The sequence below is a fragment of the Arthrobacter sulfonylureivorans genome, assembly GCF_022637435.1.
Lineage (GTDB): Bacteria > Actinomycetota > Actinomycetes > Actinomycetales > Micrococcaceae > Crystallibacter > Crystallibacter sulfonylureivorans.
The window spans coordinates 3,417,256-3,474,926 of the sequence record NZ_CP093326.1 but is presented as its reverse complement, the minus strand read 5'-3'; the positions used below and the strand labels follow the sequence as shown (position 1 = coordinate 3,474,926).

Here is a 57,671-nt window from a genome sequence, read left to right as displayed (position 1 = left end):
GAACGCCAACCCCGCTCCCTGGGAGCTGGCCAGCTGCTCAATCGGCTGCCGGATGACATCGACCGCTTGGCCCGGCGCCACCTTCTCCACCATGCTCAGCATGGCGTCCGTGGTTTTTTCGGCCTGTCCCACCAGTCCCAGAACGGAAACCAAGGCCAGCAGACCCGGGAACAGCGACAGGACGCCGTAGTACGTCAGCCCAGCCGCCAGATCCGTACAGTCGTCGTCGGTGAATTCACGGAAAGTCTTGCGGAGTATGTACTTCCAGGAGGCCTTCTTCACCTGTGGGGGAGTCTGAGGCTTGTCCTCATGGTCCGGCGGTGGTGCGGTGCCTTGCTCGGTACCGGTGCCCATATTCGCCTCCTCTGTGGTTCATTAGGACGGAACACCCTCATGTTATTAGTCAGCATGCTGATAATAAAGGGGTGTGCCACACAGAAGGACGTACGATGGGGCAGATTTCCCGGCCATTGCGGGCCAATTTCGGTGCGCTGCCGCGGTAGGGTAGCGGCGGGAATCGGCGGAATTTTGGCTACGGCAGCGGGCGGAGCCCGACACCGACGCCCGACAGGGACGCCCGCTTCCGATGCCGGCCGGCCATCATCAGGGACCGGCCGGCCGGCCGGGAATCAGTTGCTGGCGTTGGCTACCAGGCCGAGTTCGGCCTGGTTAGCCAGGGACGCATGCTTGGGCAGCACGCGCACGCTGTAGCCGAACGACCCGGAACGGTCGATGGTCACCGGGCCCGTGAACAGGTAGCGGCCGTCGCCCAGCTGCTCGGCGACGGTCAGGTCGTCGGTGGAAGTTTGCGCGAGATCGTCGTTTTCGGTGACTTGCCCGTGGACCACTTGGACGATGACGCTGTCCGGTGCCAGCGGACCGAGCCGGACGTAGGCATTGACCGTCAGCGACTCGCCGATTTGCGGTTCGTCGGTAATGCCCATCGAGTCCACATGCTCCACCGACACGTCGCCCCAAGCATTGCGGACCCTGCTGGTCCACGCGGCCAGTTCCTTCGCCGCGGCGAAATCGTCAGCTCGGGCGGCCTGCCCGGACGTCGATGCGGGACGGTAGAGCTGCTCCACATAGTCCTGCAGCATCCGTTCCGCGGAGACGGCCGGCCCCAAGTTGGCCAGCGTGTGCTTGATCATGGCGATCCACTGGTGCGGTACCTTGTCCGTCCCCACCGGGTCGGACGGGCCGGCGGCTCCGGCGCCTTCGGATATCTCCGCGGCGTAAAAACGCGGCGCCACATGGTTTTCCACCAAATCGTAGAGCGCCGCCGCTTCGATGTCGTCCCGCTCATCCGGGTCGAACACGTCGTCGGTCCCGGCGTCGGTGGAGGGGTTCGCCGTCGGAATCGCCCAGCCGTTGCCGCCGTCGAACATTTCGTCCCACCAGCCGTCCAACACGGACAGATTCAAGCCGCCGTTGATGGCCGCCTTCATACCGGAGGTGCCGCAGGCTTCCAGCGGCCGCAGCGGGTTGTTCAGCCACACGTCGCAACCCGGGAAGAGGGTGCGGGCCATGGCGATGTCGTAATTGGGCAGGAAGACAATCCGATGCCGGACCTCCGGGTCGTCGGTGAAACGCACCAGATCCTGGATCATCCGCTTGCCCTGCTCGTCCGCCGGATGGGATTTGCCGGCGATGACCAACTGAACCGGCCGTTCGGGATGCAGCAGCAGTGCCTTGAGCCGGGCAGGATCGCGCAGCATCAAGGTCAGCCGCTTGTAGGTGGGCACACGCCGGGCAAAGCCGATGGTCAGCACGTCCGGGTCCAGCACCGAATCGGTCCAGGCCAGCTCGGCATCCGCAGCGCCGCGCTTCTTCCAGGAGGCGCGCAGCCGGCGGCGGACATCGTCAATCAAGTTGGTCCGCAGGGTCCGGCGCAGCGCCCAGATATCCTCGTCGGCGGCGTCGTACACGCGCTCCCACTGGCGGTCGATCACGGTTTGGTTGCCGAACGCCGACCGGGCGAACTCCGCAACCCGCGGATCCACCCAGGTGGGCACGTGCACGCCGTTGGTCACCGAGCCGATCGGCACTTCCTGCTGGTCGAAGCCCGGCCAGAGCCCGGAGAACATGCCGCGCGAGACCACGCCGTGCAGCTTGGCCACGCCATTGGCCCGCTGCGCCAGCCGCAGGCCCATCACGGCCATATTGAACTTGGACGGGTCTCCGCCGTCGTAATTCTCATCGCCCAGTTCCAGGATCTTGGCGGTGGGCACATCCGGGGCGAGCCCGGCACTGAAGAAGTGCTGGATCTGCGCCTTGTCGAACCGGTCGATGCCGGCCGGCACCGGAGTGTGCGTGGTGAAGACGGTGTTGGCGCGGCCCGCGGCCAGCGCCTCGTCCCAGCTCAGGCCGGCGGCCGCCAGTTCCTGGATGCGCTCGACGCCCAGGAAACCCGCGTGCCCTTCGTTGGTGTGGAAGACCTCCGGGGCCGGAGCGCCGGTGAGCCGCTGGTGGACGCGCAGCGCCTTTACCCCGCCCATGCCCAGCAGCAGTTCCTGCTGCAGCCGGTGGTCGCCGCCGCCGCCGTAGAGCCGGTCGGTGATGCCGCGCGCCGCCTCATCATTGCCCGGAATGTTGGAATCCAGCAGCAGCAGCGGCACCCGGCCCACATCGGCGCGCCAGATGAAGGCGCCGAGTCGGCGCCCGTTCGGCAGCGGCAAGGTAACCTGGGCCGGCTGCCCGTCCGCCTCGCGCAGCAAGGTCAACGGCAGGCCGTCCGGGTCAAGCACGGGATAGGTCTCCTGCTGCCACGCGTCGCGGCTCAGCGACTGCTTGAAGTAGCCGGCGGCATAGAGCAGGCCCACGCCCACCAGCGGCACGCCTAGATCGGACGCGGCCTTCAGGTGGTCGCCGGCCAGAATGCCCAGGCCGCCGGAGTACTGCGGGAGCACGTGGGTGATGCCGTACTCGGGGGAGAAGTAAGCGATCGACGCCGGGGCATCGGCTCCCAGCGTCTGGTACCAGCGGTCTTCGGTGAGGTACTGCTCCAGGTCCGCGTCCAGTTCGCGCACACGGGTCACCACCTGCTGGTTGGCGGCGAGCTCGCGCAGCCGTTCGCGGGTAAAGGAGCCCAGCAGGGCCACCGGATCCTGACCCACCTCGGCCCAAGCCTTGGGGTCCAATTGTTCGAAGAGCTGCTGGGTTGGCCGGTGCCAGGACCAGCGCAGGTTGCCTGCCAGACGGGCCAGCGGAGCAATGCTCTCGGGGAGGACAGTGCGGACGGTAAATCTGCGGATTGCCTTCACCCGGCCTACGTTAGCGCAGATACCTCCACCGGTGATGACCGGCAGGTTAATGCGCGCCGAACTGGCCGCCAATGAGTCTCCGCGGCGCCTGGATCCTTCGCAATCGGGATGGATTCTCGCTAACGTCTAGTCTTGTGACGACTTCGATGCAGGAGCACAGCCCGTCCCATCCAACGCAGCGCCTGAAATTTGGCCGGATTCCGGTGGTCGATGTTTGGCCCGTGGTCGGCGGCGGCGATTTCCCGGCCAAGGCGATTCCGGGCGAGGACATTGAGGTGGCCGCCACCGTCTTCCGCGAGGGGCACGATAAGATCGGCGCCACCGCGGTGCTGTTCGACCCGGACGGCAACCCGGTCCAGCGCGCCCGGCTCACGCCCGGGGCCACCGGCACCGACCGCTGGCACGGCAAGATTCGGCCCACCGGCACCGGCCTGTGGACCTTCCACATTGAAGGCTGGGGGGACAACTACGCCACCTGGCGGCACAACGCCGAGGTGAAGATCGCCGCCGGCGTCGACGTGGACCTGATGCTCACCGAAGGCAGGCAGTTGCTGGAACAGGCCGGCGGGCAAGGCGGGCGGCCGGAAGAGAATGCGCAGGTGCTGCGCGAAGCTGCCGCAGCGCTCGCCGACGAATCCCTCTCGGTGCACGAGCGGCTGGCCGCGGGCACCTCGGAGGAGGTGCTGGCCGCGGTCCGCAGCCACCCGATCCGCAGCTTGGTCAGCCCCTCGAAGCAGTACCCCATCCTGGTGGAGCGCGAACAGGCCGGCCGCGGCGCCTGGTACGAATTCTTCCCGCGCTCGGAAGGCGCGCATTACGACCCGGCGACCGGCATCTGGACCTCCGGGGACTTCACGACGGCGGCCGAGCGGCTTCCGGCCGTCGCCGCCATGGGCTTTGATGTGATCTACCTGCCGCCCATCCACCCGATCGGCGAGATCAACCGCAAGGGCCCGAACAACACCTTGACCGCCGGTCCGGGGGACCCCGGCTCGCCCTGGGCCATCGGCTCCAAGGACGGCGGACACGATGCCATCCACCCCGATCTGGGCGGCTTCGAGCAGTTCGACGCCTTCGTGGCGGCGGCCGAAGCACTCGGCCTGGAAGTGGCACTGGACCTGGCGCTGCAGGCAGCCCCGGACCATCCGTGGGCCACCGAGCATCCCGAATGGTTCACCACCCGGGTCGACGGGACCATTGCCTACGCGGAGAATCCGCCGAAGAAGTACCAGGACATTTATCCGCTGAACTTCGACAACGACCCGCGCGGCCTCTCCGAAGAGGTCCTGCGGATTGTGCAACTGTGGATTTCGCACGGAGTGAAGATCTTCCGGGTGGACAACCCGCACACCAAGCCCGTGTGGTTCTGGGAGTGGCTGATCGGCACGGTGAACCGCGAGCATCCGGACGTGGTGTTCCTGGCCGAGGCTTTCACCCGGCCGGCCATGATGCACGCGCTGGGCCGGGCCGGTTTCCAGCAGTCCTACAGCTACTTCACCTGGCGCAACACCAAGGACGAGATCGAAGAGTACTTCACCGAGATCAGCCACGAGACCGCGGCGTTCTTCCGGCCCAACTTCTTTGTCAACACTCCGGACATCCTCACCGAGTACCTGCAGTACGGTGGCCCGGCAGCGTTCAAGATCCGCGCGGTGCTCGCGGCGACGGCCAGTCCGCTCTGGGGCGTCTATGCCGGCTACGAACTGTACGAACACGTGGCCAGGCCGGGCGCCGAGGAATATATCGACAACGAAAAGTACGAGTACAAGGCCCGCGACTTCGCCGCCGCGGAGGCCGAAGGGCGCTCGCTGGCACCGTACCTGACCCGGCTGAACTCCATCCGGCGGGCCCATCCTGCACTCGGCGACCTGGGCAACCTCACCGTGCACCGCAGCACGGATCCGGCCACGGTGGTGTACTCCAAACACAAGGCGCACCTGCCCGAATCCCACAGCGGCGGGCGGGACACCGTCGTCGTCGTGGTGAATGTGGATCCGCACAGTGCGCGCGAATCAACGGTTTCGCTGGACCTGGCGGCGCTGGGGCTGCGGGACGAGGACTACAACGACGACGGCACGTTCTGGGTGGACGATCTGCTCACCGGACAGAGCTGGCGCTGGGGCGAGCACAACTACGTGCGGCTGGACGCCCACGTGGAACCGGCCCACGTCCTGCACATCCGTAGGAGCCGCTGATGGCCAGCCCGTTTCAGCTGCATGCTCCGGGCCTGGCCCACGACCCGCACTGGTACCGCAAGGCCGTTTTCTACGAGGTGCTGGTACGCGGCTTCGCGGACGCCAACGGGGACGGGTCGGGCGACTTCTCCGGGCTGATCGAGAAACTCGACTACCTGCAGTGGCTGGGGATCGACTGCCTGTGGGTTCCGCCGTTCTTCAAGTCTCCGCTGCGCGACGGCGGGTACGACGTCGAGGACTACTACGACGTGCTGGACGAGTTCGGCACCATTGGCGACTTCAAACGACTGGTGGCCGAGGCCCACGCCCGCGGCGTGCGTGTGATCATCGACCTGCCGCTGAACCACACCTCGGACAAGCACGACTGGTTCGAGCAGTCCCGGCGCGACCCGGACGGCCCGTACGGTGATTTCTACGTCTGGTCCGACACGGACGAGAAATACCAGGACGCGCGGATCATCTTCGTGGACACCGAAGACTCCAACTGGGCCTTCGACCCGATCCGCCGGCAGTTTTACTGGCACCGCTTCTTCAGCCACCAGCCGGACCTGAACTTCGAGAACCCGAAGGTGATCGAGGCGGTGTTCGACGTGGTGCGGTTCTGGCTGGACCAGGGGATCGACGGTTTCCGCGCGGACGCCATCCCGTACCTGTTCGAAGAGGACGGGACCAACTGCGAAAACCTGCCCGCCACGCACACCTTCCTGCAGGACCTGCGCGCCATGGTTGACGCCGAATACCCGGGCCGCGTGATCATCGCCGAAGCCAACCAGCTGCCGCACGAGGTGGTGGAATATTTCGGCCAGCAGGACGACGACGGCGGAGTGCGTCCGGAGTGCCACATGGCCTTCCACTTCCCGATCATGCCGCGGCTTTACTACGCCCTGCGGGACCAGAACGCCGGGCCGATCGTGGCCACCATGGAGGAGACCCCGGCGATCCCGGCCGGTGCTCAGTGGGCAACGTTCCTGCGCAACCATGACGAACTGACGCTGGAAATGGTCAGCATGGAAGAGCGGGAGGCGATGTTCGGCTGGTACGCCCCGGACTCGCGGATGCGCTCCAACATCGGCATCCGCCGCCGGCTGGCCCCGCTGCTGGACAACTCCCGGGCGGAAATCGAACTGATCCACGCGCTGCTGCTCTCGCTGCCGGGCAGCCCGTTCCTGTATTACGGGGACGAGATTGGCATGGGCGATAACATCTGGCTGGAAGACCGCGATGCTTCCCGCACGCCGATGCAGTGGAACCCTGACCGCAACGCGGGGTTCTCCACCGCGGACCCGGGCAAGCTCTACCTGCCGGTAGTGCAGTCGCTGGTGTACCACTACAACTACGTCAACGTAGAGGCGCAACTGGCGCACAACAGCTCGCTGCTGCACTGGCTGCGCCAGATGCTGTCGGTGCGCAAGGCACACCCCGCCTTCGGCCTGGGCAGCTACCAGAACGTGCCGGTGGAATCGGAATCGGTGTTGGCCTTCCTCCGCGAGGTGCCGGAAAACAATCCGGAGGGCGTGGACAAAGAAGTGCTGTTGTGCATCTTCAACCTCTCGCAGCACCCGGTGGCGGCCCCGCTGCAATTGCCGCAATACGCCGGCCGCGGGTTGCGCGACCTGTTCGGCGGCACCCCGTTCCCGGCCTTTGACGACGCCGGCCAACTCACCCTGACGCTGGGCAGCCACGACTTCTTCTGGCTGCGCCTGCGCTCGATTGCATCCAACCTGGCATCACCGCAGACTGAGACCCTCCCGGTCATCAGACCCGCGACTGAAGAAACCGAGGTGGCAACAACCCATGCCTAAATTCACGCCGAGCATTCCCGAACTGCTGCACCCATGGCTGACCGCGCAGCGCTGGTTCCCGGCCAAGGGCCAGGAATCCGTGTTGCACCGGCTGGGCGGCATCCGGCTACAGGATCCGTCCGGCGAGGTGGGACTGGAGGTGCACATCGTTGCCGTGCACACGGCCAACGCCGTCCATGTGGTCAACGTGCCGCTGAGCTACCGCAAAGAGCCGTTGGCCGGCGGGGACGCGGCGCTGGTGGGGCGCGCGCAGCAGGAACCCGAGGGCAGCACGGGTGACGGCGGCGACGCTGCTGCAGCCTGGGCCGGTAGCGGGGATGACGGTGCGGACAGCGGCACCGGGGAGCGCTGGATCTACGACGGCGCGCACGATCCCGTGTTCGTCGCCGCCTGGTTGGAACTGATGCGGCGGCAGGCGGTGACCGGCGATGGGCACACCCGTGGCCATGCCGGCGCCGGGTTCGAGACGTGGCCGGAGTTCTCCACCGGATTGGAGGCCTCGGTGCTGTTGGGCGAGCAGTCCAATACGTCTGTGGTGGTTCAATCCAGCCATGGACCGCTGATTGTGAAGTTCTTCCGGGTGCTGGAAGCCGGCGCCAACCCGGACGTGGAAGTGGGCGTGCTGCTCACGGATGCCGGCTGCCGGGAAGTCCCGGCCACCTACGGCTGGGTCACCGGCGGCTGGCTCACCCCCGGCCAGAACGACGACGGCAGCGACCGTCTGTGGGACACCGGCCACCTCAGCGTGCTGCGGGAGTTCCTGCCGGACAGCCAGGACGCGTGGCGCACAGCGTCCGGCTCGGCGCTGGACGGAACCGACTTCAGCTCGCAGGCGCGCCAGCTCGGAGCCGTCACCGGACGGATCCACCGCAGCCTGCGGGACGCGGCCGGCAGCCACCGGGCGGATGCCCAGGAAGTCGGCGCGTTCAAGGCAGCGCTGGCGGAACGGATCCGCTGGGGCTGGGCGCAGGCCGGGGCATCGGTAGGCCCGATGGACGCGGCCGTGCAGGAACTGCTGGACCGGCTGGACCAAATCACCGAGCTTCCCGAGCTGCAGCGGATCCACGGCGACTACCACTTGGGCCAGGTGCTGGACTCCGCGGAACGAGGCTGGGTGGTGCTGGACTTCGAGGGCGAGCCGCTTCGGCCGATGGGCGAGCGCGGCACGGATGACGTGCCGCTGCGCGACGTGGTCGGCATGCTGCGCTCCTTCGACTACGCCGCGGGGGTGGCCCGGCTGGCCGGGCCCGACGATGCGGCAGCGGCAGCCGCCGACGAGTGGGCGGCGCAGGCCAGCACCGCCTTCCTGGACGGCTACCGCGAAGAGACCGGCGACCCGGTGGACACCTCGTCCACCCTGTATCTGGCGCTGCTGCTGGACAAGGCCCTCTATGAGGTGGTCTACGAACAGCGCAATCGTCCGCGCTGGGTCAAGGTTCCGGTACGCGGCGTCCGCGAGGCGTTGGCCCCGCTGGCCGGCGCGGGCGGGCAAACCGCGGCCAGCCGGGGCATGGCCGCCGCCGGAGTCGGCCCCGCCGGCGCTGCCGCGGGCATTCGGCCCACGACGGCCGCCACGCCCGTCCGGCCCACCGCCGAGGCATCCGCAGCGTCGGCGGGATCCCCGTCGTCGGGCCGCCGAAACGGCGCCCCGGTTCCGGTCGACGCGGAGGTGCTCACCGCCGTCGCGCACGGCGCCTACCACCAGCCGCACGCAGTGCTTGGCGCGCACGTGGATGACCACGGGCACGTCACCGTCCGCACCCGGCGTCCGCTGGCCGACTCCGTCACCGTGGTCACGCCCTCGCTGCGCGTGCCGATGGAGCACGAATACGAAGGCATCTGGGTGGCGGTTTTCCCTGCCGACGACCCCGGACACGTCCCGGACTACCGCCTCGAGGTGGCGTACGACGGCGGTGCCCCCAGCATCGTCGATGACCCGTACCATTACCTGCCCAGCCTGGGCGAGATCGACTTGCACCTGATCGGCGAGGGCCGGCACGAGACGCTGTGGTCCGCGCTGGGCTCCCATGTGCGGCGCTACAACTCCGCGCTGGGCGACACCGCCGGCGCCAGCTTCGCCGTCTGGGCGCCGAATGCGCGCGCCGTCCGGGTCAAGGGCGACTTCAACCACTGGGACGGATCCCGCCACGCGATGCGTTCAATGGGCGGATCCGGCGTGTGGGAGCTGTTCATTCCCGGCGTGGAGGCCGGCGCCGTGTACAAGTACGAGCTGCTGGGCCAGGACGGCCAGTGGCGCGAAAAGGCCGACCCTATGGCCCGCTGGACCGAGGTCCCGCCGCTGACCGGCTCGCGGGTGGTCGAGTCGCATTACCGCTTTGGCGACCAAGAGTGGTTGGAGCGACGCGCCGTCCGCGACCCGCACAACGGGCCGATGAGCGTCTACGAGGTGCACCTGGGATCGTGGCGGCTGGGGCTGGACTACCGACAGTTGGCCGACCAGCTGGCCGAATACGTCAGCTGGCAGGGCTTCACGCACGTGGAGTTCATGCCGGTGGCCGAGCATCCGTTCGGCGGATCGTGGGGCTACCAAGTCACCTCCTACTACGCGCCGACCTCGCGGTTCGGGCATCCGGACGACTTCAAGTACCTGGTGGACAAGCTACACCAGGCCGGCATAGGCGTGATCCTGGACTGGGTGCCGGCGCACTTCCCCAAGGACGAGTGGGCGCTGGCCCGCTTTGACGGCCAGCCGCTGTACGAGCACGCCGACCCGCGGTTGGGCGAGCACCCGGACTGGGGCACGCTGATTTTCGACTACGGCCGCAGCGAGGTCCGCAACTTCCTGGTGGCCAACGCGTTGTATTGGCTGGAGGAATTCCACATCGACGGGCTCCGCGTGGATGCGGTGGCGTCGATGCTCTACCGCGACTACTCACGCAACGAGGGGGAGTGGTTCCCCAACATCTACGGCGGCCGCGAGAACCTGGAGGCCATCTCCTTCCTGCAGGAAGTCAATGCCACCGCGTACAAGCGGGTGCCGGGCATCGTCACCATTGCGGAAGAGTCCACGGCGTTCGACGGCGTGACCCGCCCGACCAGCGCGGGCGGCCTCGGCTTCGGGCTGAAGTGGAACATGGGCTGGATGCACGACACCCTCGAGTACATGGCCGAGGACCCGGTTAACCGGATGTACCACCACAGCAAGGCCACCTTCTCGATGGTCTATGCCTACACGGAGAACTTCCTGCTGCCCATCAGCCATGACGAGGTAGTGCACGGCAAGGGATCGATGCTGCGCAAGATGCCCGGCGACCGCTGGCAGCAGCTGGCCAACCTGCGCGCCTACCTGGCCTTCCAGTGGGCGCACCCAGGCAAGCAGCTGATTTTCATGGGCACCGAATTCGGCCAGGAATCCGAGTGGTCCGAACAGCACGGACTGGACTGGTGGCTCTCCGAAAACGTTCCGCACAAGGGGCTGCAGCGGCTGGTCCGCAACCTCAACGGGATCTACCGCTCCACGCCGGCGCTCTACGAGCGGGACAATGAGCCGGCCGGCTTCCAATGGATTGATGAGAACGACGGTGTGCACAACACTCTGTCCTTCATCCGCTGGGACCAGCAGGGCAACCCGCTGGTCTGCGTGGCGAACTTCGCCGGCGCTCCACATGAAGGCTTCCGGCTGGGGCTGCCGTGGGCCGGAGACTGGGACGAGACGCTGAATACGGACGCGGCCGAATACGGCGGATCCGGCGTCGGCAACCTGGGTGTGATCGCAGCAGAAGAAGGCGGCTGGAAGGACAGCCCGGCCTCGGCCGTTCTGCGGGTTCCCCCGTTGGGCGTCATGTACCTGAAGCCGTCGGCCGGGCCGTCCGCCCGCGTGACGGAGGGATGAACGGCAGCGGAACGTAGTGCCTCACGTCAATATGCTCGCGAAACGTTCTCTGCGTGCCTCACCTAATCTGCTCACGAAACGCGGTTCCTGAAGGCGAGTGTTTTGGTTTTGGCTGCCTTGATGAGTTCTTGCTGGAGTCTAACGATGTTCCGCGTCAGCCCGGCAGGATTGGTGTTCCTGCGCAGGTCTTCGATCTGTGCGATCTTCTGCGCGGAGAGGACGCCGCTGTCGATGACGCGTTGGAAGGGTGTCTTCGGGGCATCGTAAGTGCGCGTGCTCCGCCCGGATCTGGTGGTGCGCCAGCCGTTGGCCTTCTTGGTCGGCAGGAACAGGTTCTTGCGCAGGTTCACGTAGCCCCAGAGCTCGTTGAGCAGGCTCAGTTCCGCCGGGGTGTCGTAGCGGTAGCGGAAGGCGCTCTTGCGGACGATGTCGCCGTTCTTCTGCTCGACGTGGGCGTTGTCGTTGGACTCATGCGGGCGGGACCGGGTCATGAACAAGGTCCGTTCGGCAGCCCAGCCGACCAGGGCGTGGTTGATGAACTCGCCGCCGTTGTCGCAGTCCAGTCCGGCCATTGGGTACGGCAACCGCTTCGCGACGGTGGTCATGGCCTGAACGACCCATTTATGCGCCCGGTTCTTGATCGCGATGTTCTCGGTCCAGCCGGTGAACACATCGGTCGCGGTCAGGGTGTAGGCGAACTCGCCTTCCAGCGAATGCCCGCAGTGGGCCACCAGATCGATTTCCAGGAAACCGGGGCGCTGTTCCATCTCGTCCAGAGCCTGGCGCACAGGTATCTCCGAACGCAGGAGCGGACCGGGCCTGGTTGATGAAACAGCGTCGGGATACCGGGCGTCCTTGGCCGGCTTCAGCAACCGGTCGATGGTCGCCGCGCTCATGGCCACCAGCTGTCCACGCACATGATCGTTCAGGCGGTCTTCGACCGGTTTCAGCTCGCCGAAACGTTCCAAGGACTCGAGCATGTCAGCCATGATCGGCGCCAGGTATTTGCCGCACGGCTCGCCGGAGAGCGTCCAGACCAGCTGCAGGACTTTCAGGGTGTCGTAGCCGTAGGTCCGCGGTCTGGGCTTCCGCTTCACCGCCGAAGCAGGTCCTTTCCGTTTCCCGGCCGCTTTCAGCTGGCGCCTGGCGTTGGCGCGGGACCAGCCCATCGTCGCGGCGAGCTCGTCAAGGATCCGTCCCTTCTCCTTTTTCGACGCCCGGTCATACTCCCGGGCCTTCTGCTTCGTGATCTCCCGCTTCGTCGCCATCGACAATCCCTGACCCATCCGCCATGGTCCCAGCCGCCCGCCGCTCGGCCCCAGACTTTCGCGAGCATTTCCCAAATGAGGCACGCGCCCCGTTTCGCGAGCACATTAGATGAGTCTCGTCGTGGAATTTACTTCCGGCCCGAGCGGTGCTAGAGTTTATATCCGCGCAGGGCGGTGAAGCCGCCAGTGCGAAGCCGACCGGAGGCCTTGGCCGCCGGAAGGAACCGGCCGGACAGTTTGACAAAGACTGAAGACGCCGGTAAGTTAGAAAAGTTGCTCCGGAGCGATGGAGGGCCTGTGAGGGTCGTCTTGGTGCCGGGTGCTCCTGTTGTTTGAGAACTCAATAGTGTGCCAAGTTTGTTGATACCAATTATTTATTGGTTGAAGTGCCGTGGCGTGCCGCCCCTGTGGTGTGTCGCGGTTTTATCAGCCTGGTTTGAATTTAGTGCAGTGTCTTTGGTCGTTTTCCCGGCCTTTGGTGCTGTGTCTGTTTGAAACATTAACGGAGAGTTTGATCCTGGCTCAGGACGAACGCTGGCGGCGTGCTTAACACATGCAAGTCGAACGATGATCCGGTGCTTGCACCGGGGATTAGTGGCGAACGGGTGAGTAACACGTGAGTAACCTGCCCTTGACTCTGGGATAAGCCTGGGAAACCGGGTCTAATACCGGATATGACCTGTCACCGCATGGTGGTGGGTGGAAAGATTTTTTGGTCTTGGATGGACTCGCGGCCTATCAGCTTGTTGGTGGGGTAATGGCCTACCAAGGCGACGACGGGTAGCCGGCCTGAGAGGGTGACCGGCCACACTGGGACTGAGACACGGCCCAGACTCCTACGGGAGGCAGCAGTGGGGAATATTGCACAATGGGCGCAAGCCTGATGCAGCGACGCCGCGTGAGGGATGAATGCCTTCGGGTTGTAAACCTCTTTCAGCAGGGAAGAAGCGAAAGTGACGGTACCTGCAGAAGAAGCGCCGGCTAACTACGTGCCAGCAGCCGCGGTAATACGTAGGGCGCAAGCGTTGTCCGGAATTATTGGGCGTAAAGAGCTCGTAGGCGGTTTGTCGCGTCTGCTGTGAAAGCCCGGGGCTCAACCCCGGGTCTGCAGTGGGTACGGGCAGACTAGAGTGCAGTAGGGGAGACTGGAATTCCTGGTGTAGCGGTGAAATGCGCAGATATCAGGAGGAACACCGATGGCGAAGGCAGGTCTCTGGGCTGTAACTGACGCTGAGGAGCGAAAGCATGGGGAGCGAACAGGATTAGATACCCTGGTAGTCCATGCCGTAAACGTTGGGCACTAGGTGTGGGGGACATTCCACGTTTTCCGCGCCGTAGCTAACGCATTAAGTGCCCCGCCTGGGGAGTACGGCCGCAAGGCTAAAACTCAAAGGAATTGACGGGGGCCCGCACAAGCGGCGGAGCATGCGGATTAATTCGATGCAACGCGAAGAACCTTACCAAGGCTTGACATGGGCCGGACCGGGCTGGAAACAGTCCTTCCCTTCGGGGCCGGTTCACAGGTGGTGCATGGTTGTCGTCAGCTCGTGTCGTGAGATGTTGGGTTAAGTCCCGCAACGAGCGCAACCCTCGTTCCATGTTGCCAGCGCGTAATGGCGGGGACTCATGGGAGACTGCCGGGGTCAACTCGGAGGAAGGTGGGGACGACGTCAAATCATCATGCCCCTTATGTCTTGGGCTTCACGCATGCTACAATGGCCGGTACAATGGGTTGCGATACTGTGAGGTGGAGCTAATCCCAAAAAGCCGGTCTCAGTTCGGATTGGGGTCTGCAACTCGACCCCATGAAGTCGGAGTCGCTAGTAATCGCAGATCAGCAACGCTGCGGTGAATACGTTCCCGGGCCTTGTACACACCGCCCGTCAAGTCACGAAAGTTGGTAACACCCGAAGCCGGTGGCCTAACCCCTTGTGGGAGGGAGCCGTCGAAGGTGGGACCGGCGATTGGGACTAAGTCGTAACAAGGTAGCCGTACCGGAAGGTGCGGCTGGATCACCTCCTTTCTAAGGAGCTTCCTCGAACCGTTCCCAACACGCCACTGTGCGGGTTGGGTGGTTTGCAGGGCAAGCCCGTTGCGGACACGCAAGTTGTCCGGCGGGTGCTCATGGGTGGAATATCAACGGATTCGGTGTTGTCCGCGGTTCTCCGCATGCCAGTACGGTGCCCCTTTCGGGGGGTGCCTGGAACGTGTGGGGTGGGTCGTGGGGGGCGTCTTTTGGCACACTGTTGGGTCCTGAGGCAACAGGATCTTTGTCTTGCAGCGATGCGAGGTGGGGGCCGGTTGGTTTCCTCTTGTTCCCGCATTTTTCCGGCACCGTGCACGTTATGTGTGTGGTGTTGGTGGGTGACGGGGTTGTTGTTTGAGAACTACATAGTGGACGCGAGCATCTTAAAGCAATTTTTTTGATGAACCTGGTTTGGTCCCACCCCTTGTGGGTGTGGCTGTCCTGGTTCTCTCGAATAGCTGATTTTGATCTTTGTGGTCAAGTTTTTAAGAGCACACGGTGGATGCCTTGGCATCAGGAGCCGAAGAAGGACGTGGGAATCTGCGATAAGCCTGGGGGAGTTGATAACCGAACGGTGATCCCAGGATGTCCGAATGGGGAAACCCCGCCCGGCGCGCGAGTGACCGGGTGACCCGTACCTGAACACATAGGGTGCGTGGAGGGAACGCGGGGAAGTGAAACATCTCAGTACCCGCAGGAAGAGAAAACAACAGTGATTCCGTTAGTAGTGGCGAGCGAACGCGGAAGAGGCCAAACCGGTCCATGTGTGATAGCCGGCGGGCGTTGCATGGCCGGGGTTGCGGGACTTTCCGCTGCTGTTCTGCCGGACAGCGAAAGTGAGTGCGTGCGTATAGGTGAACGGTCTTGAAAGGCCGGCCGGAGAAGGTGTAAGCCCTGTAACCGTAATGCGTGACGCCGCTTGGAGAGTATCCCAAGTAGCACGGGGCCCGAGAAATCCCGTGCGAATCTGCCAGGACCACCTGGTAAGCCTGAATACTACCTGATGACCGATAGCGGACAAGTACCGTGAGGGAAAGGTGAAAAGTACCCCGGGAGGGGAGTGAAACAGTACCTGAAACCGTGTGCTTACAATCCGTCGGAGCAGCCTTGTAGCTGTGACGGCGTGCCTTTTGAAGAATGAGCCTGCGAGTTAGTGTTACGTCGCGAGGTTAACCCGTGTGGGGAAGCCGTAGCGAAAGCGAGTCTGAATAGGGCGATGCAGTGGCGTGATCTAGACCCGAAGCGGAGTGATCTACCCATGGCCAGGTTGAAGCGCGTGTAAGAGCGCGTGGAGGACCGAACCCACTTCAGTTGAAAATGGAGGGGATGAGCTGTGGGTAGGGGTGAAAGGCCAATCAAACTCCGTGATAGCTGGTTCTCCCCGAAATGCATTTAGGTGCAGCGTTGCGTGTTTCTTGCCGGAGGTAGAGCTACTGGATGGCCGATGGGCCCTACAAGGTTACTGACGTCAGCCAAACTCCGAATGCCGGCAAGTGAGAGCGCAGCAGTGAGACTGTGGGGGATAAGCTTCATAGTCGAGAGGGAAACAGCCCAGACCACCAACTAAGGCCCCTAAGCGTGTGCTAAGTGGGAAAGGATGTGGAGTTGCCCAGACAACCAGGAGGTTGGCTTAGAAGCAGCCACCCTTGAAAGAGTGCGTAATAGCTCACTGGTCAAGTGATTCCGCGCCGACAATGTAGCGGGGCTCAAGTACACCGCCGAAGTTGTGGCATCAGCGTATATATCCAAGCCTTCGTGGTTCAGGAGCGCTGGTGGGTAGGGGAGCGTCGTGTGGGCAGTGAAGCTGCGGCGGAAGCCAGTGGTGGAGCCTACACGAGTGAGAATGCAGGCATGAGTAGCGAAAGACGGGTGGGAAACCCGTCCGCCGAATGATCAAGGGTTCCAGGGTCAAGCTAATCTGCCCTGGGTAAGTCGGGACCTAAGGCGAGGCCGACAGGCGTAGTCGATGGACAACGGGTTGATATTCCCGTACCGGCGAAAAACCGCCCATGCCAATCCGGTGATGCTAACCGCCCTAACCGTTCATCCGTGCCCTTCGGGGCCAGTATGGGCGGGGCGCGCGGGACCCGATCCGGGGAGGTAAGCGTATTAACAGGTGTGACGCAGGAAGGTAGCCGAGCCGGGCGATGGTAGTCCCGGTCCAAGGATGTAGGGTGAACGGTTGGCAAATCCGCCGTTCGTGAAGCCTGAGACCTGACGGGACCCCCGTATGGGGGGATTCGGTGATCCTATGCTGCCGAGAAAAGCATCGACGCGAGGTTTTAGCCGCCCGTACCCCAAACCGACACAGGTGATCAGGTAGAGAATACCAAGGCGATCGAGAGAATTATGGTTAAGGAACTCGGCAAAATGCCCCCGTAACTTCGGGAGAAGGGGGGCCCGGACCGTGAAGAAGCCTTGCGCTTCGGGAGCGGGTAAGGGCCGCAGAGACCAGGGGGAAGCGACTGTTTACTAAAAACACAGGTCCGTGCGAAGTCGCAAGACGATGTATACGGACTGACTCCTGCCCGGTGCTGGAAGGTTAAGAGGACCTGTTAGCCCCCTCGGGGGCGAAGCGGAGAATTTAAGCCCCAGTAAACGGCGGTGGTAACTATAACCATCCTAAGGTAGCGAAATTCCTTGTCGGGTAAGTTCCGACCTGCACGAATGGAGTAACGACTTCCCCGCTGTCTCAACCATAAACTCGGCGAAATTGCACTACGAGTAAAGATGCTCGTTACGCGCAGCAGGACGGAAAGACCCCGAGACCTTTACTATAGTTTGGTATTGGTGTTCGGTGTGGCTTGTGTAGGATAGGTGGGAGACTGTGAAGCCCGGACGCCAGTTCGGGTGGAGTCATCGTTGAAATACCACTCTGGTCACTCTGGACATCTAACTTCGGCCCGTAATCCGGGTCAGGGACAGTGCCTGATGGGTAGTTTAACTGGGGCGGTTGCCTCCTAAAGAGTAACGGAGGCGCCCAAAGGTTCCCTCAGCCTGGTTGGCAATCAGGTGGCGAGTGTAAGTGCACAAGGGAGCTTGACTGTGAGAGCGACAGCTCGAGCAGGGACGAAAGTCGGGACTAGTGATCCGGCGGCACATTGTGGAATGGCCGTCGCTCAACGGATAAAAGGTACCTCGGGGATAACAGGCTGATCTTGCCCAAGAGTCCATATCGACGGCATGGTTTGGCACCTCGATGTCGGCTCGTCGCATCCTGGGGCTGGAGTAGGTCCCAAGGGTTGGGCTGTTCGCCCATTAAAGCGGTACGCGAGCTGGGTTTAGAACGTCGTGAGACAGTTCGGTCCCTATCCGCTGCGCGCGCAGGAAATTTGAGAAGGTCTGTCCTTAGTACGAGAGGACCGGGACGGACGAACCTCTGGTGTGTCAGTTGTACTGCCAAGTGCACCGCTGATTAGCTACGTTCGGATTGGATAACCGCTGAAAGCATCTAAGCGGGAAGCCGGCTTCAAGATGAGATTTCCATCCCCTTCGGGGGGAGAGGACCCCAGCCAGACCACTGGGTTGATAGGCCGGATGTGGAAGCGAGGACGAAAGACTCGTGGAGCTGACCGGTACTAATAGTCCGACAACTTACACCACACCACCCCCTGCGGGGTGGGTGATCAAAAAGCATGCTACGCGTCCGCTATGTGGTTCCCAGACAACAACCCGTTGTCCCCAGGGGAACAAAACACAACTGAATACAAGTTCCAAGCACAAGCTTGTAACCACAGATTTGCCGCCACACACCCCCAGGGGTGCCGGGCGTGCACGAAGGGTTACGGCGGTCATAGCGTGGGGGAAACGCCCGGTCCCATTCCGAACCCGGAAGCTAAGGCCCACAGCGCCGATGGTACTGCACTCGGGAGGGTGTGGGAGAGTAGGTCACCGCCGGACATTCTTTCAAAAGGGAAGGCCCCGCCAACGACGGCGGGGCCTTCCCCCGTTAACACACCAATGCTGGCAGCCCCTGTCGCAAGCTTGGCCCGCTGGCGTAGCATGCACGTCATGGGGGATGACGAACTGCTCCGCCGCACGGCCGAATTTGCTGCCGACTATCTGCGGTCGCTGCCGGAACGCCCGGTCGGGACGTGCCCTGGGCCCGCCTGGGCCGCCGGCCGCTGCACGCCCAGGCGGGCGTTTTGCCCCAACCTACACTGGCTTCGCTTCGGTTCCGGCAGCGGAACGCAGTGGTCCCGGGCCACGCCTCGCGGGGTGGTGGGCACTGAGGTTGTTCTCGTGCCTGTCCGCCGCTGTCGATGGCGGCGATGCCAGACTGCACATCCGATGGTTCGTTGGCCATGACCCTTCCTGTAGATAGCGGCGTTCGCCTGATTACCACTCGTGGTGGCTGCGCTAAGGGGCGATTCAGCCGCTCCGGCATCTGCGGATTGTCCTTGAGTAGATCCGATATCCTCGGCTCCACGGTGCCGGATAGCCGACGTATCCCGCACTGCCCGCTGATACTTCGGCGGCCCCTCTTCCTGGAGATCCCCAACCGCTCCGCTATCGATCTCATCGACTCACCCCCGGCCAGATGCAACCGTCGAATCAGCGCCTAATCCTCCACTGTGATCACCCATCGGATAGTTCGGATCAGGCGGCTCAGTTTTCAGCCGTCACAATGGCTCACTTGCGACCGTCGCCGACAGCAAGGCTGATTCGGAACATTCTCGTGGTCCGGGTCAGCGCCGCTCGGTAAGGTGGGCTCCAATCTTAGGAGTCGAATGTGGCGTGGAGTACACGTGAGCTCGCCAACCTGGCGGGGACGACGGTGAACACTATCCGGCACTATCACCGGCTAGGTTTGCTCGACGTGCCGGAGCGTGAGTACAACGGCTATAAGCAGTACGAGGTGCGGCATCTGGTGCGCCTTCTGCGTATCCGACGTCTGGTGAGCCTGGGCGTGCCGCTTTCGCAGATCGGAGAGGTCTCCGCGGGTGGTGACAGCACGACGGACGCCTTGGTGGAGGTCGACGCGGAACTGGCTGCGCGGATCGAAGGCCTACAGCGGGCGCGATCGGACATCGCGGCCGTCCTGCGCGACAGTGCGCCAGCCGACACACCCGCGGGGTTCGAGTCCGTGGCATCACGGCTGTCTGAGGCCGACAGTTCGATCATCCACATCTACAGGCAGTTGTATGACGAGGACGCCATGGCTGATCTGAGGAATATGGTGGACGCCGACACCGACGCCGTCGGCAACGAGATCGCCGCGCTCCCGGCAAATGCGGACGAGATAGCCCGGCAGCAGCTTGCCAACCGGCTCGCGCCGGTTCTCGCGCGGAACATGATCGACTATCCCTGGCTGACCAATCCAGCGGCGCACCTATCCAAGAGCCCGCACATCACGCAGCAGACGTTCATCGAAGCGATGGTGGAACTCTACAATCCTGCTCAGCTCGATGTTCTTGTCCGTGCGAGCGTCCTCGCCCACGAGCAGCTCCTTGACCCGAATGATGAGAACGGAGTCGGTCGCTGAAGCCAATCAGCTCACCGGACTTGACCATGTTCTGAGAACACGGCTTCTCATGGGGACCGTCGAGACAGATCTCGACATCCAACATCTCGGCAAGGCGTCGTCCCCATGAATCCCATCGAGGAACTCGTCAACAACTTCCAGCATCTCGTGGCCCAGGTCCCCGAGGTCATCCAGCCGTTCATCGTCATGCTCGCTGGCGCTATCCCCTTCATCGATGGCGAAGTAGCGACCATCATCGGCGTCGTCGGCGGTATCAACCCGATCATCGCTGCGATCGCCGCAGCCGCGGGCAACTTCCTCAGCGTGGTCCTCGTCGTCCTTCTCAGCTCCCGCGCCCGCACCGCGGTCAAGAACCGCAAGAGCGGCCATACCGCAGCCGCTGTGGGCGCGGCAGGAACCGTGATCACGATGGAGGCCCCGCCGGCGAAGCCGGAGTCGAAGGGGCGTCTGCGTTTCAAGAAGTGGCTCGCTCGATACGGTGTCCCCGGCGCCAGCATCCTCGGTCCCTTGGCGATCCCCGCCCAGTTCACCTCCGCCATCCTCGTCGTCGGCGGGACGCCTCGAGCATGGGTGCTGCTCTGGCAGGCGATCGCCATTGCCCTGTGGACCACGGTCGCCACCATCTCGGTCTGGCTCGCGCTCCAGGTCGTCGTGCTGATCTGAGCCGCACGAATCCGAAGCAGATAGGAACCACACATGACTACTCCACAGCGTGAAGCGCCGCGCTCAGGTCTCAAAGCCGCCACCCTTGCGGAGGATCTCCTTCTCCTCCTGTTCCAACCCGACTCCGGCACGATCGCCGGCGAAAAACCCCCTTTTCTACGTGCTCGCCGGCGCAGTGCTTGCCGACCTCGCCCTCGGCGGGCATGTGAAGACCAGCCCTAACACGCAGGTGACCTCCGTCGAGAATCACCCGCGGTCGGACGACCTTCTCCGCTCCGCATGGGACTACGTTTCCGAAAAGCCGCGAGGGGTCCAGGCCATCCTCCCCGCGATCGGACCGACACTGCGTGGCCCGTTGTTGGAACGGCTCATCGAGCGCGGAGACATCCGCCGGGAAAGGCGCAAGGCGCTCGGACGGTCAGATATGGCTGTCCTTGAGGATGGAAAACGGGCGCAGAGCCAGCCTCGTGGCGGACGTCCGCGGTGCGCTCGTCGACGGCGCAGAACCGAGACCACCCTTCGCCGCACTCGCGGCCCTCCTCTCCGCCAGCGGCACACCGCCCCAGGTCGACCGTGAGATCCCGTGGTCATCACCAGTCATCACCCGTGCCAAGGAACTCGAGCAGGGAAACTGGGGAGCCGAGGCGGCCGCCGACGCGGTTGCCCGAACGACGACGGCGATCATCGTCAACTACGTCATCATCGCCGCCGCCATCCTGCCCCGGGCCTGACGCTGATCGGGACGCCCGGTGCCGATATTCAGGATCCGGAGCGTTTCTGCAGTCCGACACACTTCAGCACGATCCGTCCGGCTTCGCCAAGTTGTGCAGGGGTGGCGGGCCGGACCCGTGGATCAGGTCCAGACCATCACCTACAAGGAGCGCCGCGGGCAGCTCGGAGTGGGTACGTTGGGACGAAGTCTTTGTGTCGACTCCCTCCAGTGCGTGCTTGCCTTGCGCACAAAGTCGCCGCGGATAGACGCCCACGTCGGGGAGGCCTCCGTTTTGTGAGCGGCTGCACATGGCGGTGTGTGGGTCTGGCGGGGGTGCCGGGTGGTTGGGCGGGGTGGTGTGGGTTCGGCGTGGTTGCGGGGTTTTTGGGCCGGCGGCCGGGTGGTCTGGGGGGTGTTTGCGCGGGTGGTGGGGACGATTTGCGGGGATGCGGGGAGGGGTGTATTGTTTTCTGAGTCGCTGCTGCTGAAGCAGACAAAACAGCGGCCAAACCCCTTCAAAATACGCCAGGTTATGGTGCGTTTTACGCGCCTCTGGGGTGGTTGTTGGGGCCGGGATTCGGACCTGAATCCGCCGGAAACGGCGATTTGCAAAGGTCGCGGGAACCGGGTAAGTTAGAAAAGTTGCTCCGGAGCGATGGAGGGCCTGTGAGGGTCGTCTTGGTGCCGGGTGCTCCTGTTGTTTGAGAACTCAATAGTGTGCCAAGTTTGTTGATACCAATTATTTATTGGTTGAAGTGCCGTGGCGTGCCGCCCCTGTGGTGTGTCGCGGTTTTATCAGCCTGGTTTGAATTTAGTGCAGTGTCTTTGGTCGTTTTCCCGGCCTTTGGTGCTGTGTCTGTTTGAAACATTAACGGAGAGTTTGATCCTGGCTCAGGACGAACGCTGGCGGCGTGCTTAACACATGCAAGTCGAACGATGATCCGGTGCTTGCACCGGGGATTAGTGGCGAACGGGTGAGTAACACGTGAGTAACCTGCCCTTGACTCTGGGATAAGCCTGGGAAACCGGGTCTAATACCGGATATGACCTGTCACCGCATGGTGGTGGGTGGAAAGATTTTTTGGTCTTGGATGGACTCGCGGCCTATCAGCTTGTTGGTGGGGTAATGGCCTACCAAGGCGACGACGGGTAGCCGGCCTGAGAGGGTGACCGGCCACACTGGGACTGAGACACGGCCCAGACTCCTACGGGAGGCAGCAGTGGGGAATATTGCACAATGGGCGCAAGCCTGATGCAGCGACGCCGCGTGAGGGATGAATGCCTTCGGGTTGTAAACCTCTTTCAGCAGGGAAGAAGCGAAAGTGACGGTACCTGCAGAAGAAGCGCCGGCTAACTACGTGCCAGCAGCCGCGGTAATACGTAGGGCGCAAGCGTTGTCCGGAATTATTGGGCGTAAAGAGCTCGTAGGCGGTTTGTCGCGTCTGCTGTGAAAGCCCGGGGCTCAACCCCGGGTCTGCAGTGGGTACGGGCAGACTAGAGTGCAGTAGGGGAGACTGGAATTCCTGGTGTAGCGGTGAAATGCGCAGATATCAGGAGGAACACCGATGGCGAAGGCAGGTCTCTGGGCTGTAACTGACGCTGAGGAGCGAAAGCATGGGGAGCGAACAGGATTAGATACCCTGGTAGTCCATGCCGTAAACGTTGGGCACTAGGTGTGGGGGACATTCCACGTTTTCCGCGCCGTAGCTAACGCATTAAGTGCCCCGCCTGGGGAGTACGGCCGCAAGGCTAAAACTCAAAGGAATTGACGGGGGCCCGCACAAGCGGCGGAGCATGCGGATTAATTCGATGCAACGCGAAGAACCTTACCAAGGCTTGACATGGGCCGGACCGGGCTGGAAACAGTCCTTCCCTTCGGGGCCGGTTCACAGGTGGTGCATGGTTGTCGTCAGCTCGTGTCGTGAGATGTTGGGTTAAGTCCCGCAACGAGCGCAACCCTCGTTCCATGTTGCCAGCGCGTAATGGCGGGGACTCATGGGAGACTGCCGGGGTCAACTCGGAGGAAGGTGGGGACGACGTCAAATCATCATGCCCCTTATGTCTTGGGCTTCACGCATGCTACAATGGCCGGTACAATGGGTTGCGATACTGTGAGGTGGAGCTAATCCCAAAAAGCCGGTCTCAGTTCGGATTGGGGTCTGCAACTCGACCCCATGAAGTCGGAGTCGCTAGTAATCGCAGATCAGCAACGCTGCGGTGAATACGTTCCCGGGCCTTGTACACACCGCCCGTCAAGTCACGAAAGTTGGTAACACCCGAAGCCGGTGGCCTAACCCCTTGTGGGAGGGAGCCGTCGAAGGTGGGACCGGCGATTGGGACTAAGTCGTAACAAGGTAGCCGTACCGGAAGGTGCGGCTGGATCACCTCCTTTCTAAGGAGCTTCCTCGAACCGTTCCCAACACGCCACTGTGCGGGTTGGGTGGTTTGCAGGGCAAGCCCGTTGCGGACACGCAAGTTGTCCGGCGGGTGCTCATGGGTGGAATATCAACGGATTCGGTGTTGTCCGCGGTTCTCCGCATGCCAGTACGGTGCCCCTTTCGGGGGGTGCCTGGAACGTGTGGGGCGGGTCGTGGGGGGCGTCTTTTGGCACACTGTTGGGTCCTGAGGCAACAGGATCTTTGTCTTGCAGCGATGCGAGGTGGGGGCCGGTTGGTTTCCTCTTGTTCCCGCATTTTTCCGGTGCCGTGCACGTTGTGTGTGTGGTGTTGGTGGGTGACGGGGTTGTTGTTTGAGAACTACATAGTGGACGCGAGCATCTCAAAGCAATTTTTTTGATGAACCTGGTTTGGTCCCACCCCTTGTGGGTGTGGCTGTCCTGGTTCTCTCGAATAGCTGATTTTGATCTTTGTGGTCAAGTTTTTAAGAGCACACGGTGGATGCCTTGGCATCAGGAGCCGAAGAAGGACGTGGGAATCTGCGATAAGCCTGGGGGAGTTGATAACCGAACGGTGATCCCAGGATGTCCGAATGGGGAAACCCCGCCCGGCGCGCGAGTGACCGGGTGACCCGTACCTGAACACATAGGGTGCGTGGAGGGAACGCGGGGAAGTGAAACATCTCAGTACCCGCAGGAAGAGAAAACAACAGTGATTCCGTTAGTAGTGGCGAGCGAACGCGGAAGAGGCCAAACCGGTCCATGTGTGATAGCCGGCGGGCGTTGCATGGCCGGGGTTGCGGGACTTTCCGCTGCTGTTCTGCCGGACAGCGAAAGTGAGTGCGTGCGTATAGGTGAACGGTCTTGAAAGGCCGGCCGGAGAAGGTGTAAGCCCTGTAACCGTAATGCGTGACGCCGCTTGGAGAGTATCCCAAGTAGCACGGGGCCCGAGAAATCCCGTGCGAATCTGCCAGGACCACCTGGTAAGCCTGAATACTACCTGATGACCGATAGCGGACAAGTACCGTGAGGGAAAGGTGAAAAGTACCCCGGGAGGGGAGTGAAACAGTACCTGAAACCGTGTGCTTACAATCCGTCGGAGCAGCCTTGTAGCTGTGACGGCGTGCCTTTTGAAGAATGAGCCTGCGAGTTAGTGTTACGTCGCGAGGTTAACCCGTGTGGGGAAGCCGTAGCGAAAGCGAGTCTGAATAGGGCGATGCAGTGGCGTGATCTAGACCCGAAGCGGAGTGATCTACCCATGGCCAGGTTGAAGCGCGTGTAAGAGCGCGTGGAGGACCGAACCCACTTCAGTTGAAAATGGAGGGGATGAGCTGTGGGTAGGGGTGAAAGGCCAATCAAACTCCGTGATAGCTGGTTCTCCCCGAAATGCATTTAGGTGCAGCGTTGCGTGTTTCTTGCCGGAGGTAGAGCTACTGGATGGCCGATGGGCCCTACAAGGTTACTGACGTCAGCCAAACTCCGAATGCCGGCAAGTGAGAGCGCAGCAGTGAGACTGTGGGGGATAAGCTTCATAGTCGAGAGGGAAACAGCCCAGACCACCAACTAAGGCCCCTAAGCGTGTGCTAAGTGGGAAAGGATGTGGAGTTGCCCAGACAACCAGGAGGTTGGCTTAGAAGCAGCCACCCTTGAAAGAGTGCGTAATAGCTCACTGGTCAAGTGATTCCGCGCCGACAATGTAGCGGGGCTCAAGTACACCGCCGAAGTTGTGGCATCAGCGTATATATCCAAGCCTTCGTGGTTCAGGAGCGCTGGTGGGTAGGGGAGCGTCGTGTGGGCAGTGAAGCTGCGGCGGAAGCCAGTGGTGGAGCCTACACGAGTGAGAATGCAGGCATGAGTAGCGAAAGACGGGTGGGAAACCCGTCCGCCGAATGATCAAGGGTTCCAGGGTCAAGCTAATCTGCCCTGGGTAAGTCGGGACCTAAGGCGAGGCCGACAGGCGTAGTCGATGGACAACGGGTTGATATTCCCGTACCGGCGAAAAACCGCCCATGCCAATCCGGTGATGCTAACCGCCCTAACCGTTCATCCGTGCCCTTCGGGGCCAGTATGGGCGGGGCGCGCGGGACCCGATCCGGGGAGGTAAGCGTATTAACAGGTGTGACGCAGGAAGGTAGCCGAGCCGGGCGATGGTAGTCCCGGTCCAAGGATGTAGGGTGAACGGTTGGCAAATCCGCCGTTCGTGAAGCCTGAGACCTGACGGGACCCCCGTATGGGGGGATTCGGTGATCCTATGCTGCCGAGAAAAGCATCGACGCGAGGTTTTAGCCGCCCGTACCCCAAACCGACACAGGTGATCAGGTAGAGAATACCAAGGCGATCGAGAGAATTATGGTTAAGGAACTCGGCAAAATGCCCCCGTAACTTCGGGAGAAGGGGGGCCCGGACCGTGAAGAAGCCTTGCGCTTCGGGAGCGGGTAAGGGCCGCAGAGACCAGGGGGAAGCGACTGTTTACTAAAAACACAGGTCCGTGCGAAGTCGCAAGACGATGTATACGGACTGACTCCTGCCCGGTGCTGGAAGGTTAAGAGGACCTGTTAGCCCCCTCGGGGGCGAAGCGGAGAATTTAAGCCCCAGTAAACGGCGGTGGTAACTATAACCATCCTAAGGTAGCGAAATTCCTTGTCGGGTAAGTTCCGACCTGCACGAATGGAGTAACGACTTCCCCGCTGTCTCAACCATAAACTCGGCGAAATTGCACTACGAGTAAAGATGCTCGTTACGCGCAGCAGGACGGAAAGACCCCGAGACCTTTACTATAGTTTGGTATTGGTGTTCGGTGTGGCTTGTGTAGGATAGGTGGGAGACTGTGAAGCCCGGACGCCAGTTCGGGTGGAGTCATCGTTGAAATACCACTCTGGTCACTCTGGACATCTAACTTCGGCCCGTAATCCGGGTCAGGGACAGTGCCTGATGGGTAGTTTAACTGGGGCGGTTGCCTCCTAAAGAGTAACGGAGGCGCCCAAAGGTTCCCTCAGCCTGGTTGGCAATCAGGTGGCGAGTGTAAGTGCACAAGGGAGCTTGACTGTGAGAGCGACAGCTCGAGCAGGGACGAAAGTCGGGACTAGTGATCCGGCGGCACATTGTGGAATGGCCGTCGCTCAACGGATAAAAGGTACCTCGGGGATAACAGGCTGATCTTGCCCAAGAGTCCATATCGACGGCATGGTTTGGCACCTCGATGTCGGCTCGTCGCATCCTGGGGCTGGAGTAGGTCCCAAGGGTTGGGCTGTTCGCCCATTAAAGCGGTACGCGAGCTGGGTTTAGAACGTCGTGAGACAGTTCGGTCCCTATCCGCTGCGCGCGCAGGAAATTTGAGAAGGTCTGTCCTTAGTACGAGAGGACCGGGACGGACGAACCTCTGGTGTGTCAGTTGTACTGCCAAGTGCACCGCTGATTAGCTACGTTCGGATTGGATAACCGCTGAAAGCATCTAAGCGGGAAGCCGGCTTCAAGATGAGATTTCCATCCCCTTCGGGGGGAGAGGACCCCAGCCAGACCACTGGGTTGATAGGCCGGATGTGGAAGCGAGGACGAAAGACTCGTGGAGCTGACCGGTACTAATAGTCCGACAACTTACACCACACCACCCCCTGCGGGGTGGGTGATCAAAAAGCATGCTACGCGTCCGCTATGTGGTTCCCAGACAACAACCCGTTGTCCCCAGGGGAACAAAACACAACTGAATACAAGTTCCAAGCACAAGCTTGTAACCACAGATTTGCCGCCACACACCCCCAGGGGTGCCGGGCGTGCACGAAGGGTTACGGCGGTCATAGCGTGGGGGAAACGCCCGGTCCCATTCCGAACCCGGAAGCTAAGGCCCACAGCGCCGATGGTACTGCACTCGGGAGGGTGTGGGAGAGTAGGTCACCGCCGGACATTCTTTCAAAAGGGAAGGCCCCGCCAACGACGGCGGGGCCTTCCCCCGTTAACACACCAAACCACCCCAGCCAGACTAGGCTTGGGCGTATGGACACGTCTTTGTTCTCCCACGCTCCACGGGAGCCCGAACCAGTCAAGAGCGCGGAACCGGTGCAATGCCGCGTGACGGTCGCCCGGGACAGCAGGGAAGCGTTCGAGGGTTTCACCGATCTGATCCACCTGTGGTGGCCGGTCGACAGCCACAGCGTGGCCGGCGACGGCAGCCATGTGGAGTTCGAAGACAAGGTCCTGACTGAAACCAGCGTTGAGGACGAGGTCCATATCTGGGGCGAAATCCTGGACTGGGCACCCGACAGACACCTGCGCTTGACCTGGCACCCGGGTACGAGTCCGGCGACATCGGGTGAACTGCGCATCGACTTTGCGGAAGCCGTCCCCGGCCGGACTGAAATCCATCTGGTCCACTCTGGCTGGGAAAATATGCCCGACGGCCAGCAGCAGCGGGCCTACTATGCCGAGGGGTGGCCCGAGGTGATCGGCCGCTATGTCCGATTCATGGGCGGCCCAGCATGATCCGAGTGTGCCGGGCCCCGGCGAATGTCAGTTCTCTCGTATTGCCTGTGCCCCTGCCTGCCTGATTCTGGCACGCGAATAATAGTTGCCGGTTCTCGCCGGCAGCAGATCCTCATCGGACTACCACTGGAGGCTTTGAGACCGTGACCGATTCCTTCCTTGCCGGGCTTCTGCATGTGCTGCCCGCCGGTAGCGTCAGCACCGAACCGGCAGATCTGGCCGCCTGCGCCGTCGACCAAGGGCCGGTAGTCGACCATCAGCTGCCCATCGCCGTCGTCTGGGCACAGAGCGCGGAGGACGTGCAGATGGTGATGCGCGCAGCCCACGCGGCCGGGGTGCCGGTGGTATGCCGTGGCGCTGGGACGGGTGTATCCGGCGGCGCACATGCCACGGAAGGGTGCCTGGTGTTGAATCTGGAACGCATGAACCGGATCCTCGAGATCCATCCCGAGGACGAGATCGCCCGGGTGGAACCTGGCGTGATCAACTCCGACCTGAACGCCGCGGTGGCGGAGTACGGGCTGATGTACGCACCGGACCCGGCCAGCTACCGCGTCTCCACGATCGGTGGGAACATCGCGACGAACGCCGGCGGGCTGCGCTGCGCGAAGTACGGCGTGACCCGCGAATCCGTGCTGGCACTCGACGTGGTGCTGGCCGACGGAACCCTGATCCACACCGGCCACAGGACCTTCAAGGGCGTTGCAGGCTACGACCTGACCGGACTGTTCGTGGGATCGGAGGGAACTCTGGGTGTAGTAGTGGGAGCGACGGTCCGGTTGCGCTACCTGCCTGCCGCACTGGAAACGGTGGCGGCGTTTTTCCCCGATGTAGCGGCTGCCGCGGCCGGCGTGCTGGCCGTGGGCCGCGCGCGGGTACAACCGGCGATCATGGAGCTGCTGGACGGACACACCATGGCCCAGCTGGACAAGGAGCAGGGTTCCAGCCTGCGTAGCCGGGGTGCGGCGCTGCTGCTGATCCAGACCGACGGCTATGCGGCCGCAGTGGAAGCCGGCATCATCCGCGAGGTGCTCAGCGGGCTCGGCGGCGACATCAAGGCCGCCGACGCCGCGGAGGCGGTCCGGCTGGTCGATCTGCGCCGGCACAGCCGCGGAGCCGAGGTGGACGATGATTTCCGGGTCGGCGAGGACGTGGCGGTGCCTCGTTCCCAGCTGGTGAACTACATCCACCAACTGCAGGACATTGCCGATCGGCACGGAGTCGGGCTCAAGGTGGTGGCGCACGCCGGGGACGGCAACTTGCATCCCACCTTCTGGGTGGGCCCCGGGGACGTGGCGAAGGTGCCGGCGCTCAACGCGGCGCTGGACGAGTCCATCGACGTAGGCTTGGCGCTGGGTGGCACGATCACCGGCGAGCACGGGGTGGGGCAGTACAAGGTGCGGTGGCTGGGGCGCGAGCAGAGCGAAGAGGTGTTGGAACTGCAGCGCCGGCTGAAGGATGTGTTTGACCCTCAGCGGTTGCTCAACCCGGGCAAGGCCTTGCCCGTTGCCCCGCGCGTAGGCTAGTGCCATGAGGAAAGAGACGCTGTGGGAAGAATTGAAGCGCCGGAACCCGGGCCATTCGGCCTGGTACATTCAGCGATTCGAACAGATGCGGACCGAGGGCGCCGACCTGCACGGTGAAGCCCGGCTGGTCGATGCAATGGTGCCCCGCGGCAGCCGGATCCTCGACGCCGGATGCGGCCCGGGACGGCTGGGCGGTGAGCTGGCTTACCGCGGTCACACGGTGGTGGGCGTCGACGTGGATCCCGAGTTGATCCAAGCAGCCCGCAAGGACCACCCGGACTGTACCTGGCTGGTGGGCGACCTGGCCGAACTGGATCTGCCCGCCCGGGGCATCGCCGAGCCGTTCGACGTGATCGTCAGCGCCGGAAACGTGCTGACCTTCCTCGCCCCGGGTACCTCGGACGATGTGTTGAGAAACTTGGCCGGCCACCTGGCTCCTGGCGGCCGGCTGGTGACCGGGTTCGGGGCCGGCCGCGGCTACGACTTCGACGAGTTCTTCTCCGACGCTTCCGCCGCCGGCTTGGCAGCGGATCTGCGGTTGTCCACTTGGGACCTGCGGCCCTTCACGCCGTCGTCGGACTTTCTGGTGGCGGTCTTCAGCAAGATGGAGGGGCAGCAGCAAGCCTAGGGGAGTCAGCCCTCGTCGGTCTCGGCGGCGGCCAAGGCGGCAGCGGTCTGCTCATCCGGATTCAGCATGATGGCCGCCTCGTCCCGCCGGTGGCGCAGCACCGAATCGACGTAGGATTGCACGGCCTCCGCCAGCGGCACGTTGCGGTCTTGGTCTTCCGAGACATACCAACGATGCTCGAGCACCTCGTGGACCACTTCGGCCGGTTCCAGCTTTCCCGCCAGCTCGCGCGGGATGGCCTTGACGATCGGTTCGAAGACGTGGCGGACCCAGCTGTGGGCGCTGACTTCCTCGCTCTGCTCCGACTGGTGGTCCGCGCGGTAGGCATCCAGGTCGTTGAGCAGCCGCCGTGCCTGGTTCTCCTGGACGTCCAGGCCGGTGAGGCGGAGCAGCCGGCGCTGGTGGTGCCCGGCGTCCACTACCTTGGGCTGGAGCCGGATGCTGGTTCCGTCTGCGGTGCTCTTGATGGAGAACTCCTCCACATCGAACCCCAGATCGTTCAACCGCCGGATGCGGGCGTTGACCCGCCACCGCTCGCCTAAGTCGAACGACTCCTCGGCCGTCAGCTCTGCCCAGAGCTTGCGGTAGCTGTCCATGATGCGCTCGCTGGTCGCCACCGGGTCCACTTTGTCTTCCAGCAGGCCGCCCTCGACCAAATCCATCATCTCGCCGGCGATATTCACCCGGGCTATCTCAAGGTCGTGTTCCCGCTGGCCGTCGGAGAGCTGCGGGTGCAGTTCGCCGGTTTCAGCGTCCACCAAGTACGCAGCAAACGCGCCGGCGTCGCGGCGGAAGAGCGTATTGGACAGCGAGACATCGCCCCAGTAGAAGCCAAGCAGGTGCAGGCGAACCAACAGCAGCGCCTGCGCATCGATCAGGCGGGTCAGGGTCTCCCGCCGCAGCGTCTGGGAGAACAGGGCACGGTAGGGGAGCGAGAAGCGGAGGTGGCGGGTGACCAACACCGGCTGCAGCGCCGATCCATCGGTGCGCATTCGTCCGGTCATCACGGCTACTGGTTCCACACAAGGAACGCCCAGCCGCTGCAGCTTGCGCAGCATCTGGTATTCGTGCCGCGCTGCCTCTTCGCCGGTCTCCTTGATGGCCACCACGCCCGCACCCAGCGGAGCGAACCGGACCACGTGCCGCGACAGCCCGCGGGGCAGCGCCGCCAAGTTTTCCGCAGGCCAGTCTTTCAAGGCCAGATGCCACGGCTGGTCAAGAAGCCGCTCGTCGGTGGTGGCCGCGGTGATGCTCAAGGAAGCGATCGCCGCGGCCTCACCGGACAAAGCCGTGTCGGCGGTGCCCCTGACAGGGCCGCCGGTGCCGGAGTGAGCAGCCATAGTGACTACATCCTAGGCGTGGACCTAGTCGGCTGTCTTGCCGGCCTCCACCGGGACATTGAGGTCCTCCACTGAAGCTTCCGGAGTGCCGGGTGCATGCTCGCCCAAACGCAGCCCGGTCTGTGTGTCGAACAGGTGCACATGCCCTTCTTTGGGACGCACGTAGACGGTGCTGCCGGCTACCGGCGGCGTCCGTCCGTCGACCCGACCGGTGATCTCGTAACGCTTGCCGTCAAACTCGGTGTGTCCGTAGACGTAGGCATCGGCGCCGAGTTCTTCGACCACATCCACGAACACCGCAAGGCCGTGGTTGTTCTCGGCCCGCTCCAGATCCTCCGGACGGACGCCCAGGGTCACCGTGCTGCCGTGCGCTTCGCCGAGCAAGTCCCGCGGCACCGGATAGGTCATGCCGCCGAATTGGACACCGCCGTCGGTCACTGGCAGTTCCAGCAGGTTCATGGCGGGGGAGCCGATGAAGCCGGCCACGAACACGTTCGCCGGCCGGTCGTAGAGGGCACGCGGGGTGTCAACCTGCTGCAGGACGCCGTCCTTGAGCACGGCAACGCGGTCGCCCATGGTCATGGCTTCCACCTGGTCGTGGGTGACATAGACGGTGGTGACGCCCAACCGGCGGGTCAGCGAAGCGATCTGGGTGCGGGTCTGCACGCGCAGTTTGGCGTCAAGGTTGGAGAGCGGTTCGTCCATCAGGAACACCTGCGGGTTGCGCACGATCGCCCGGCCCATGGCCACACGCTGGCGCTGGCCGCCGGAGAGGGCCTTGGGCTTGCGGTCCAGGTACTCTTCCAGATCCAGCAGCTTGGCGGCCTCGCGGACCCGCTCGGCACGTTCTTCCTTGGACACGCCGGCGATCTTCAGGGCAAAGCCCATGTTGTCGGCCACGGACATGTGCGGGTAGAGCGCGTAGTTCTGGAACACCATCGCAATGTCGCGGTCCTTGGGCGGTACATCGGTCACGTCCCGGTCGCCAATCAGGATCCGACCGGCGTTGACGTCTTCGAGGCCGGCCAGCATCCGCAGCGAGGTGGACTTGCCGCAGCCGGACGGGCCCACCAGAACGAGGAACTCGCCGTCGGCAATCTCCAGATTGAGGCCGTCCACTGCGGGCTTCTCGGTGCCCGGGTACAAGCGACTGGCATGATCGAACGTTACCGTTGCCATAATGTTTTCCCTTCACGGGCAGGTACGTGCCCGACGATCCGTAGTGATGGGTGAATATTCAGTTTCCAAGCGGCTCGCCGCGCCCACAGAGTGAGGCGGCTCACGCCCCTTAGTATGCCACGGCTGTCAAAGCACCCGGCGAAGCACCGGTGAACAGCCGGCGCCCGGTGCTACGCCTGCGCCGCGGCCGCCCTGAGTTCGGCCAGCAGGGCCAGCGCGGCAGCGAACGCCTGCGGGGACTCCACCCGGTATTGCGCAGCGGTGGTACCCGGCCCCACCTTGATGCCGACGTCGGCATCGCGCAGGACGGCGAAGGCGTGCTCATCGGTGACGTCGTCGCCGGCGAAGAAGACAGCGGTGGCGCCGGTAAAAGTGCGCAGCAGGCCGATGCCCTGGCCCTTGTCCGCGCTGAGCACCGAAGTCTCCAGCACGCGCTTGCCATCGCTGATCTGCAGCCCGGGAATCTCCTGCAGTGCAGCCCTGGCCTGCTCGGTGGCTGCCGCTGCCACATCGTCGGCGGCAGTGCGGGTATGGAGTACGACGCCGGCCGGCTTGGCTTCCAGCCGAGTGCCCGGGTGGGCAGCCACGACTTTTTCGACGACGGCCGTGGCGGCCGCCAGCGCTCGCTGCTGGGGCTCGTCCAGCACCAGCGGCGGGCTGTCCGGACCGGTGAAGACTTCGCCGCCGTGGGAGCCGATCAGCAGGGTCCGGGCGTCGGGGGATGCCACGGTGCGTAGGCTGGCCAGCGCCCGGCCGGAGATGAAAGCGGTGGACGTCCGTGGCAGATCAGCCAATGCGGCGACGGCAGACGCCGAGGCCGGCAGCGGCCGGGCATCCTCGGCCCGCGGCACGATCGGTGCCAGCACGCCGTCGAAATCCAATGCGACGAGCAGCGTCTCCGTCCCGGCCAGCTCCTCCAGCGCGGCACGAAGTTCCGCCGGGACGGCGCCGGGGCCGTGCTCAGTCATGTGTCCCCGCTTGCTCGAGGGCCTTCAGGAACGCGCGCGACCAGTGCTCCACGTCGTTCTGCAGGATCTGCCGGCGCATGGCCCGCATTCGGCGGGTGGCCTCGGCCGGCGGCATATTGACCGCCCGGACAATGGCCTCCTTGAGCCCGTCGATGTCGTGCGGGTTGACCAGGATCGCCTGCTTGAGCTGGTCGGCTGCACCGGCAAACTCGCTGAGCACCAGCGCCCCGTCCACTTCCTTGCGGGAGGCAACGTATTCCTTGGCCACTAGGTTCATCCCGTCGCGCAACGCCGTCACCAGCATCACGTCGGCGGCCAGATAGAGCGCCACCATCTCCTCCACCGGGTAGCTGTGGTGCAGGTAGCGGATGGCGGTGTTCTCCAGCGTGTCGAAGGTTCCGTTGATCCGGCCGACAGCCCCTTCGATTTCCTCTCTGAGCAGGCGGTAGGACTCCACCCGCTCGCGGCTGGGCGAGGCCACCTGGATCAGCACCGCGTTCTCCACGTCCACCTTGCCGTCTTCGAGCAGTTCGCCGTAGGCCTTGATCCGGTGCCCGATGCCCTTGGTGTAGTCCAGCCGGTCCACGCCGAGCAGCACGGTGTCCGGGTCGCCCAGTTCGTGCCGAATCTGTTCCGACCGGGCAATCACATCCGGCCGGTGGGCCAGCTCGCTGATGTGCTCCACATCGATGGAAATCGGGAAGGCGCCGGCCCTGCAGAGGCGGACACCGCCGTCGCTGTTTTCCACTTGCACCTGCTGCTGGCGCACATTGAAACCGCTGAAGCGGCGCACACAGCGCAGGAAGTTGCTGGTGTCGCTGGGCCGTTGGAAGCCCAGCAGATCGGCGCCGAGCAGGCCGTCGATCACCTGCCGGCGCCACGGAAGCTGGGCGAAGATCTCCAGCGGCGGGAACGGAATGTGGTTGAAGAAACCGATCCGCAGGTCCGGCCTTGCCTCGCGCAGCAGCTTGGGAACCAGTTGGAGCTGGTAGTCCTGCACCCAGATGGTGGCGCCCTCGGCGGCGATCTCCGCCGTGGCTTCGGCGAAGCGCCGGTTGACCGTTTTGTAGCACTCCCACCAGGTGCGGTGGAATTCCGGCGCCGCGGTCACGTCGTGATAGAGCGGCCAGAGCGTGGCATTGGAAAAGCCCTCGTAGTAGAGCTCAACGTCGTCGGCGCTGAGGGCCACAGGCACCAGATGCATATTGTCGTGGTCGAACGGCTCTACTTCCTCGTCCGGAACCCCGGGCCAGCCCACCCAGGCACCCTCGGTCTTGGCCATCACCGGGGCCAACGCCGTGACCAGCCCGCCGGGGGACCGGCGCCAGACGCCCTGCCCGTCCTCGTCGATGGTGTGGTCCACCGGCAGTCGATTGGAGACGACGACCAAGTCGTACTCCCCATACTGGCGTCCTTCTGCGTCCCTACCGTTTTGAGCGGAATTCGCCAATTGACTCTCCTTTGTGTGAAGTCGTCCTGATGATGACCTTATAAGGAATGGAAACCTGTGGCTTCCCCGGATCGTTCCCTCAAGTACAAACGTGAACGCGGCCACTGATGCCGTCTGAACGTTGAAGTTGCAACTAAACTGGTGCTGATGTGCCCTGCTGGGGCGAAGCAGACCGACAAGACGCGAGGATTCATGGCTCACCAAAACAGCCCTAAGCCGACCAAGGCCGAGCGCACCGCAGCGGCCCGCGAGAAGGCCCGCCAGATGCGCGAGGCACAGCAGAAGCGGGAAAAGCGCAACTCGCTGCTGGTCAAGGGCGGGGTGGTGGTCGCCGTACTGGTGATCATTGGTGTGATTGCCGCAGTGGTGATCACCAACCAGCGCGGCCAAATTGCCGACGCCGGTGCAGCGCCGGCGCACGGCAACGCGTTCGGCGGCATCACCGTTACCCAGAGCGGGCTGGCGGAGACCGATCCCGTCCAGGTGGATGTGGCGAACATCCCCGAGCCCGCCTCCACCGAGGGCGACGTCATTGTGCCGGGCGGCGTGGCCGCCGCGCCCAAGGGCGAGCCGGCAAACATCGTGATGTACGTGGACATGGGCTGCCCCGTCTGCAAGAGCTTCGAAGGCCAGTACGGCGGGTACCTCACCGACCTCACCTCGTCCGGCGACGCAACCGTCGAGTACCGGGTGGCCACCTTCCTCGACCGTGTGTCGACCACCAACTACTCCTCCCGTGCTGCCAACGCCGTGGCCTGTGTTGCCGACTCCAACCCCGAGGTCTTCAACGATTACGTGACGCAGCTGTTCGCCCAGCAGCCGACCGAAGGTGGGGCCGGTCTGGACAACGCCACCCTGGCCAGCATTGCCGAAACAGCGGGAGCCACCGATGTGTCCTCCTGCATTGACGACGGCGAATTCCGTCCCTGGGCCAAGTTCGTGAACCAGACCTTCTCCGAGTACCAGGTGGGCGGCACGCCTACGGTCTACGTGGACGGAAAGAAGTGGGATCCGAACACCGATAACGACTTCCAGCAGTTCGCCCAGGGCGTCATCGACGCTCGCGCCTAATTCATTCGCCGCGCCGGTCCCCGGCGCGGCGGCCAGGCGGCGGCTTGCGGGTTTCACGCGGAGCCGCCGCCTGGGCTACCCTTATCTAGCCGGTTTTGTCCGGCACGCTGACCCGCGGGCCAGCTCGCCTCCTTAGCTCAGTTGGCCAGAGCACCTGTCTTGTAAACAGGGGGTCGCCGGTTCGAATCCGGCAGGGGGCTCCGACACCCCTTCTGACTTGGCGCAGTGCCAGTCGGGAGGGGTTTTCGCATGTTCGGTCAGCATGCAAACGCACGCTTGCACACGTTCTACTCAAAAAGTTCCGCTACGGCCGTCCCCGAATGCAGAGAGACGGCCATGGAGCACCCCGTTGAGAACGAACCGGTAAAGCTGTTGACCAGAGCGCAGCTGGCGTCTACTTGGGCGATCTCGCCAAAGACCCTGGCGGACTGGGAGGGCACCGGCGTCGGTCCGCCCCCCAAATTGCGAGGAGACCTTATCAGGTACGAGGCGCCGACTGTTGCCGCCTGGTACCGCGACAACCGAGGGGCGGCAGCCTGATGGCCCGCGTCAAACTCGCGCAAGGCGACTGGACCACGCCGAAGGCGAAGAACGAAACCACCGGCGTCTGGAGGGCATGGTGCCGGTTCGGCGGCTTTGACGTCGGACGTTCACCGTCCAGCGCACCGGGTCGCACAAAGGCCATTGCCGAGAAGAACCTGATGGAAGCCCTTGTGGCGCGCAGGGAATAAGGCCGGCCCTTGGATGCCCGCGCGACCCCGGCCCAAGGATCCGCCGCCTGACTGGCCAGCATCGAACCGCCTGCCGTCCAAGTGGATGTTTGCGGAAACCAGATTGCGGCGGAGATCCAGACGTCGGTCCGACGACGTTGGGAAGATCGCCATCCGAGGAACGCTAGACTGCCCGTCCGTTTCTGCGGTCCGGCAGCTCTAGCACGTGCCTCGCTCGTCTCATGCTGCCCCCTTTCGGTGAGGCCTTCAGTCTTTCCGGGGACATGGTAAGTGGAGGAAGGCCGCCAAAATTACAACTGAAAGGTCACAATAAAGCATGATTCTCATTGAAATGAAGAATGGTGCTCTGCTGAATCTCGCCCATGTAATCGAACTCAAGGCGGACTTCACCGGCGAAACGAAGGACGGCTTGAAGGTTTACGGCATCCACGCCTCCACCGTGGATGGCAAGACGCGCAAGGTGTGGTCCGAGCTGGATACAGAGGCGGCAGCCGAGGGGATGCTCCATGACTTGAAGAGGTGCATCAGGGAGGCCCACATCGAGGGCTACGCCATCATCTCGAGCAAGTCCTACAAGAACTAGCTCCAAGACGAAGGAGCCCTCGCGGTCGGAAATGGCCACGGCGGCCCCTCCTCGTTCGGGTGAAGAAGTACCGGGGTGTTCGGGCACATGGGAACATCATCCGTTTGGCTGTCGACCAGATTTCCGGGCAGCTCCCATGGGCTGATCCTTCGGGTCAGGGCGTGTCTCCGGGGCACAGTTGATGGCTACGAGACGATCGCCATCTCGTGCGGGGTCTGGTTCAGTCGGCGCCCGCCGCTCGGCGTGACCGTGACAATGTCTTCGATGCGGACGCCGAAGCGGCCGGGGAGGTAGATGCCTGGCTCGATCGAGAAGCACATGCCGGGTTGGAGGAGGTGGGTTTCGCCCTCCACCATGTATGGCGGTTCGTGGGTGGTGAGCCCGATGCCGTGTCCTGTGCGGTGGATGAAGTAGTCGCCGTAGCCGGCTTCGGTAATCACGGTTCGTGACACGCGGTCGATCTCTTGGCACTCGATACCCGGCCGCACGGCCTCAAAGCCTGCCTGTTGTGCTCGGCGAACGACGTCGTGCACCTCACGTTCCTCCTCGGTGGGCTCGCCGACATGCACGGTCCGGGTGGTATCCGACCCGTAGCCGTGCTTGAGGCCGCCGAAGTCGAGCACCACCATGTCGCCGTCCTGAATGATCCGGTCACCGATTTCATGGTGGGGGTTTGCTCCGTTCGGGCCCGAGCCCACAACGGTGAAGTCGACCTGCGAATGCCCGAACTGCCGGAGCAACTCTGCCAGGTCCGCACCCACGTCCGCCTCGCTACGGCCCGCGAATCGGACTTTGAGGATCTCCTCGTACGTCTGGTCAGCGGCCGCGCCGGCCGCGGCCAGCCTGCCCACCTCGTCGGCGTCCTTGATCGCGCGCAGCATGGGGAGCGCTGTGGTCATCGACACGTACGACGACGCAAGTCTGCCCTGCAAGCCGAGCAGGTGCATAGCCCATGCCGAGTCCGATACCGCGTAGCGCCCGGCAGAGTCCAACAGCTTCGCCGTCGCCTCATATGGATCGCTGCCGTCTGTCCAATCAAGCAGCTGGAAGGTGGAGGCACCCGGTGCGTTCTCCGCATCGGGCCGTTCCAGCTTCGGAACGATCATTGCTGGCTCGCCGTCCGCCGGGATGACCAGCATGGTGATGCGCTCGGTGATCGCGACTGGAGCGTAGCCGGTCATGTAGAGCAGGTCGGGCCCCGGCGTCAGCAGCAGGCCTGCGAGCCCGGCGTCGTGCGCGGCTTGAGCTGCTCGCTGCTGCCGCGTGGCGAAGTCATCTGCGGTGAACGCGACCGGTTCAGCAGTGCTGCTCTGCTCAGTCACGGCTGCCTCCATCGACTTGTCGGTGAGAACAGGTTCATTAAGCGCCGCACGGAGACGAGGTGGCAAGAGGCAGCACACAAGACCACCCGTAGCGGGTGAGGCTGTGGAGGTCCAACTCCCACGAAACAGGGAAGACCCTCCGGCGGCCTCAACCGGAGGGACTTCCTGACGGGCCGTCAGAACGTGCCTGGCGGCCCGTCAGACCCGCCAATGAAGGCTGCTGCCGGTGGACGAAGCCTTGCAGGTGTAGATCCTGCCGTTGGTGCCGATGCCCTTATACCCCTTGACCGCTGCTTTGCAGGGGGCACCAGGATGCACGCCTTTAACGGTCTTAGCGGAGGTGGTGCTTTTGGCTGGAGCCTTGGGCGTCGAGGCCTTGCCAGCGGGCTTGATGGCGGTGACCTTCACGGTCTTCTGGCTTGGGCACGAGGCGAGGACCCGCTTCATGGCAGCTTTCTCGGCGGAGGTGACCGACAGCGCGTACTTCTTCTTCACCGCGATCTGGGTGGCCACGTAGGAGCACCGGAAGGCCTTGTTTTTAGGCAGCCAGGCGCTGGCTTCCCGGTCGCCCTTGGCACGGTTGGCGGAGGCGTCCACGGCGCGCAGGTTCAGCGGGTCGTTGGCGAACGCGGTGCGCTGAGCGATGGAAAGCTTCTGGGCACCGGACACCCAGGCCTGGCCGAGGGCGACGACGTGGTCGATGTCCACCTTGTTGCCGCCACGGACGTGCCTGATGGTCTTGCCCGTGTAGGGGTCTTTCAGAGTCCCCGAGGCGATGACGCAATTGCGGGTTCCAGGCTTGAAACGGTCCTTGGTCAGGTCTCGCTTGAGGATGTCATTGCGGGCGTCACAGCCGTTGCGGTCCGGGTCCTTCCATCCGTTGCCGAACTTGGCTCGCGCGTAGCCGGTCTTGGCGGCCTTGCCCTTGACGGGGAGAGTGTTCAGCACCGAGGAAGCGCTGGTTGTGGCCTTCGGGCTCGCGGCTTCGGCCGGAGTTGCGGCAGAGAAGCCCCCGAGCAGCAGGGCCCCGGCAGTGACGATGGCGGCCAACGGCCGGCCCAGGCGGTTAGTAAACGTATTCATGATCCCCCATGTGTCCGGCTCGGATCCCGGACGAATTCAGTGCCGGTTGGCTGAAATGCTCCTGCACGGACGTTCGCCACTTTTGGGTACATTCCGTGATCGAATGACGAAGCGGAACATTCCTTGCCGCTGCGATTAACTATCGGCGGTTGAGTCCACCACGTTAGGTGTGTGCGGTCTGTGCGACACGTCTTTTGTTTTCGCCGAAAGACGCGAAAAACCCAGGACAGTAAAAAAGGCCGTCAGGACGATTGCGGCAGTCCACAGAGCCAAGCCAGCCAGATCATGGATTGCCATTTGAGGGATCCGGCGCTCCGGGACCACGACGACGCCGACAAAAGCTCCCAGAACGCCGAAATAGCTGCCTTTCATGAACGAACGGTGTGCCTGGATCCTCCTCGTCCGTGCGGCCCACAAACCGACAGACACCGTGAAAAGGGTAAACACTGCTAGGCCATGCAGCCAGGTAAATCCGCCATTCAGAGTTTGAACCCCGAACGATGTCAGCGTCACAACGTACATGGCGAACACCCACACGCGGCCTATCGTGCGGTGGATGGCCCCGCCCTTGGTGCGGCGTACCAGTTGAAAGGCCCCGAACAGGATGGAAAATGCCGCTGCTATGGCATGGATGGCGATAAGGAGGGTCCATTGAGGAGGCATAAAAGAATCCTAAACGGTGAACGCCGTAACAAAGACAAACATTTCGGCTCTTTCCTTGTCTTTTATCCTTAAGGCCTCTTGACTATTTCCGTGACTGAACAATCAATTCGTGAATGGACCGTGAACGAAGCGCGGACCACGGCATCGGCTACGGCAGCCCAAGGCGCGGCCTGGCTCATCGCTTTCGGCATCACCTTGTCCATCGCTGCCGTGCTTTCCTTCCTCCTGCCGCTTGAGGTCGCCGTTCTGGTGGCGGTCTTTCAGGGAGGCGTCGCTTTGCCGCTTGCCTTCGCCCTCGAACGACGGTTGGGAACCGCGCCCATGGCCCAGGATCATCCCTTGCGCTCGCTGTCGGTTCAGTTGGCCATGGTGCAGATTGTCGCGCTGCCTGCGGTGATCATGATGTATACGCAGAATCCGGCGCTGGTGCCGGCCGTTTTTGCGGCGATCGGCGGCGCACACTTCCTGCCCTACGTTTGGCTGCATCAGACAAAGATTTACCTCTATCTGGCGCTCGGCGTGGCTCTAGGTAGTTGGGGCATCACCCTGGCCGGTGGCGAGGGAGCCTATCGTTGGGTGATGGTCTGGTGGCCGGTCTGCTACATCGTCGCCGCTGCACTGCTCTGGCGCCGGCATCGGCAATTGCACCCGTTGAGCCAAGGCAACGACTAGAGCGGCAAGAAGCGACGGCGCTTTTCGGGCCGGTCGGTGCTCCGGTGTGGCCAGCGATCGCAGGGGCTAGATGCCTGCGGCGTCCGAACCCTCGACAGTGCGGCCGAGCGCGCCGACAATGGACAAACCCAGCCTGTCGAGCGGCGGGCCACCTCAACCTGAGGAGCACACGGTGGACGAGACCAATGTTGAGGCAGAGAGCGCGGCCGTGAAGGCGATGGTGCGCCATCACACCGAACTGGTGGCGCGTGTGCAGGCGACGACGGCGGAGCTTACGCGCGCCATCGACATCGGAGACGAAGACACCGCCTACAACGCGCACGGCATCCTGCTGGAGTGGGGTGAGCGGGAAATGCTGCCGCATGCTGCGGCGGAAGAGGCCCAGCTATACCGGCCGGCCGGAGCGAGGGAGGAAGCCCGACTGCTGGTAGAGGCGCTGACCGCCGACCACCAAGACCTGGCCGCGCTGCTGGATGAGCTCCGGGGCGCCGCGGGAATCGAGGCTGCCACCGTTGCCTCGTCGTTGTCCCGCGTGTTCGCCCTGCACGTCGAAAAGGAGAACCGCGTGTTGCTGCCCTTCATCGCCCGGACTCCCGATCTGTCCTTGTCCGCTGCGGTTGAAGGGCTGGTGGAACTCGTCGGTGATACCCATGTGCACGCGCCGGATGAGAGCAGGCACGCCCACGGCTAAGTGAGGTGTCCAGAGGCCCGGGCGTTCGTCAGCTCCCGATGGTCAGCGTCTCCCAGCCGCCGACGCCAATGACCGCACGCTTGCCCAGCTTGTTCGCCAGAATCGGGTAGTGATACAGGTTGCCGCGGCTGTCCCGGGCGAGCAGCCCGGTTTTCCCGTCGCCGAGATGGTTCTGGATCATCGACAGGTGCTTCATCGTGTTCCAGCCTGAGGGCGCGATGATCTTCCGGGACTCGGAGACGAACTTGCCGGCGCCATTGGAGCGGTACAGCTTGAGTTGCCCTGTGGTGGTCTTGGCGACCACGTCCATCTTTGCGTCGCCGTCGATGTCTGCGGAGAAGATCGACAAAGACTTCCACCCCTTCCCCAAGTCGGTGCGGCTGCCGTGCTTGAGGCCGGCCGGGTTTGCATAGTGGTACAGCCGGCCGGTAACCGTGTTGCGGGCCAGCAGCGTCGGATACGTGTCGGCCTGTTTCCAGGCGGTAACGGTGACGTCGTAGTTGCCCCAGCCGGAGGAGCCGATGGTGGCAGCTTTCTGCAGGCCGCCGGTCGCCTTACCGAAGTGGGCGGTGAGTTTTCCGGACTTCCATCGCACAACCAGATCCAGCACGCCGTCCGCGTTCCAATCTGCTACCTCCACTTGGGCCACACCCTTGAATCCGTTGGCGATGTAGCGGCGCTTGTAGAGGTCATGGCCCTTGGCCGAATCGTAGACATAAAGGTTTCCGCCGGAATCAACGGCAGCAATGTCCCCGTGCTGGAAGCTGGCCCTGATCATGCCCGGGTGCGGCGGCAGTTTGGCCCTCGTGGACGCGTAGCCGGCGATGTTCGCCACCGCCACCGACATCCCGTACCAATCCTTGTGCGTGGTCTTCATGTAACCGATCCCGATGTCCGTTGCGTTGGGACTGAGCAGGCCGGCGCGGTGGGCGGGGGAGTCCATCCACCAGTCCACAACGTCTCGGGCGGAGTGGTTGATGGCGATGTTCTCGGTGTACCAGTCGAAGCCGCGAGGGATTTCCTTGCTGCCGTAACCGGACCGGTGGATCTTCTCCATGTCCAACTTGTTCTTGTTGATCCGCGTATTCAGTTCCTCGGACCACTGCTGCGCAACGTTGCCGGCATTCTGGTTCCAGACCACTTTCGACAACCCGTTCTGTGCGCGGTACAGGTTGGTCAACCGGAGCACTTCGGCCACGAAAGGATCCGTGGCCGTCCGGGTTGCGGCCGAGGCCGGGGAAAGCCCGGCAAACGCCAGGGCCAGCAGCAGGACTGCTGCGATGAATGGTTTCATGAAGGTGCGCACCTGTTCAGGGTAAACCGTTCACCCGGCCGTGCGGCACCCTCGGGACGTCTCAGGGAAGGAAGCCGGGGAAAATGCGCTCAGCGGGGGGGCCGCCCCGAGTACGACGACGGCGGGAGGCTTTCTAGCGAAAGTCTCCCGCCGGCGTCGTGTTTTAAGCGGAGTTGCGTCGCCTCTCACCGAAGCGGCGGTGGCCTACTGCGCCAGCTGCTCCCGGACCAGCGGGGCCACCTTGGTGCCGTAGAGCTCGATGGACTTCATCAGCTTCTCGTGCGGGAGCGATCCCAGGCTGTATTTCATGTCCCAGCGGGAGAGGCCCAGGCCCTTCGCCACCTTGACGATCTTGGTGGCCACGGTCTCCGGCGAGCCGACGAACAGGGCGCCGTCCGGGCCAGTCTCGGCTTCGAACTGGCCGCGGGTCATCCGGCTCCAGCCGCGCTCGCGGCCGATCCGCTCCTGCATGTCGGCATACGGCAGCCACATCTCCTCGCGGGCCTCTTCGTCCGTGTCCGCGACGTAGCCGGGCGAGTGGGCGCCGATGGGCAGCGCGGGCTTTTCGAACTGGTCCAGCGCGCGCTGGTAGAGGTCGGTGAAGGGCGCGAAGTTCATCGGTGCGCCGCCGATGATGGCAAGCATCAGCGGCAGCCCGTAATGGGCGGCGCGGACCACCGACTGCGGCGTGCCGCCGACGGCGATCCAGGTCTTCAGGCTGCCGGACGCCGTGGGCGGGTAGATCCGTTTGTTGTCCAGCCGGGGCCGGGTGCGGCCGGCCCAGGTGACCGGTTCTTCTTTGAGCAGTTCGGTGAAGAGCTGGAGCTTCTCATCGAAGAGGACGTCGTAGTCGGCCAGGTCCAGGCCGAACAGCGGGAAGGACTCAGTGAAGGAGCCGCGGCCCAGGATTACCTCGGCGCGGCCGTTGGAGGCGGCGTCCAGGGTGGAGAAGCGCTGGAAGACTCGGACGGGATCATCCGAGCTGAGCACGGTGACGGCGGAGCCGAGCCGGATCCGGCTGGTCTGGCCGGCGATCGCGGCCAGCACCACGTCCGGGGCGGACACGGCGAAGTCCTCGCGGTGGTGTTCGCCGATGCCGATGAAGTCCAGGCCCACCTCGTCGGCCAGCTTGGCTTCGGCGATGACGTTCCGGATGACCTGGTCGTGCGGCAGGAGCTTTCCGTCCGCCCCGGTGGTGACGTCCCCGAAGGTGTCCAGCCCGAGTTCGATTGTTTGCGCCACGCTGTGGCCGCCTTTCGTCTGCGTTGAGGGTGCATGCAAATGCATCTTGTGGTTACATGCGGAAACCTCGGACAGGGCCCGGTTATTCCGCCGTGCGCGGCCGGGAGAGCGGGGGCACCAGTTGGCCCGACTCGCTCCGGATCCACCACTGCCCGGTCCGCCGCCTCTCCGCCCACGTGGAAAAGCGGTAGTGGTACAGCGTCGCACGCACCAGCAGCGGCGGTTCCCCGTCGAACGGATCGTGCCGCAGCAGCTTCAGTGTGGCCCTGTCTGCCTCCAGCAACCGCCGCAGCAGCGGGATGAACCAGCTGGCGCCGGGCGAGCCCAAGGCCAGGAACCACATCAGCCAGTCCAGTCTCAAGTGGTACGGGGCGAACTGCCGTGGCATCCGCCGCGGGTCCCCGGGCTTGCCCTTGAAGCCGTACTCTTGCCAGTGGACGCCGTCCGCCGACCCTTCCACCACCACTTCGTACCGTTGCCGGGTGATGGAACCGAACGCGCCGTACGCGTTGGCCAGGTGCCAGTTATTGAAGCTGGCGTTCATCAACTGGCGCTTGGCGAACAGGTTCTTCAGCGGCCAGTAGCTCAGGTACACCAGCAGGGCGCTGACCGCGAGCACCAGCACGATGAACCACCCCGGCTCCGGCTGGTACTGCGGAGTGAAGTCGCCGACCGGCAGGATGGCCTGAACCGCGCCGTCGGACACCGCGGAGAAGGCCAGCAGGACGGTCAACGTGTTCAGCCAGGCGAAGTTCCCGGAGGCCACCAGCCACAGCTGCGTGAAGATCACCACCGCGGCGGCGATGCTGCCCACCGGCTGTGGAAAGAACAGGAAGAAGGGCACCACCAGCTGGGCAAAATGGTTGCCGGCCACCTCCACCTTGTGCAGCGGTTTGGGCAAGTGGTGGAAGAACCAGCTGGCCGGATTCGGCATCGGCTGGGTCTCATGGTGGTAATACAGGGCGGTCAGGTCCCGCCAGACGGTATCGCCCCGCATCTTGATCATGCCGGCACCGAACTCCAGCCGGAACACCAGCCAGACGAACAGCCACAGCACCAGGGCCGGCGGCGCCACCCGGTCCGAGCCCAGGAACGCGGCCAGGAAGCCGGCCTCCAGCAGCAGCGTCTCCCAACCGAAGCCGTAGAACGTCTGGCCCACGTTCACAATGGACATGTACAGGAACCACAGCACCAGGAACGCCAGCAGCGGCACCCACGGCGGGCCCCATTGCGGCAGCCCCGCCACCAGCAGCGCTGAAATAACGACGCCGGTGCCCGCCACGGCGCGCAGCCTCCCGTCGGTGTAGCCCCAGCGGAAGAGGGTGAAGCCGCGCGGCGTGCGCCGTTCCAGCAGTTGTGGCACGGGGAGCAGCCCGTGTTCGCCCAGCAGGGCGGGGAACTGGGCCAAGGCGGATGCGAAGGCAATCAGGAACACCGCGGCGATGCCGCGCTGCAGCACTTGCCGCGCCAGCTCGAACCCCTCGGCGCTGAACCACTCCATGGCACTTCCAACGCTACGGCGGACCGGTCTAGTGTCAAGGTGGTTGGCCTGGGCTCAGGGCGGCGGGCGTCGGCCCCAGACGGCGGCGCGGTCGACGCCGGCGGAACCCGCCCAAGAGCAATAGTCCCGTAGCGCAGCGGGCCCGGGTTCAATTCAGCACCTCAAAGCTGCAGGCCCCGCTCAATGCTGCAGGCCCGGCTCAAGAGAGCCGGGCCTGCAGGTGCGTCTCGCTTCACCGGGGCTGCCGGTCAAGCGGGTCGAAGGATCAGCCGAAGAGCGCCGGGACCTTCATCAGGGTCTGGGTGATGCCGTAGAGCAGCGGGATGCCGACCAGCACCCAGCCGAGGGCTACTTGTGCTTTCTTCATGTCAGGCCTCCTTCCCGGCCATCGCGGATTCGCCGGCTTCTCTGGCCGGGGCCTCATGGAACTTGCTGTCCACCGGCTTGACCATCAGGTTGGCAATGAAACCGATCACCAGCAGGCCTACCATGGTCAGCAGCGCTGGCTGGTAGGCCTGCGCCGTGAGTTCGCCGGGCTTGCCCTGCGCGTCCAGGAAGGCGTTGACGATCAGCGGTCCGGCAATGCCTGCGGCGGACCAAGCCGTGAGCAGCCGGCCGTGGATGGCACCCACCTGGAAGGTGCCGAACAGGTCGCGCAGATAGGCCGGCACCGTGGAGAAGCCGCCGCCGTAGAAGCTGATGATGACGGCCGCCAGCAGCACGTACAGCCCGGTGGACGTGTAGCCGAACAGCGCCAGCACCACGTAAAGCACGGCGCCGACGCCCAAGTACAGCATGTAGTTGTTCTTGCGGCCCAGGTAGTCGGACGTGGTGGACCAGACGAACCGGCCGCCCATGTTCGCGATCGAGAGCAGCCCCACGAAACCGGCGGCAACGCCCGCCGTCACCAGGGATACGCCGTCGGGCTGGCGGAAGAAGTCCTGGATCATCGGCGAGGCCTGTTCCAGAATGCCGATGCCCGCGGTGACGTTGCAGAACAGGGCGATCCACACCAGCCAGAACTGCCGGGTCTTGATGGCGTTCTTCGCCGACACGTTCGCCGTGGTGACCAGCGACTTGGTCTTGACCTTGGCGGCGTCGAAGCCGTCCGGCTTCCAGTCGGCGGCCGGAATCTTGATGGTGAAGGCGCCAAACAGCATGTAGGCCAGGTAGACCACGGCCAGGGTCAGGAAGAGCTTGCCGACCGCGTCGCCGCTGGCCACCCAGCCCGGCGTGCCGTCGAAGCTGGGGTCGTAGAACTGCAGTAGCGCAGTGGAGACCGGGCTGGCAATTAACGCGCCGCCGCCGAAGCCCATGATCGCCATCCCGGTGGCCAGGCCGGGGCGGTCGGGGAACCATTTGATCAGTGTGGACACGGGGGAGATGTAGCCGATTCCCAGGCCGATGCCGCCGATCACGCCATAGCCCAGGTAAACCAGCCAGAGCTGGCCGGTGAAGATGCCCAGCGAACCGACCAGGAAGCCGGAACTCCAGAAGAGCGCCGACGTGAACATGGCCATTCGCGGACCGTTGCGGTCCACCCAGGTGCCCATCACCGCGGCGGACAGTCCCAGCATCACCATGGCAATGGAGAAGATGATGCCGATCTCGGTCAAGCTCACATCAAAGTGGGCCACCAAGGCGTTCTTGTACACGCTGGTGGCGTAGGCCTGGCCAATGCACAGATGCACGGCCAGGGCCGCCGGCGGAATCAGCCAGCGGTTAAAGCCCGGAGGGGCGATCGTACGCGATCGGTCCAACCAACTCATCGTTGGGCGTCCTTTCAAAGACGGGGTGCGAGGCAGAACTGGAACATGTGTTTCAGTTCACATCCTCACTGATGGTTACGCTAAGCAACCGGATTAGCCCGGCGTGTCGCGGAACCCTTTTCCCGCCCCCGGGCGATTCCGGCGGCCCCTGCCCTCCGGGCAGCATGGCCGGTACGGTGGAGGAATGGAACAGGTCCTCGCCGTTCGGGGCGTGGGTGGCTACCGCCGCTACCGGGCCCCGGCGCTCGCCGTCGCCCCATCCGGCAGCGTGATGGCCGCCTATGCAGGCCTGGGCGGGCAGGCCGGGCCACGCCGCTCCGGCGACCTGCTGCTGCGCCGCAGTTTCGACGGCGGAGCCAGCTGGGAGCCGCAACAGGTGGTGTGGGCGGGCCCGGCCGGGCAGGCGCCCGGCCGGGCCGGGCTGCTGTCCGACGCCGCGACCGGGCGGATCCTGATGGCCTTCGTGGCCCGGGACAACGCCAGCAGCGCTGACCCGGTTGCCCCCACCGCCGTGGACCGTCGCTTTGAACTGATGTCATCCGACGACGACGGCGCCACCTGGCAGCACCGGACAGTCACCCCGCGGTTGGCCTCGGACACTGTGACCGGACTGGCCGGTGCCGGCTCAGGGACCGGGCTGCATACCGGGCCGTTCGCCGGACGGCTGCTGGTGCAGTTCGCCGTGACGGCCGGCGGCGGGCGGCCAGGGGCAGCGTCCGGCTACAGCGACGACCACGGTGAGAGCTGGACCGTCGGGGAGCCGCTGGATGCGCCGGCCACCGGTCCGACGGTCTCGGAGCTGCCGGGGGCCTCCGAGGCCTTCGAAGCGCCGCCGGCCTCCCCTGCAGTGGAAATGCCGGAGCCGGAGCCGGACTCGGGCGCTGCGGCCTGTTTGGCCGACGGGCGAGTGCTGCTGCAGATTGGCGCCGCTCCCATCCGATGGGCGGCTCTCTCCGACGACGGTGGGCACAGCTATGGACCGCTGCGGCCGGTAGAGGAGTTGCCCGATCCCGGCAGCAGCGGCTCGCTGACCCGCTTCGACGGGCTGCCAGCCTTGGGCGGGCTGGCCGCACCGGTGAGCGGCCACTGGTTGCTGGCGGCCAACTGCCAGGATGCCGTGCTGAACCGGAACGTGGTGCTCAGCCTGTCGCGGGACGACGGCGAATCCTGGCCGCACAAACTCACCATCTGGGGCAGCGGAGCCAGCGGCCCGGCCGTGGTGCGGCTGGCCGACGGACGGATTGGCGTGCTGTACGAGCGGCAGGGTGGCCGCGAACTTACCTACGCCCCGGCCGATCCCGGGATGCTGCGGACGGCCTGGCCGCGCGGAGCGGTGACGCGAAAGGCCGACGAAGGCACTGGCGGGCCGCGGCCCGAGACCGGCCCGCTGCCAGTGGCCAGAGACTATCCGTTGCGCTTCGACATGGTGCTGCATGCCATCGTCAGTTCGGACAAGGGGCCGCTGGAGCCGGGCTATCGCGCCGGGGACGTGCTCGTCTTTGCCGGACGGGCGCGGGTTCTGGGGCCGCAGTACTTGAGCGTGCAGCTGTCGGGAGCGGTCGACAACGCGGGGGATTTTCCGCCGCAGCAACTGGGGCCGGGCGGGGAGGCGCACTACTTCCATCCTGTCCACACGGTGACCGCCGCCGACGTCGCTGCCCGCCGCTTCACCGTAGCCTTCACCTGTACTGCGGCCCCGGTGGACGCCGCTTCCGGAAGTGCCGCGGTGGTGGGCCGAACGCGGGAGTTCAGCCTCGACGTCGTGAGCGGAGAAATCGGCGAGGGGTGACGCGGCTCTCTGCCTCTTCGGGAGTGTTCTCCCGGTATCAGTGTGCAAGGATTTAACCGGGATCAACGAGGCCGCCGTCACGGTGGCGATGACGCAGAACGGAGTGGGAGTGCAAGACAAGGACCCAGACCAGGAATCCATGTCGCCCATGACTCCGCAGGCGGGAATGCTGCCGATCATCAAGCCGAAAAACGTTCCTCTTCCCGACGCCGGCTCCGGCCGTTCCACGGCACCCGGACGCACCGGCTCCACCGCGGGGCCACAGCCCACCCATCCTCCCGTGCCGCGCCCGACGGACCGGCCGGTGGCCAAGCAGGTCAAGCCGGTTCCGACCGGAACCGCACCGTTGCGCGCTTCGGCGGCGGCATCGCGCTCCAACGTCGCTGCCCGCCGGATGCTGCGCAAGCTGGTGCAGGGCGAGGCGCCGCCCACCGCGCCGATGAGCATTGTGGAGCGGCTGGCCGGCAGCCCGTACGCCAACCCGATGATCCAGGCTGCCGGAATCGACGCTTCTGCGCGGATTACGTTGGACTTTGCCCTGGACGTGGCGGAAACCATGTTCCGCTACGGGGCCGGCGCGCTGGAGGTGGAGACCAGCATCATTGCCGTCACCGCGGCGTTCGGCCTCAGCGACATCGACGTGGACATCACCAACCAGTCCGTGCTGATCAACTACGCGAAGCCGGACACCGTGCCGATCACCGTGATGCGCGTGGTGCGTTCCTGGACCAACAACTACGCCGGCCTTTCCCTGGTGCACGAACTGGTCACCGACATCGTCAACGGCGGCGTGGGCCGCAGTGAAGCCAAGGAGCGGCTGCAGGAAATCACCTCCCGCCCCAAGCCCTTCCCGCGCTGGATGGCCATCGGCGCGGGCGGCGTTTTTGCCGGAGCCATCGTTGCCTTCCTCGGTGGCAGCATTTTCGCAGCCCTCGTGGGCAGCATCTCCACCCTGTTGATGGGTCTGGTGGGGAAGAAGCTGAGTAAATGGCGGATGCCGGACTTCTTCATCACCGGCATCGGCGCTTGCCTGGCCACGGTGATGGCGCTGCTGTTCTGGGCCCTGCACGTGCCGTTGAGTCCGTCGCTGGTGATCGCCGGCGGCATCCTGTTCTTGCTGCCCACCGGGCGCCTGGTCTCAGCCACGCAGGATGCCATCAACGGCTTCCCGGTCACCGCGTCCGGGCGCTACCTCTCAGCCTTCTTCACCTTCGCCGCCATTGCCGCCGGCGTCGCGGTGGGGCTGGTGGGGGGCACCATGACCGGCATCAGCCTCCCTGAAGTCTTCGTGCAAGGCGAGGGAAGCTACCCCTATGTGGTGCGGGCGCTCCTGCTCATGGTGGCGACGATGGCCATCTGCATGACCGAGCAGACCAAACTGAACATGCTGCTGCCCACGGCCGCCGTGGGCCTGGCGGGGCTGCTGATCTACGACTTCGTGCTGTGGGCAGGAATCGGGGACCGGATCGCCCCGGCCGTCGGCGCCGTGGTGATCGGTTTCTTGGGCCGTATTGTCGGCCTGCGGATGGGCTCGCCGCAGCTGGTGGTGGCCGTCCCCGCGGTGCTGTTCCTGCTGCCTGGCCTGTCCGTGTTCCGGTCCATCTACGAACTGACCGTCAACGCGGAGGCGCCGTTCAATGGCATCCTGGGACTGTTCGGTGCGCTGACCGTGATCCTGGCGATCGCCGGCGGTGCGGTGCTGGGCGACAACTTGGCCCGTCCGTTCACCAAGGGACTGGGATCGAACGAAAGCCGGCGGGCCCGGCGCCGGTAAGGGTGCTCGCCCGGGGCAGGTCTGATCAGGCCTGGGGGTCCTGGGGGGCCTTGGGGAAGTGTGCCGAACCGCCGGTGCGGGTCGGATCAGGCCTGCACGTTCTCCGGGAAGGGCGCCGAAACCGCCGGTGCGGGTCGGATCAGGCCTGCACGTTCTCCGGGAAGATCTGCCCTACCTCGGTGCGTTTCTCCGCTTGGAAAGCGTCTTCGGCCCGGCCGTAGGCCCAGTAGCCGGAGATCGAGACCTGATCGCGGGACAGTCCATGGTCCTTGAACAGTACGTCGCGCAGCGACTTCACCTCGCCGCGCTCGCCATGGACGAAGGCATCCACCCGGCCCTCGGGCCATTCCAGGGCTGAGATAGCGTCACACAGCATGGTTGCGGTCCCGGGCGTCTGCCCGTGGCGGAACAGCCAGTGGATCTTCAAGCCGGCCGGGGTCTCCAGTTCCTGGACGTCGTCCTCGGAATCCACTTCCAGGAAGGCATGGCCGCGTGCGTCCGGTGCTAAGGCTTCAATGGCGGCGGCAATGGCGGGGAGCGCTGAATCGTCGCCGGCAAGCAGGTACCAGTCGGCGTCGGGGGCCGGACGGTAGGCGCCGCCGGGGCCGTTGAACATCATCCAATCGCCCGGCTTGGCCCGCGCAGCCCACGGTCCGGCGAGGCCTTCATCGCCGTGGACCACAAAGTCCACCACAACTTCGCGCGTCTCGCGGTCTACTCGCCGCACTGTGTAGGTGCGGGTGACGGGGAGCTTGTCGGCCGGCAGCGTTTCCTTGAGCTCCGCCACATTGACCGGGAGCTCCACGTCCAGGGACGGATCCAGGAAGAAGATCTTGATGTACGGGTCTGTCGCCTCCTTCGCTGCATACCGCTCGGCAAACGAATCAAAGGCATCCCCGCTGGCAAAGACGCGGACCATGTGCTTCGAAAGCCACTCCGTGCGCGTTACCTGGAGATTGGTCTGCACCCGTGGCGGCCGGCCGCTCCGTCCGGGGCGGGCTGGGGCTGCTGCCGGTTGCGTCTGCATAGGGGTATTACTCCTGACAAAGGGAAACTGCTACTTAGGCAAACCTAACCCACGGGCAGGTGATTCCCAATTTGTGGGTGCGAAAGGTCATATTGGCCGGGACGCGCGGCCGCAGGTCACGGAACTTCGGGCATCTGATATTCGCCAACTGCCGGGCCTCTCTACGTTCGGCACTTGCTGTCCAACTTCAGCAGGAACTGTCCATGTCTTGGCGAGACGCAAGCTCCTGACCTGCGGCGACGCTGAACGTCTGCGCAAAACGTGGACAGCGTCGGTGCCGCGCCGCCGATGGGGCGGGGAAACGTCCTTGCCCCAAGCGGCCGGAGCGCAGCGCCGCCCACGCCTCAGCGCGGCGCCCACGCCGCCGCCTCAGCGGACCGCCCACGCCGCCGCCTCAGCGGACCGCCCACGCCGCCGCCTCAGCGGACCGTCCACGCCGCGGCCGGAGCGCAGCCACTTCGCCGTCTCAGCGGAGCGCCCACTCCACGGGCTCGGCGTGCTGGGCGGCCAGCAGTTCGTTGACCCGGCTGAAGGGCCGCGAGCCAAAGAACCCGCGGGACGCCGACAGCGGGCTGGGGTGCGCGGTCTCGATCCGCGGGACGTGTTCCAGCACCGGTGCCAGTTGCTGGGCTTCCCGGCCCCAGAGCAGTGCCACCAGCGGGCCGCCGCGTTGGGCCAGCGCCCGCACCGCCAGTTCCGTGATTTGCTCCCACCCCTTGTTACGGTGCGAGCCGGCCTTGCCTGCTTCCACGGTCAGGCAGCGGTTGAGCAGCAGCACGCCCTGGTCGCTCCAGGCGCTCAGGTCCCCGTGCTGCGGCGGCCGGAACCCCAGGTCCATCTGCAGTTCCTTGTAGATGTTGGCCAGGCTGCGCGGCAACGGCCGGACGTGCCGTTCCACCGCGAACGACAACCCGATGGAATGCCCCGGCGTGGGGTAGGGGTCCTGACCGACGATCAGCACCTTGACCTTGGATAGCGGCCGCTGGAACGCCCGCAAGACGTTCCCCGGCGCGGGCAGCAGGGTCTTGCCTGCGGCGCGCTCGCCGTCCAGATAGGAGGCAAGGTCCCAGAGCAGCGGTTCGGCCGGCGCCAGCACCTCGGCCCACTCAGGGTGGATCACGCCCGCAAGTTCCTGCGGTGCGGCGAACGGATACGGCGCGCCGAAGTCCGCGGCTGGCGGGTGGGCAGGCAGCGGAAAGAGGGCACCGTCGTCGTAGTTCACCGTTCTATCTTTGCGGATAAGGGCCGCCGGCCGGCAATCAGGCCGGCTGAAGGGGAGCGAACAAGAACCCCTGGGGATCGAATGACAGGCCTGTGATTCGCCCTTATCATGGAGAAGGTATTGATTGCCGCCGGCAAGTACTAGGAAGAGCAGGTGTGTTGTGGCAGGTTCGGCCGAGGCCAGTGCGTTTTCACTCGAGGCCGATGTTGACGACGCCAGCCCGCTGAGCGAGCGCGACCAGCGGATGCTGGCGCTGGAGCGGCAGTGGTGGAAGTACGCCGGCGCCAAGGAACAGGCCATCCGCGAACTGTTCGACATGTCCGCTACGCACTACTATCAGATCCTCAACGCGCTGATCGACACCGAGGATGCGCTGGCGCACGATCCGATGCTGGTGAAGAGATTGCGTAGACTACGTACGTCCCGCCAGCGCGCGCGCACTGCTCGCCGGCTGGGCACCGACGCCTGATTCCGGGACCGCCCGGGAGGCCGGTTCCCGATACTCCACCACCAAGGATGCAGCACCGCGATGACCAAGTACCCCCGGGATGAGTTCGACCAGGTCCCTGAAACTTCAGACCGCCACGGTGTGCATCGCGCCCGCATGGCGACGCCGAAGTCCAACGGTCTGGGCCTGATCATTCTGGCCGCCGTCCTGGCGCTGGCGGTCGGAGCCTTGTCCTTCTTCGTGCTGCCGCTGCTGGGGACCGGCGGACCTTCGACCCCTGTCGCCGGAGCAACCAGCACACCCGCCGCAACCGCCTCGGCATCGCCGTCGGCAACGGAGCAGGAAAGCAAAAGCGCCGAAGCGGAAGCCACCACGGAGCCGAGCGACGAGGCCACGTCGGAGCCCACCGAAGAGGCCGCGGCGGTTAACAAGCAGGATCCGGTGATGATTCTCAACGGTGCAGGCGTGTCCGGGCTGGCCGGCACGGTATCGCAGACCGTGCAGAACGACGGCTGGGCCATCGCCGCGGTGGACAACTGGGGCGGCGCACCGCTGGCCGGATCGGTGATCTTCTACAACCCGGGCCAGGAAGCCAACGCCCAGGCCCTCGGGGAATTGCTCGGCATCACCGACCTGCAGGAAAACGGTGACGTCTCGCAATACGTCACCGTGGCGCTAGGCCCCGGCTACCGCTAGGCGGCCGCACCTGGTTTAGAGGATTTCGGTTACGCCTCAATAACATTAAGTGTGCCTTAGGTCACTTTCCGCTCCATGCGTAGATAGGGTGAGACCACCCTGCCGCTGAACCGTCTGCGGCAGAGGCGGAACTACTGAGTATGGAGAACACTATGGCGCTGGGAACCGTCAAATGGTTCAATGCGGAAAAGGGCTACGGCTTCATCACCGTGGACGAAGAAAATTCCGATGTATTTGTCCACTGGTCCGCAATTCAGATGGATGGTTACCGTTCCCTGGATGAAGGGCAGCGCGTGGAGTTCCAGATCGGCCAGGGCCAGAAGGGCCCGCAGGCCGAAGAAGTCCGGGTCGCTCCTTAGCAGGACATTAACGACGACGGCGGTGGAGGCTCGGGTGCCTCCACCGCCTTTTTCGCCGGGGCTGGCTGAGCAGCGGATGGGACGCGCTGCGCAATGACTGGCACGTGCTGCGCAGTGACTGGGACGTGCTGCCCGCCGGCTGGGACGTGCTGAGTGGCGGGCATTGTTACGTGAGCGGGCGGGCTACTCTTTCAGCGGCACGCCGCGGGCGTCGCGCTTGAACGGTTCCGCCCCGACCAGGATCATGATGCCTTCAATGAAGCCCCACACGGCGCCGACGCCGAAGGTCAGGAACGTGACCACGATCTGCAGCACGCCAATGCCGATGTGGCCGAGGTAGAAGCGGTGGACACCCAGTCCGCCCAGGAGGATGCCCAGGAGGCCGCCGACCAGACGCGACTTCTGCTCCGGGTAGTAATAGCCCTGCGGAGTTCCGTAATACTGCTGGCCGTAGGGCTGACCCGGCTGGCCCGGCTGACCCGACTGGCCGTATTGCGGGCCGGGTTGACCGTAGGGCTGACCGTAGGGCTGGCCGGGCTGGGGCGGATGCTGCGAGTAAGGCCGGCCGGAAGCGCCATACGGCTGCTGGCCGGGAGTGCTTGGCTGTTCTCCCGAAGCGCCATCCGGCTGCTGGCCCGAGGGCTGTCCGGCGGGACCGCCGTGCGGCGGCTGCCCGATCGGCTTCGTCGGGTTGGCTCCCGTTCCCAAGGGTTCGGTGGGGTTGCTGGCGTTCTTCTCGTCGCCTGGTTCAGTCATGGTTTCTCCGACCTTGCCCGTTGCCGGGCTGCTAACAGCTGGTTTCTCTTACCAGCCAATCTACGCGCGAGGCCCCGGCCGTATCCATGGGGGTCCACCCTGATTGTTTGCCCGGGGTGGGTCAGGGTGATTCGCCCTCCGCGAAGTGGGCTGATTGAGCCGCCCAACAGGTTGCACTCGACACCGTCGAGTGCTAATTATTGAGTTAGCACTCTCGCGGGCCGACTGCTAAGAAGTCTCCGTGGGGGGTGAAACCCGCCACCTGATGTGAGGTGAGCGGCGCGGCGTACCGAAATCGCCGTCGTCGTGAGCCGTCCGTCGCGGGCACCGCAGGTGGCCAGCAGCCGTCAAAAGCTGCGTCCAGTGTCTATTGTCCAGAAGGGACGTAAGCCGCTATGGCAAAGATCATTGCATTTGACGAAGAGGCCCGCCGCGGCCTCGAGCGTGGACTGAACATCCTCGCCGACGCCGTAAAGGTAACCCTCGGCCCGCGTGGCCGCAACGTCGTACTCGAGAAGAAGTGGGGCGCTCCCACGATCACCAACGATGGTGTTTCCATCGCCAAGGAGATCGAGCTCGACGACCCGTACGAGAAGATCGGCGCAGAGCTGGTCAAGGAAGTCGCCAAGAAGACCGACGACGTCGCCGGTGACGGTACCACCACCGCAACCGTTCTGGCCCAGGCCCTGGTCAAGGAAGGCCTGCGCAACGTTGCTGCCGGCGCCGACCCGCTGAGCCTGAAGCGCGGCATCGAGAAGGCTGTTGACGCTGTCACCGCCGAGCTGATCGCTTCCGCCAAGGAAATCGAGACCAAGGAACAGATCGCCGCCACCGCGTCCATCTCCGCCGGAGATCCGCAGATCGGTGAGCTGATCGCCGAGGCCCTGGACAAGGTCGGCAAGGAAGGCGTCGTCACCGTCGAGGAGTCCAACACCTTCGGCTTGGAGCTGGAGCTCACCGAGGGCATGCGCTTCGACAAGGGCTACCTGTCGGCGTACTTCGTCACCGACGCCGAGCGCCAGGAGACGGTCCTCGAGGATGCGTACATCCTGATCGTCAACTCCAAGATCTCCAACGTGAAGGACCTGGTTGGCATCCTGGAGAAGGTCATGCAGTCCGGCAAGCCGCTGCTGATCATCGCCGAGGACGTCGAGGCTGAGGCCCTGGCCACCCTGATCGTGAACAAGATGCGCGGCACCTTCAAGTCCGTGGCCGTCAAGGCTCCGGGCTTCGGCGACCGCCGCAAGGCCATGCTGGCCGACATCGCCATCCTGACCGGCGGCCAGGTCATCGCCGAAGAGGTCGGCCTGAAGCTGGAGAACGCAACCCTGGACCTGCTGGGCCAGGCTCGCAAGGTGGTCGTGACCAAGGACGAGACCACCATCGTCGAAGGTGCCGGCGAAGCCGACGCCATTGCCGGCCGCGTCAACCAGATCCGTGCCGAGATCGAGAACTCCGATTCCGACTACGACCGCGAGAAGCTGCAGGAGCGCCTGGCCAAGCTGGCCGGCGGCGTGGCAGTCATCAAGGCCGGTGCCGCAACCGAGGTTGAGCTCAAGGAACGCAAGCACCGCATTGAGGACGCCGTCCGCAACGCGAAGGCTGCCGTTGAGGAAGGCATCGTCGCCGGTGGCGGCGTGGCCCTGATCCAGGCCGGCGCCAAGGCATTCGCCAACCTCAGCCTTGAGGGCGACGAAGCAACCGGCGCCAACATCGTCAAGGTTGCCATCGACGCTCCGCTGAAGCAGA

Annotated in this window: 39 protein-coding genes, 1 tRNA gene and 6 rRNA genes (2 of these 46 only partly in view); 28 read left to right on the top strand and 18 right to left on the bottom strand. The window is 64.2% G+C overall.

Going from position 1 to position 57,671, the window contains the following annotated elements:
- A protein-coding gene (locus MNQ99_RS16025) for a YihY/virulence factor BrkB family protein (protein ID WP_241913636.1) crosses the window boundary here: on the bottom strand, positions 1-354 show its start. It extends 711 nt beyond the left edge of the window; 354 of the gene's 1,065 nt are visible here — the first part of the coding sequence; the start codon lies at positions 352-354; its stop codon lies off the left edge, out of view.
- 275 nt (positions 355-629) lie between these two features.
- The gene (glgP, locus tag MNQ99_RS16020) at positions 630-3,263 is read right to left on the bottom strand and encodes an alpha-glucan family phosphorylase (protein WP_241913635.1); all 2,634 of its coding nucleotides are present in this window, start codon (positions 3,261-3,263) and stop codon (positions 630-632) included.
- 146 nt (positions 3,264-3,409) lie between these two features.
- On the opposite strand from glgP, the gene MNQ99_RS16015 reads away from it, so the two are divergent.
- The 3 genes from MNQ99_RS16015 to glgB are packed head-to-tail and all read left to right on the top strand — an operon-like array spanning position 3,410 to position 11,113.
- Positions 3,410-5,458, top strand: a complete 2,049-nt coding sequence (locus MNQ99_RS16015; RefSeq protein ID WP_241915401.1) for an alpha-1,4-glucan--maltose-1-phosphate maltosyltransferase — start codon at positions 3,410-3,412, stop codon at positions 5,456-5,458.
- Positions 5,458-7,260 carry a maltose alpha-D-glucosyltransferase gene (gene treS / locus MNQ99_RS16010; RefSeq protein WP_241913634.1) on the top strand — a complete coding sequence of 601 codons (1,803 nt, stop codon included), beginning with the start codon at positions 5,458-5,460 and terminating at the stop codon, positions 7,258-7,260. Before MNQ99_RS16015 ends, treS begins: the two co-directional genes overlap by 1 nt.
- Positions 7,253-11,113 (top strand): 1,4-alpha-glucan branching protein GlgB, encoded by a 3,861-nt coding sequence (gene glgB, locus MNQ99_RS16005; RefSeq protein WP_241913633.1) that lies wholly within the window; start codon positions 7,253-7,255, stop codon positions 11,111-11,113. Before treS ends, glgB begins: the two co-directional genes overlap by 8 nt.
- Before the next feature lie 71 nt (positions 11,114-11,184).
- On the opposite strand, the gene MNQ99_RS16000 is transcribed toward glgB, so the two are convergent.
- Complete coding sequence (locus MNQ99_RS16000; RefSeq protein WP_241913632.1) at positions 11,185-12,381, bottom strand: integrase catalytic domain-containing protein; 1,197 nt, start codon at positions 12,379-12,381, stop codon at positions 11,185-11,187.
- A gap of 499 nt (positions 12,382-12,880) precedes the next feature.
- On the opposite strand from MNQ99_RS16000, the gene MNQ99_RS15995 reads away from it, so the two are divergent.
- From MNQ99_RS15995 to MNQ99_RS15940, 13 genes are all read left to right on the top strand, one after another.
- Positions 12,881-14,404, top strand: a 16S ribosomal RNA gene (locus MNQ99_RS15995).
- A 478-nt stretch (positions 14,405-14,882) separates the two neighbouring features.
- Positions 14,883-18,010 (top strand): 23S ribosomal RNA (locus MNQ99_RS15990).
- 180 nt (positions 18,011-18,190) lie between these two features.
- Positions 18,191-18,307: ribosomal RNA gene (gene rrf, locus MNQ99_RS15985) — 5S ribosomal RNA — on the top strand.
- Together the 16S, 23S and 5S rRNA genes form the textbook arrangement of a ribosomal RNA operon.
- A gap of 832 nt (positions 18,308-19,139) precedes the next feature.
- Positions 19,140-19,892 carry a helix-turn-helix domain-containing protein gene (locus tag MNQ99_RS15980; protein WP_241913631.1) on the top strand — a complete coding sequence of 251 codons (753 nt, stop codon included), beginning with the start codon at positions 19,140-19,142 and terminating at the stop codon, positions 19,890-19,892.
- A 105-nt stretch (positions 19,893-19,997) separates the two neighbouring features.
- Positions 19,998-20,555: a small multidrug efflux protein gene (locus MNQ99_RS15975; RefSeq protein WP_241913630.1), complete on the top strand. Its 558-nt coding sequence runs from the start codon at positions 19,998-20,000 to the stop codon at positions 20,553-20,555.
- A 49-nt stretch (positions 20,556-20,604) separates the two neighbouring features.
- Positions 20,605-21,132, top strand: a complete 528-nt coding sequence (locus MNQ99_RS19235; protein WP_422387471.1) for a GOLPH3/VPS74 family protein — start codon at positions 20,605-20,607, stop codon at positions 21,130-21,132.
- Positions 21,023-21,286 carry a GPP34 family phosphoprotein gene (locus tag MNQ99_RS15970; RefSeq protein ID WP_241913629.1) on the top strand — a complete coding sequence of 88 codons (264 nt, stop codon included), beginning with the start codon at positions 21,023-21,025 and terminating at the stop codon, positions 21,284-21,286. Before MNQ99_RS19235 ends, MNQ99_RS15970 begins: the two co-directional genes overlap by 110 nt.
- 849 nt (positions 21,287-22,135) lie before the next feature.
- Positions 22,136-23,659: ribosomal RNA gene (locus MNQ99_RS15965) — 16S ribosomal RNA — on the top strand.
- Positions 23,660-24,137: 478 nt separating this feature from the next.
- Positions 24,138-27,265, top strand: a 23S ribosomal RNA gene (locus MNQ99_RS15960).
- Between the two features lie 180 nt (positions 27,266-27,445).
- A 5S ribosomal RNA gene (rrf, locus tag MNQ99_RS15955) occupies positions 27,446-27,562 on the top strand.
- A 90-nt stretch (positions 27,563-27,652) separates the two neighbouring features.
- Positions 27,653-28,138, top strand: a complete 486-nt coding sequence (locus tag MNQ99_RS15950; protein WP_241913628.1) for an SRPBCC domain-containing protein — start codon at positions 27,653-27,655, stop codon at positions 28,136-28,138.
- 143 nt (positions 28,139-28,281) lie between these two features.
- Positions 28,282-29,664: an FAD-binding oxidoreductase gene (locus MNQ99_RS15945; protein WP_422387470.1), complete on the top strand. Its 1,383-nt coding sequence runs from the start codon at positions 28,282-28,284 to the stop codon at positions 29,662-29,664.
- Positions 29,665-29,668: 4 nt separating this feature from the next.
- Complete coding sequence (locus MNQ99_RS15940; RefSeq protein ID WP_241913627.1) at positions 29,669-30,292, top strand: class I SAM-dependent methyltransferase; 624 nt, start codon at positions 29,669-29,671, stop codon at positions 30,290-30,292.
- A 5-nt stretch (positions 30,293-30,297) separates the two neighbouring features.
- Here the strand turns inward: MNQ99_RS15940 and MNQ99_RS15935 are convergent, their stop codons facing one another.
- From MNQ99_RS15935 to otsA, 4 genes are all read right to left on the bottom strand, one after another.
- Positions 30,298-31,632 (bottom strand): DUF4032 domain-containing protein, encoded by a 1,335-nt coding sequence (locus MNQ99_RS15935; RefSeq protein ID WP_127515155.1) that lies wholly within the window; start codon positions 31,630-31,632, stop codon positions 30,298-30,300.
- 24 nt (positions 31,633-31,656) lie between these two features.
- Positions 31,657-32,811 carry an ABC transporter ATP-binding protein gene (locus MNQ99_RS15930; RefSeq protein WP_241913626.1) on the bottom strand — a complete coding sequence of 385 codons (1,155 nt, stop codon included), beginning with the start codon at positions 32,809-32,811 and terminating at the stop codon, positions 31,657-31,659.
- A gap of 170 nt (positions 32,812-32,981) precedes the next feature.
- Complete coding sequence (otsB, locus tag MNQ99_RS15925; protein WP_241913625.1) at positions 32,982-33,779, bottom strand: trehalose-phosphatase; 798 nt, start codon at positions 33,777-33,779, stop codon at positions 32,982-32,984.
- Complete coding sequence (gene otsA, locus MNQ99_RS15920) at positions 33,772-35,229, bottom strand: alpha,alpha-trehalose-phosphate synthase (UDP-forming) (RefSeq protein WP_241913624.1); 1,458 nt, start codon at positions 35,227-35,229, stop codon at positions 33,772-33,774. The genes otsB and otsA overlap by 8 nt, the downstream gene beginning before the upstream one ends.
- 192 nt (positions 35,230-35,421) lie before the next feature.
- Between otsA and MNQ99_RS15915 the strand changes: the two genes are divergently transcribed.
- The 4 genes from MNQ99_RS15915 (at position 35,422) to MNQ99_RS15900 (ending at position 37,614) form a co-directional block, all read left to right on the top strand.
- Positions 35,422-36,300, top strand: coding sequence for a DsbA family protein (locus MNQ99_RS15915; protein ID WP_127515161.1), 879 nt, complete (start codon positions 35,422-35,424; stop codon positions 36,298-36,300).
- A 126-nt stretch (positions 36,301-36,426) separates the two neighbouring features.
- A tRNA-Thr gene (locus tag MNQ99_RS15910) sits at positions 36,427-36,500 on the top strand.
- A 339-nt stretch (positions 36,501-36,839) separates the two neighbouring features.
- Positions 36,840-37,031, top strand: coding sequence for a hypothetical protein (locus tag MNQ99_RS15905; RefSeq protein ID WP_241913623.1), 192 nt, complete (start codon positions 36,840-36,842; stop codon positions 37,029-37,031).
- A 316-nt stretch (positions 37,032-37,347) separates the two neighbouring features.
- Positions 37,348-37,614 carry a hypothetical protein gene (locus MNQ99_RS15900; RefSeq protein ID WP_241913622.1) on the top strand — a complete coding sequence of 89 codons (267 nt, stop codon included), beginning with the start codon at positions 37,348-37,350 and terminating at the stop codon, positions 37,612-37,614.
- A 185-nt stretch (positions 37,615-37,799) separates the two neighbouring features.
- Here MNQ99_RS15900 and MNQ99_RS15895 read toward each other — a convergent pair whose 3' ends face one another.
- The 3 genes from MNQ99_RS15895 to MNQ99_RS15885 form a co-directional block, all read right to left on the bottom strand.
- On the bottom strand, positions 37,800-38,936 hold the full coding sequence (locus tag MNQ99_RS15895; protein ID WP_241913621.1) for a M24 family metallopeptidase: 1,137 nt from the start codon (positions 38,934-38,936) through the stop codon (positions 37,800-37,802).
- Between the two features lie 198 nt (positions 38,937-39,134).
- Positions 39,135-40,019 (bottom strand): HNH endonuclease family protein, encoded by an 885-nt coding sequence (locus MNQ99_RS19095; protein ID WP_338423102.1) that lies wholly within the window; start codon positions 40,017-40,019, stop codon positions 39,135-39,137.
- A gap of 135 nt (positions 40,020-40,154) precedes the next feature.
- Entirely contained in the window at positions 40,155-40,682 is a 528-nt protein-coding gene (locus tag MNQ99_RS15885; RefSeq protein WP_241913620.1) for a DUF2306 domain-containing protein, read from the bottom strand.
- Positions 40,683-40,760: 78 nt separating this feature from the next.
- Here MNQ99_RS15885 and MNQ99_RS15880 point away from each other — a divergent pair, with 78 nt between their 5' ends.
- Positions 40,761-41,354: a DUF7010 family protein gene (locus MNQ99_RS15880; RefSeq protein ID WP_241913619.1), complete on the top strand. Its 594-nt coding sequence runs from the start codon at positions 40,761-40,763 to the stop codon at positions 41,352-41,354.
- A 172-nt stretch (positions 41,355-41,526) separates the two neighbouring features.
- Entirely contained in the window at positions 41,527-42,045 is a 519-nt protein-coding gene (locus MNQ99_RS15875; protein ID WP_164745517.1) for a hemerythrin domain-containing protein, read from the top strand.
- A gap of 28 nt (positions 42,046-42,073) precedes the next feature.
- Here MNQ99_RS15875 and MNQ99_RS15870 read toward each other — a convergent pair whose 3' ends face one another.
- The 5 genes from MNQ99_RS15870 to MNQ99_RS15855 form a co-directional block, all read right to left on the bottom strand.
- Positions 42,074-43,339 carry a CAP domain-containing protein gene (locus tag MNQ99_RS15870; protein ID WP_241913618.1) on the bottom strand — a complete coding sequence of 422 codons (1,266 nt, stop codon included), beginning with the start codon at positions 43,337-43,339 and terminating at the stop codon, positions 42,074-42,076.
- Between the two features lie 204 nt (positions 43,340-43,543).
- The gene (locus MNQ99_RS15865) at positions 43,544-44,581 is read right to left on the bottom strand and encodes an LLM class flavin-dependent oxidoreductase (protein WP_241913617.1); all 1,038 of its coding nucleotides are present in this window, start codon (positions 44,579-44,581) and stop codon (positions 43,544-43,546) included.
- A gap of 82 nt (positions 44,582-44,663) precedes the next feature.
- Positions 44,664-46,082, bottom strand: coding sequence for a lipase maturation factor family protein (locus tag MNQ99_RS15860; RefSeq protein ID WP_241913616.1), 1,419 nt, complete (start codon positions 46,080-46,082; stop codon positions 44,664-44,666).
- A 265-nt stretch (positions 46,083-46,347) separates the two neighbouring features.
- Positions 46,348-46,449 carry an MFS transporter small subunit gene (locus tag MNQ99_RS19230; protein WP_414962484.1) on the bottom strand — a complete coding sequence of 34 codons (102 nt, stop codon included), beginning with the start codon at positions 46,447-46,449 and terminating at the stop codon, positions 46,348-46,350.
- Position 46,450: 1 nt separating this feature from the next.
- Positions 46,451-47,851 (bottom strand): OFA family MFS transporter, encoded by a 1,401-nt coding sequence (locus tag MNQ99_RS15855; RefSeq protein ID WP_241913615.1) that lies wholly within the window; start codon positions 47,849-47,851, stop codon positions 46,451-46,453.
- A gap of 184 nt (positions 47,852-48,035) precedes the next feature.
- On the opposite strand from MNQ99_RS15855, the gene MNQ99_RS15850 reads away from it, so the two are divergent.
- Positions 48,036-49,640 carry a sialidase family protein gene (locus MNQ99_RS15850; RefSeq protein ID WP_241913614.1) on the top strand — a complete coding sequence of 535 codons (1,605 nt, stop codon included), beginning with the start codon at positions 48,036-48,038 and terminating at the stop codon, positions 49,638-49,640.
- Between the two features lie 394 nt (positions 49,641-50,034).
- Entirely contained in the window at positions 50,035-51,414 is a 1,380-nt protein-coding gene (locus MNQ99_RS15845; protein WP_241915399.1) for a threonine/serine exporter family protein, read from the top strand.
- 139 nt (positions 51,415-51,553) lie between these two features.
- On the opposite strand, the gene MNQ99_RS15840 is transcribed toward MNQ99_RS15845, so the two are convergent.
- Positions 51,554-52,441, bottom strand: coding sequence for a siderophore-interacting protein (locus tag MNQ99_RS15840; protein WP_241913613.1), 888 nt, complete (start codon positions 52,439-52,441; stop codon positions 51,554-51,556).
- A 466-nt stretch (positions 52,442-52,907) separates the two neighbouring features.
- A complete protein-coding gene (locus MNQ99_RS15835; RefSeq protein WP_277883563.1) occupies positions 52,908-53,663 on the bottom strand; it encodes a uracil-DNA glycosylase in 756 nt (251 codons plus the stop codon).
- Between the two features lie 160 nt (positions 53,664-53,823).
- Here MNQ99_RS15835 and MNQ99_RS15830 point away from each other — a divergent pair, with 160 nt between their 5' ends.
- The 3 genes from MNQ99_RS15830 to MNQ99_RS15820 all read left to right on the top strand — a co-directional run bounded on the left by MNQ99_RS15830 (position 53,824) and on the right by MNQ99_RS15820 (position 55,166).
- Positions 53,824-54,132 carry a DUF3263 domain-containing protein gene (locus MNQ99_RS15830; RefSeq protein WP_241913612.1) on the top strand — a complete coding sequence of 103 codons (309 nt, stop codon included), beginning with the start codon at positions 53,824-53,826 and terminating at the stop codon, positions 54,130-54,132.
- Between the two features lie 60 nt (positions 54,133-54,192).
- A complete protein-coding gene (locus MNQ99_RS15825) occupies positions 54,193-54,807 on the top strand; it encodes a LytR C-terminal domain-containing protein (protein ID WP_241913611.1) in 615 nt (204 codons plus the stop codon).
- 152 nt (positions 54,808-54,959) lie between these two features.
- A complete protein-coding gene (locus MNQ99_RS15820; protein WP_127515201.1) occupies positions 54,960-55,166 on the top strand; it encodes a cold-shock protein in 207 nt (68 codons plus the stop codon).
- Positions 55,167-55,349: 183 nt separating this feature from the next.
- Here the strand turns inward: MNQ99_RS15820 and MNQ99_RS15815 are convergent, their stop codons facing one another.
- Positions 55,350-55,922: a TM2 domain-containing protein gene (locus MNQ99_RS15815; protein ID WP_241913610.1), complete on the bottom strand. Its 573-nt coding sequence runs from the start codon at positions 55,920-55,922 to the stop codon at positions 55,350-55,352.
- 395 nt (positions 55,923-56,317) lie between these two features.
- On the opposite strand from MNQ99_RS15815, the gene groL reads away from it, so the two are divergent.
- Positions 56,318-57,671 carry the 5' portion of a chaperonin GroEL gene (gene groL / locus MNQ99_RS15810; protein ID WP_127515205.1) on the top strand. 275 nt of this gene lie beyond the right edge of the window, so the window shows 1,354 of its 1,629 coding nt (coding positions 1-1,354); its start codon is at positions 56,318-56,320; its stop codon lies off the right edge, out of view.

What these genes read in the sequence shown, in the direction of transcription:
- MNQ99_RS16015 (WP_241915401.1), top strand. Translation starts at nt 3,410, where the DNA reads ATGCAGGAGCACAGCCCGTCCCATCCAACGCAGCGCCTGAAATTTGGC.
- treS (WP_241913634.1), top strand. Translation starts at nt 5,458, where the DNA reads ATGGCCAGCCCGTTTCAGCTGCATGCTCCGGGCCTGGCCCACGACCCG.
- glgB (WP_241913633.1), top strand. Translation starts at nt 7,253, where the DNA reads ATGCCTAAATTCACGCCGAGCATTCCCGAACTGCTGCACCCATGGCTG.
- MNQ99_RS16000 (WP_241913632.1), bottom strand. Translation starts at nt 12,381, where the DNA reads ATGGCGACGAAGCGGGAGATCACGAAGCAGAAGGCCCGGGAGTATGAC.
- MNQ99_RS15975 (WP_241913630.1), top strand. Translation starts at nt 19,998, where the DNA reads ATGAATCCCATCGAGGAACTCGTCAACAACTTCCAGCATCTCGTGGCC.
- MNQ99_RS15950 (WP_241913628.1), top strand. Translation starts at nt 27,653, where the DNA reads ATGGACACGTCTTTGTTCTCCCACGCTCCACGGGAGCCCGAACCAGTC.
- MNQ99_RS15940 (WP_241913627.1), top strand. Translation starts at nt 29,669, where the DNA reads ATGAGGAAAGAGACGCTGTGGGAAGAATTGAAGCGCCGGAACCCGGGC.
- MNQ99_RS15935 (WP_127515155.1), bottom strand. Translation starts at nt 31,632, where the DNA reads ATGGCTGCTCACTCCGGCACCGGCGGCCCTGTCAGGGGCACCGCCGAC.
- MNQ99_RS15930 (WP_241913626.1), bottom strand. Translation starts at nt 32,811, where the DNA reads ATGGCAACGGTAACGTTCGATCATGCCAGTCGCTTGTACCCGGGCACC.
- otsB (WP_241913625.1), bottom strand. Translation starts at nt 33,779, where the DNA reads ATGACTGAGCACGGCCCCGGCGCCGTCCCGGCGGAACTTCGTGCCGCG.
- MNQ99_RS15915 (WP_127515161.1), top strand. Translation starts at nt 35,422, where the DNA reads ATGGCTCACCAAAACAGCCCTAAGCCGACCAAGGCCGAGCGCACCGCA.
- MNQ99_RS15905 (WP_241913623.1), top strand. Translation starts at nt 36,840, where the DNA reads ATGGCCCGCGTCAAACTCGCGCAAGGCGACTGGACCACGCCGAAGGCG.
- MNQ99_RS15900 (WP_241913622.1), top strand. Translation starts at nt 37,348, where the DNA reads ATGATTCTCATTGAAATGAAGAATGGTGCTCTGCTGAATCTCGCCCAT.
- MNQ99_RS19095 (WP_338423102.1), bottom strand. Translation starts at nt 40,019, where the DNA reads ATGAATACGTTTACTAACCGCCTGGGCCGGCCGTTGGCCGCCATCGTC.
- MNQ99_RS15885 (WP_241913620.1), bottom strand. Translation starts at nt 40,682, where the DNA reads ATGCCTCCTCAATGGACCCTCCTTATCGCCATCCATGCCATAGCAGCG.
- MNQ99_RS15870 (WP_241913618.1), bottom strand. Translation starts at nt 43,339, where the DNA reads ATGAAACCATTCATCGCAGCAGTCCTGCTGCTGGCCCTGGCGTTTGCC.
- MNQ99_RS15860 (WP_241913616.1), bottom strand. Translation starts at nt 46,082, where the DNA reads ATGGAGTGGTTCAGCGCCGAGGGGTTCGAGCTGGCGCGGCAAGTGCTG.
- MNQ99_RS19230 (WP_414962484.1), bottom strand. Translation starts at nt 46,449, where the DNA reads ATGAAGAAAGCACAAGTAGCCCTCGGCTGGGTGCTGGTCGGCATCCCG.
- MNQ99_RS15855 (WP_241913615.1), bottom strand. Translation starts at nt 47,851, where the DNA reads ATGAGTTGGTTGGACCGATCGCGTACGATCGCCCCTCCGGGCTTTAAC.
- MNQ99_RS15850 (WP_241913614.1), top strand. Translation starts at nt 48,036, where the DNA reads ATGGAACAGGTCCTCGCCGTTCGGGGCGTGGGTGGCTACCGCCGCTAC.
- MNQ99_RS15845 (WP_241915399.1), top strand. Translation starts at nt 50,035, where the DNA reads ATGCTGCGCAAGCTGGTGCAGGGCGAGGCGCCGCCCACCGCGCCGATG.
- MNQ99_RS15840 (WP_241913613.1), bottom strand. Translation starts at nt 52,441, where the DNA reads ATGCAGACGCAACCGGCAGCAGCCCCAGCCCGCCCCGGACGGAGCGGC.
- MNQ99_RS15825 (WP_241913611.1), top strand. Translation starts at nt 54,193, where the DNA reads ATGACCAAGTACCCCCGGGATGAGTTCGACCAGGTCCCTGAAACTTCA.
- MNQ99_RS15820 (WP_127515201.1), top strand. Translation starts at nt 54,960, where the DNA reads ATGGCGCTGGGAACCGTCAAATGGTTCAATGCGGAAAAGGGCTACGGC.
- MNQ99_RS15815 (WP_241913610.1), bottom strand. Translation starts at nt 55,922, where the DNA reads ATGACTGAACCAGGCGACGAGAAGAACGCCAGCAACCCCACCGAACCC.